This is a genomic window from Sphingomonas sp. GW821-FHT10C01 (assembly GCF_059415525.1).
This window is the reverse complement of sequence record NZ_JBWKNK010000001.1, coordinates 1-56,483: the sequence shown is the minus strand read 5'-3', so window position 1 is coordinate 56,483 and position 56,483 is coordinate 1. Positions and strand designations below refer to the sequence as shown.

Annotated in this window: 51 protein-coding genes and 1 tRNA gene (1 of these 52 running past the window's edge); 25 read left to right on the top strand and 27 right to left on the bottom strand. The window is 63.4% G+C overall.

All coding sequences use genetic code 11. The features are described from left to right. Positions 1 to 902: the 5' portion of an argininosuccinate lyase gene (gene argH, locus AC07M1_RS00260; protein ID WP_495160570.1), read on the bottom strand. It extends 496 nt beyond the left edge of the window; 902 of the gene's 1,398 nt are visible here — the first part of the coding sequence; it begins with the start codon at positions 900 to 902; the stop codon falls past the left edge of the window. A gap of 16 nt (positions 903 to 918) precedes the next feature. Between argH and AC07M1_RS00255 the strand changes: the two genes are divergently transcribed. After that, positions 919 to 1,515, top strand: coding sequence for a TlpA family protein disulfide reductase (locus tag AC07M1_RS00255; RefSeq protein WP_495160569.1), 597 nt, complete (start codon positions 919 to 921; stop codon positions 1,513 to 1,515). A gap of 207 nt (positions 1,516 to 1,722) precedes the next feature. Continuing rightward, a complete protein-coding gene (locus AC07M1_RS00250; protein WP_495160568.1) occupies positions 1,723 to 2,052 on the top strand; it encodes a hypothetical protein in 330 nt (109 codons plus the stop codon). A 174-nt stretch (positions 2,053 to 2,226) separates the two neighbouring features. Here AC07M1_RS00250 and AC07M1_RS00245 read toward each other — a convergent pair whose 3' ends face one another. Continuing rightward, positions 2,227 to 2,892 (bottom strand): TetR/AcrR family transcriptional regulator, encoded by a 666-nt coding sequence (locus AC07M1_RS00245; RefSeq protein ID WP_495160567.1) that lies wholly within the window; start codon positions 2,890 to 2,892, stop codon positions 2,227 to 2,229. 113 nt (positions 2,893 to 3,005) lie between these two features. Between AC07M1_RS00245 and AC07M1_RS00240 the strand changes: the two genes are divergently transcribed. Together AC07M1_RS00240 and AC07M1_RS00235 are read left to right on the top strand one after the other, a co-directional pair. Beyond that, positions 3,006 to 5,237, top strand: a complete 2,232-nt coding sequence (locus AC07M1_RS00240) for a TonB-dependent receptor (protein WP_495160566.1) — start codon at positions 3,006 to 3,008, stop codon at positions 5,235 to 5,237. Between the two features lie 89 nt (positions 5,238 to 5,326). Next, positions 5,327 to 6,604: a spinster family MFS transporter gene (locus AC07M1_RS00235; RefSeq protein WP_495160565.1), complete on the top strand. Its 1,278-nt coding sequence runs from the start codon at positions 5,327 to 5,329 to the stop codon at positions 6,602 to 6,604. A 44-nt stretch (positions 6,605 to 6,648) separates the two neighbouring features. On the opposite strand, the gene AC07M1_RS00230 is transcribed toward AC07M1_RS00235, so the two are convergent. Further along, positions 6,649 to 8,223 (bottom strand): peptide chain release factor 3, encoded by a 1,575-nt coding sequence (locus AC07M1_RS00230; protein WP_495160564.1) that lies wholly within the window; start codon positions 8,221 to 8,223, stop codon positions 6,649 to 6,651. A 154-nt stretch (positions 8,224 to 8,377) separates the two neighbouring features. Between AC07M1_RS00230 and AC07M1_RS00225 the strand changes: the two genes are divergently transcribed. Continuing rightward, positions 8,378 to 9,208, top strand: a complete 831-nt coding sequence (locus AC07M1_RS00225; RefSeq protein ID WP_495160563.1) for an alpha/beta fold hydrolase — start codon at positions 8,378 to 8,380, stop codon at positions 9,206 to 9,208. Positions 9,209 to 9,214: 6 nt separating this feature from the next. On the opposite strand, the gene AC07M1_RS00220 is transcribed toward AC07M1_RS00225, so the two are convergent. From AC07M1_RS00220 to AC07M1_RS00180, 9 genes are all read right to left on the bottom strand, one after another. After that, complete coding sequence (locus AC07M1_RS00220) at positions 9,215 to 10,075, bottom strand: aldose 1-epimerase family protein (protein ID WP_495160562.1); 861 nt, start codon at positions 10,073 to 10,075, stop codon at positions 9,215 to 9,217. Continuing rightward, complete coding sequence (locus AC07M1_RS00215) at positions 10,072 to 10,818, bottom strand: SDR family NAD(P)-dependent oxidoreductase (RefSeq protein WP_495160561.1); 747 nt, start codon at positions 10,816 to 10,818, stop codon at positions 10,072 to 10,074. Before AC07M1_RS00215 ends, AC07M1_RS00220 begins: the two co-directional genes overlap by 4 nt. 141 nt (positions 10,819 to 10,959) lie before the next feature. Continuing rightward, the gene (pheT, locus tag AC07M1_RS00210) at positions 10,960 to 13,371 is read right to left on the bottom strand and encodes a phenylalanine--tRNA ligase subunit beta (RefSeq protein ID WP_495160560.1); all 2,412 of its coding nucleotides are present in this window, start codon (positions 13,369 to 13,371) and stop codon (positions 10,960 to 10,962) included. Then, entirely contained in the window at positions 13,368 to 14,450 is a 1,083-nt protein-coding gene (gene pheS, locus AC07M1_RS00205; RefSeq protein WP_495160559.1) for a phenylalanine--tRNA ligase subunit alpha, read from the bottom strand. Before pheS ends, pheT begins: the two co-directional genes overlap by 4 nt. A gap of 71 nt (positions 14,451 to 14,521) precedes the next feature. Beyond that, positions 14,522 to 15,145 (bottom strand): LysE family translocator, encoded by a 624-nt coding sequence (locus AC07M1_RS00200; protein ID WP_495160558.1) that lies wholly within the window; start codon positions 15,143 to 15,145, stop codon positions 14,522 to 14,524. Positions 15,146 to 15,348: 203 nt separating this feature from the next. Beyond that, entirely contained in the window at positions 15,349 to 15,714 is a 366-nt protein-coding gene (rplT, locus tag AC07M1_RS00195) for a 50S ribosomal protein L20 (protein WP_010543146.1), read from the bottom strand. 14 nt (positions 15,715 to 15,728) lie between these two features. Then, complete coding sequence (gene rpmI / locus AC07M1_RS00190) at positions 15,729 to 15,932, bottom strand: 50S ribosomal protein L35 (RefSeq protein WP_066581118.1); 204 nt, start codon at positions 15,930 to 15,932, stop codon at positions 15,729 to 15,731. Positions 15,933 to 16,405: 473 nt separating this feature from the next. Further along, positions 16,406 to 17,188 (bottom strand): histidinol-phosphatase, encoded by a 783-nt coding sequence (gene hisN, locus AC07M1_RS00185; RefSeq protein ID WP_495160557.1) that lies wholly within the window; start codon positions 17,186 to 17,188, stop codon positions 16,406 to 16,408. Between the two features lie 85 nt (positions 17,189 to 17,273). Further along, positions 17,274 to 18,053: a DUF1134 domain-containing protein gene (locus tag AC07M1_RS00180; protein ID WP_495160556.1), complete on the bottom strand. Its 780-nt coding sequence runs from the start codon at positions 18,051 to 18,053 to the stop codon at positions 17,274 to 17,276. Between the two features lie 179 nt (positions 18,054 to 18,232). Between AC07M1_RS00180 and AC07M1_RS00175 the strand changes: the two genes are divergently transcribed. Together AC07M1_RS00175 and AC07M1_RS00170 are read left to right on the top strand one after the other, a co-directional pair. Continuing rightward, positions 18,233 to 18,322, top strand: a tRNA-Ser gene (locus tag AC07M1_RS00175). A gap of 143 nt (positions 18,323 to 18,465) precedes the next feature. After that, entirely contained in the window at positions 18,466 to 19,614 is a 1,149-nt protein-coding gene (locus tag AC07M1_RS00170; protein ID WP_495160555.1) for a tyrosine-type recombinase/integrase, read from the top strand. Positions 19,615 to 19,923: 309 nt separating this feature from the next. Here the strand turns inward: AC07M1_RS00170 and AC07M1_RS00165 are convergent, their stop codons facing one another. The 4 genes from AC07M1_RS00165 to AC07M1_RS00150 form a co-directional block, all read right to left on the bottom strand. Further along, positions 19,924 to 20,289 (bottom strand): hypothetical protein, encoded by a 366-nt coding sequence (locus tag AC07M1_RS00165; RefSeq protein ID WP_495160554.1) that lies wholly within the window; start codon positions 20,287 to 20,289, stop codon positions 19,924 to 19,926. A 2-nt stretch (positions 20,290 to 20,291) separates the two neighbouring features. Continuing rightward, positions 20,292 to 24,374: an RHS repeat domain-containing protein gene (locus tag AC07M1_RS00160; protein ID WP_495160553.1), complete on the bottom strand. Its 4,083-nt coding sequence runs from the start codon at positions 24,372 to 24,374 to the stop codon at positions 20,292 to 20,294. 44 nt (positions 24,375 to 24,418) lie between these two features. Beyond that, entirely contained in the window at positions 24,419 to 24,640 is a 222-nt protein-coding gene (locus tag AC07M1_RS00155) for a hypothetical protein (protein WP_495160552.1), read from the bottom strand. A 130-nt stretch (positions 24,641 to 24,770) separates the two neighbouring features. Then, entirely contained in the window at positions 24,771 to 25,412 is a 642-nt protein-coding gene (locus tag AC07M1_RS00150; RefSeq protein WP_495160551.1) for a S24 family peptidase, read from the bottom strand. An 85-nt stretch (positions 25,413 to 25,497) separates the two neighbouring features. Between AC07M1_RS00150 and AC07M1_RS00145 the strand changes: the two genes are divergently transcribed. The 4 genes from AC07M1_RS00145 (at position 25,498) to AC07M1_RS00130 (ending at position 29,918) form a co-directional block, all read left to right on the top strand. Further along, a complete protein-coding gene (locus AC07M1_RS00145) occupies positions 25,498 to 25,683 on the top strand; it encodes a hypothetical protein (RefSeq protein WP_495160550.1) in 186 nt (61 codons plus the stop codon). Continuing rightward, entirely contained in the window at positions 25,680 to 26,606 is a 927-nt protein-coding gene (locus tag AC07M1_RS00140) for a hypothetical protein (RefSeq protein ID WP_495160549.1), read from the top strand. Before AC07M1_RS00145 ends, AC07M1_RS00140 begins: the two co-directional genes overlap by 4 nt. A 571-nt stretch (positions 26,607 to 27,177) precedes the next feature. Next, positions 27,178 to 28,926, top strand: coding sequence for a ParB/RepB/Spo0J family partition protein (locus AC07M1_RS00135; RefSeq protein ID WP_495160548.1), 1,749 nt, complete (start codon positions 27,178 to 27,180; stop codon positions 28,924 to 28,926). A gap of 80 nt (positions 28,927 to 29,006) precedes the next feature. Continuing rightward, on the top strand, positions 29,007 to 29,918 hold the full coding sequence (locus AC07M1_RS00130) for a HEPN domain-containing protein (RefSeq protein WP_495160547.1): 912 nt from the start codon (positions 29,007 to 29,009) through the stop codon (positions 29,916 to 29,918). On the opposite strand, the gene AC07M1_RS00125 is transcribed toward AC07M1_RS00130, so the two are convergent. Further along, positions 29,915 to 30,277, bottom strand: a complete 363-nt coding sequence (locus tag AC07M1_RS00125; RefSeq protein WP_495160546.1) for a hypothetical protein — start codon at positions 30,275 to 30,277, stop codon at positions 29,915 to 29,917. The two genes, AC07M1_RS00130 and AC07M1_RS00125, sit on opposite strands and share 4 nt — an antisense overlap. Positions 30,278 to 30,591: 314 nt before the next feature. Between AC07M1_RS00125 and rlxS the strand changes: the two genes are divergently transcribed. The 3 genes from rlxS (at position 30,592) to AC07M1_RS00110 (ending at position 33,254) form a co-directional block, all read left to right on the top strand. After that, a complete protein-coding gene (rlxS, locus tag AC07M1_RS00120; protein ID WP_495160545.1) occupies positions 30,592 to 32,553 on the top strand; it encodes a relaxase/mobilization nuclease RlxS in 1,962 nt (653 codons plus the stop codon). Positions 32,554 to 32,656: 103 nt separating this feature from the next. Then, positions 32,657 to 33,073 carry a CopG family transcriptional regulator gene (locus AC07M1_RS00115; protein ID WP_495160544.1) on the top strand — a complete coding sequence of 139 codons (417 nt, stop codon included), beginning with the start codon at positions 32,657 to 32,659 and terminating at the stop codon, positions 33,071 to 33,073. Further along, positions 33,066 to 33,254, top strand: coding sequence for a helix-turn-helix domain-containing protein (locus AC07M1_RS00110; protein WP_495160543.1), 189 nt, complete (start codon positions 33,066 to 33,068; stop codon positions 33,252 to 33,254). The genes AC07M1_RS00115 and AC07M1_RS00110 overlap by 8 nt, the downstream gene beginning before the upstream one ends. Before the next feature lie 9 nt (positions 33,255 to 33,263). Here AC07M1_RS00110 and AC07M1_RS00105 read toward each other — a convergent pair whose 3' ends face one another. From AC07M1_RS00105 to AC07M1_RS00080, 6 genes are all read right to left on the bottom strand, one after another. Next, positions 33,264 to 33,494, bottom strand: a complete 231-nt coding sequence (locus AC07M1_RS00105; RefSeq protein WP_495160542.1) for a hypothetical protein — start codon at positions 33,492 to 33,494, stop codon at positions 33,264 to 33,266. A 169-nt stretch (positions 33,495 to 33,663) separates the two neighbouring features. Then, positions 33,664 to 34,017, bottom strand: a complete 354-nt coding sequence (locus AC07M1_RS00100; RefSeq protein ID WP_495160541.1) for a hypothetical protein — start codon at positions 34,015 to 34,017, stop codon at positions 33,664 to 33,666. Between the two features lie 197 nt (positions 34,018 to 34,214). After that, on the bottom strand, positions 34,215 to 36,314 hold the full coding sequence (locus tag AC07M1_RS00095) for a hypothetical protein (protein WP_495160540.1): 2,100 nt from the start codon (positions 36,312 to 36,314) through the stop codon (positions 34,215 to 34,217). A gap of 359 nt (positions 36,315 to 36,673) precedes the next feature. Then, the gene (locus AC07M1_RS00090) at positions 36,674 to 37,129 is read right to left on the bottom strand and encodes a hypothetical protein (protein WP_495160539.1); all 456 of its coding nucleotides are present in this window, start codon (positions 37,127 to 37,129) and stop codon (positions 36,674 to 36,676) included. Between the two features lie 219 nt (positions 37,130 to 37,348). Next, on the bottom strand, positions 37,349 to 38,161 hold the full coding sequence (locus AC07M1_RS00085; RefSeq protein ID WP_495160538.1) for a hypothetical protein: 813 nt from the start codon (positions 38,159 to 38,161) through the stop codon (positions 37,349 to 37,351). Positions 38,162 to 38,431: 270 nt separating this feature from the next. After that, on the bottom strand, positions 38,432 to 38,947 hold the full coding sequence (locus AC07M1_RS00080) for a PadR family transcriptional regulator (RefSeq protein WP_495160537.1): 516 nt from the start codon (positions 38,945 to 38,947) through the stop codon (positions 38,432 to 38,434). 85 nt (positions 38,948 to 39,032) lie between these two features. On the opposite strand from AC07M1_RS00080, the gene AC07M1_RS00075 reads away from it, so the two are divergent. The 4 genes from AC07M1_RS00075 to AC07M1_RS00060 all read left to right on the top strand — a co-directional run bounded on the left by AC07M1_RS00075 (position 39,033) and on the right by AC07M1_RS00060 (position 43,801). Beyond that, a complete protein-coding gene (locus tag AC07M1_RS00075) occupies positions 39,033 to 40,193 on the top strand; it encodes a retropepsin-like aspartic protease (protein ID WP_495160536.1) in 1,161 nt (386 codons plus the stop codon). Between the two features lie 332 nt (positions 40,194 to 40,525). Next, entirely contained in the window at positions 40,526 to 41,029 is a 504-nt protein-coding gene (locus tag AC07M1_RS00070; protein ID WP_495160535.1) for a hypothetical protein, read from the top strand. Positions 41,030 to 41,298: 269 nt separating this feature from the next. After that, positions 41,299 to 42,354: a hypothetical protein gene (locus AC07M1_RS00065; RefSeq protein WP_495160534.1), complete on the top strand. Its 1,056-nt coding sequence runs from the start codon at positions 41,299 to 41,301 to the stop codon at positions 42,352 to 42,354. Continuing rightward, a complete protein-coding gene (locus tag AC07M1_RS00060; protein WP_495160533.1) occupies positions 42,323 to 43,801 on the top strand; it encodes a hypothetical protein in 1,479 nt (492 codons plus the stop codon). The genes AC07M1_RS00065 and AC07M1_RS00060 overlap by 32 nt, the downstream gene beginning before the upstream one ends. Positions 43,802 to 43,851: 50 nt before the next feature. Here the strand turns inward: AC07M1_RS00060 and AC07M1_RS00055 are convergent, their stop codons facing one another. Next, positions 43,852 to 47,658, bottom strand: coding sequence for an SIR2 family protein (locus AC07M1_RS00055; protein WP_495160532.1), 3,807 nt, complete (start codon positions 47,656 to 47,658; stop codon positions 43,852 to 43,854). A gap of 469 nt (positions 47,659 to 48,127) precedes the next feature. On the opposite strand from AC07M1_RS00055, the gene AC07M1_RS00050 reads away from it, so the two are divergent. Next, complete coding sequence (locus tag AC07M1_RS00050; RefSeq protein ID WP_495160531.1) at positions 48,128 to 48,442, top strand: EthD family reductase; 315 nt, start codon at positions 48,128 to 48,130, stop codon at positions 48,440 to 48,442. Between the two features lie 204 nt (positions 48,443 to 48,646). Here the strand turns inward: AC07M1_RS00050 and AC07M1_RS00045 are convergent, their stop codons facing one another. Further along, entirely contained in the window at positions 48,647 to 49,576 is a 930-nt protein-coding gene (locus AC07M1_RS00045) for a LysR family transcriptional regulator (protein ID WP_495160530.1), read from the bottom strand. Positions 49,577 to 49,642: 66 nt separating this feature from the next. On the opposite strand from AC07M1_RS00045, the gene AC07M1_RS00040 reads away from it, so the two are divergent. From AC07M1_RS00040 to AC07M1_RS00020, 5 genes are all read left to right on the top strand, one after another. Next, complete coding sequence (locus tag AC07M1_RS00040; protein WP_495160529.1) at positions 49,643 to 51,040, top strand: MFS transporter; 1,398 nt, start codon at positions 49,643 to 49,645, stop codon at positions 51,038 to 51,040. Positions 51,041 to 51,094: 54 nt separating this feature from the next. After that, the gene (locus AC07M1_RS00035) at positions 51,095 to 52,090 is read left to right on the top strand and encodes an alpha/beta hydrolase (protein WP_495160528.1); all 996 of its coding nucleotides are present in this window, start codon (positions 51,095 to 51,097) and stop codon (positions 52,088 to 52,090) included. A 165-nt stretch (positions 52,091 to 52,255) separates the two neighbouring features. Beyond that, complete coding sequence (locus tag AC07M1_RS00030) at positions 52,256 to 53,044, top strand: DeoR/GlpR family DNA-binding transcription regulator (protein ID WP_495160527.1); 789 nt, start codon at positions 52,256 to 52,258, stop codon at positions 53,042 to 53,044. Between the two features lie 15 nt (positions 53,045 to 53,059). After that, positions 53,060 to 54,226 carry an MFS transporter gene (locus AC07M1_RS00025; protein WP_495160526.1) on the top strand — a complete coding sequence of 389 codons (1,167 nt, stop codon included), beginning with the start codon at positions 53,060 to 53,062 and terminating at the stop codon, positions 54,224 to 54,226. Positions 54,227 to 54,235: 9 nt separating this feature from the next. Continuing rightward, entirely contained in the window at positions 54,236 to 54,907 is a 672-nt protein-coding gene (locus AC07M1_RS00020; RefSeq protein ID WP_495160525.1) for an HAD-IA family hydrolase, read from the top strand. Positions 54,908 to 54,937: 30 nt separating this feature from the next. Here AC07M1_RS00020 and AC07M1_RS00015 read toward each other — a convergent pair whose 3' ends face one another. Both AC07M1_RS00015 and AC07M1_RS00010 read right to left on the bottom strand, forming a co-directional pair. After that, entirely contained in the window at positions 54,938 to 55,138 is a 201-nt protein-coding gene (locus AC07M1_RS00015; protein WP_495160524.1) for a hypothetical protein, read from the bottom strand. A gap of 127 nt (positions 55,139 to 55,265) precedes the next feature. Then, a complete protein-coding gene (locus tag AC07M1_RS00010; RefSeq protein WP_495162782.1) occupies positions 55,266 to 55,619 on the bottom strand; it encodes a nuclear transport factor 2 family protein in 354 nt (117 codons plus the stop codon). Between the two features lie 409 nt (positions 55,620 to 56,028). On the opposite strand from AC07M1_RS00010, the gene AC07M1_RS00005 reads away from it, so the two are divergent. Beyond that, positions 56,029 to 56,483, top strand: a 455-nt coding sequence (locus AC07M1_RS00005; RefSeq protein ID WP_495160523.1) for a hypothetical protein, incomplete at its 3' end; no start/stop codon positions are given.

Below are 56,483 nucleotides of genomic sequence, written 5' to 3'. Positions count from 1 at the left end.
GTCAGGCATCCGACGATCCGCCCCGAATGACCGCGCACCAGCTCGGCCGCGTCGGGGTTGCGCTTCTGCGGCATGATCGAGCTGCCGGTCGACCATTGGTCGGACAGCTTGATGAAGCCGAAGGGCTGGCTCGCCCAGATCACGAACTCTTCCGCAAGGCGCGAGAGGTGCAGCGAGCATTGCGCCGCCGCCATCAGATAATCGAGCGCGAAGTCGCGATCGCTGACGGCGTCGAGCGAGTTGCGCGTCGGCCCGTCGAAGCCAAGCGCCGCAGCCGTTGCCTCACGGTCGAGCGGAAAGCCGGTCCCGGCCAGCGCCGCCGAGCCGAGCGGGCAGCGATTGCCGCGTGCACGGCCATCGGCGAAGCGCGAGACGTCGCGGTCGACCATCTCGAAATAGGCCATCAGGTGATGGCCTAGCGTCACCGGCTGCGCGCTCTGCAGATGGGTGAAGCCCGGCATCACGCTGTCGGCATGGTCCTCGGCGCGCGTCAGCAATGCGTCCTGCAGCGCGGCGAGCGCGGCGAGCACCTGGTCGGTCGCGTCGCGCACCCACAGGCGGAAATCGGTCGCGACCTGATCGTTACGGCTGCGCGCGGTGTGCAGCCGCCCGGCGACCGGCCCGATCTTTTCGGCCAGCCGCGCTTCGGTCAGCATATGGATGTCTTCGAGCGCCAGATCCTCGGGCACGCCGTCGCGTTCGTAATCGGCCGCGACCGCGTCGAGTCCGGCCGAAATCGTCGCCGCATCCGCCGCATCGACGATGCCCTGCTTGCCCAGCATCGCGACATGGGCCTTCGATCCTGCGATGTCCTGACGCCACATGCGCTTGTCGAACGGGATGGATGCGTTAATCTCGCGCATCACCGACGACGGGCCTTCGGCAAAGCGCCCGCCCCACATGCTATTGGAGTCTGTCTTGCGCTCGACGATCGCGCTTCTCCCTGTCCTTGCCACGCTGGCGCTTGGAATCGCCGGCTGCGATACGGCCAAGCAGCCGGGCGAGCAAGCAAACGCCGCTGTTGGCGGCGAAAGCCCCGCTGCACCCGCGAACAGCGCTGGTGACGCCGAACGGGTCGGCACGATCGACCGCAGCCACAAGGGCGAAGCGGTACCGACGCTGTCCTTCACCGCGCCCGACGGCAAGAAGACGACGCTCGCCGCGTTCAAGGGCAAGCCGGTGCTGCTCAATCTGTGGGCGACCTGGTGCGCGCCGTGCATCCGCGAAATGCCCGCGCTCGACCGGCTCGCCCAGCGTGAGGGCGACACGCTTCAGGTGCTGACGGTGAGCCAGGATCTGGAGGGCGCGGCCAAGGTCACGCCCTATTTCGCGAAGGCGGGCTTCAAGGCGCTCAAGCCCTATCTCGATCCCGATGTCGGCCTGTCGGTCCATTACGGCGTCAACCTGCCGACCACCGTCTATTACGACGCGCAGGGCCGCGAGCTGTGGCGCGTCGCCGGCGACATGGACTGGGACGGCGAGACCGCGAAGGAATGGCTGGCCGAGGCGGGGTGAAGTTGACGGAGTTACGCGGAACGCGATTCATTCTGTCAACTTTGTCGGCTTTGTCCGGGCGGCGTTTGCAGCGGGTGCTGAATCGACGCGATCAAAGAGCGGCCGTCATGCGGCTGGCCGATGCAAGCAAATGAATTCCAACATTGCAAGCGGGGCAGGGTGACTGGCCGCTGTTGATCCTGTGCGCCATGATGCTAGCGTGATGTAATGCTTACGAAGCGTCTGTTTCTGTTCGGGTATGAAACTCCGGCGGAGGCCGAGCAAAACGCTCGTGATGGCTTCGACGATGAGTCCAGCTCTGGCGTGTGGATCATGAGCACGTCCAACGAAGAAGCTGTGATGTGGGGGCGGGTTGTCGCTGAGGCGTTCGTCCTGTCTCAGTTCGAAGGGGCTAACGGCAAAGCCTATTCGTGGACTGATGCCGGCTTTGCTCATTGGATTGAAACTGATCCAAACATGTTAGGAGGAAGCGCTAGCCTACCGGTCGTGGCGGTTGGCGAAATGCCAGATTTCTCCGTGCTTTCTGCTGTCGTCTAGCGTCCACGATTAGGCGGTTAGTAGACATTTCCCCTTCTCCGTCATCCCGGCCTTGTGCCGGGATCCACGGCGCCTCAGGCGATGCGATAGAGCCTCGTGCTTCCAGCTCGCCTCCCGGTGGATCCCGGCACAAGGCCGGGATGACGATTGGGGTTGGGGTTAAAGCCGCGCCGTCTAACCGGCCGACTTCGCCCCCAGCCCGCGCGCCAGCATCTCCGCCACGGTATCCGCCACCTCGGTCGCATCGCGATCGTCGCCCCACACGCCGTAGCGCAGGCCGAGGAACACGTTCATCCCCATGATCGCCCAGGCGTGGACGTCGGACACGTCGGCGCGGACCTCGCCGCGCTCGGCGGCGGCGCGCAGGCGCTTCTCGATGCGGTCGGCGGTCGTCGCATAGTGCAACCGGAAGCTCTCGGGATCGACGAACTCGGCCTCGTCGATGATCCGGTAGATTTCCTTGTGTTTGCGCACGAAGCCGATGAAGGTTTCGAGGCCCGCGCGTTCGGCGGCGATCTGTTCGGGCGCGGCGCGGATCGCGGGGGCCACCTGCTCGCGCACCTGCTCGCTCATGTCGCGCACCAGCGCCCGGAACACCGCGTCCTTCGAATCGAAATAGGTGTAGAAGCTGCCGAGCGCGACGCCCGCGCGGCGGGTGATCCCGCTGATCGATCCCTCGTGGAATCCCTTCTCGCCGAATTCGGCGGCGGCGGCGTCGAGGATGGTGCGCAGCGTGCGGCGGCCGCGCGCGGTGCGCGGTTCCTTGCCCTCGCTCGCCGCGCTCTCGTTTCGCACCGAGCCTCCGGCAACTGTGGCTTCAGCGCCACGATCCTGCGTCATTCGCCCCTCTCCGCATCCGGAAGTTGAAACCCGGTTCAGGTTTCACTATAGCCTCCCTCAACGTCTTACAAGCCGTGGGTTTCACACGGCTGCCATCTGGGGAGGAAGCTTCGATGCTACGCCTGATTCCGTCTGTCCGCACGATTCTCAACGCCGGCGCCGCGTTCGGCGCGCTCGCCGCCATGCCCGCCCTCGCGCAGGACGCGCCCGCCACCGCCGCCGAGGAAGCCACGCCCGCGGCCGAGGGCGAAATCGTCGTCACCGCGCGCCGCCGCGAGGAAAGCCTGATCGACGTGCCGATCTCGATGTCGGTGGTCACCGGCGATTCGCTGCTGAAGAGCGGCGCGGCCGACATCACCGCGCTGCAGGACAAGACCCCCAACCTCACGCTCCAGATCGCGCGCGGTTCCAACTCGACGCTAATCGCGTTCAGCCGCGGCGTCGGCCAGCAGGATCCGCTGTGGGGCTTCGAGCCGGGCGTCGCGCTCTATATCGACGACGTCTATGTCGCGCGTCCGCAGGGTGCCGTCCTCGACATCTTCGACGTCGAGCGGGTCGAAGTGCTGCGCGGCCCGCAGGGCACGCTCTATGGCCGCAACACGATCGGCGGCGCGGTCAAATACGTCACCCGTCGTCTCGGCCATGATTACAAGGCGACGGCGCGCGCGTCCTATGGATCGTACAACCAGATCGATCTGGTCGGTCAGGTCGTGGTGCCGGTGGGCGACATGCTCTCGCTCGGCGCCGCGGTCGCGCAATATTGGCGCGACGGCTACGGCACCAACCTCACCACCGGCGCCGAGCACTACGACAAGAATGTGCTCGCCGCGCGCCTGTCGGCCGAGTTCACCCCGTCGGACAACATCTTCATCCGCGTTGCGGGCGATCGCGTGCTCGACCGTTCGAACCCGCGCCACGGCACCCGCCTGCTGCCCAACGGCACCGACCCGATCTATGCGCCGACCGCCAGCGTCTATGACACGCGCGCCGGGATCGGCGACCGCAACCGCGTCGAGACGCGCGGCCTGTCGGTGACGGGTGAGATCAACCTGTCCGACGCGCTGACCTTCAAGACCATCACCGCCTGGCGCGACGGCAACACCGACACGGTGATCGATTTCGACAACACCGTGCTGCCGACGCTCGATGTTCCGGCGGAATATTCGGACCGCCAATTCACCCAGGAACTCCAGCTCCTCTATGAAGGTGAGCGGATCCAGGGCGTGTTCGGCGTCTACTACCTCAACGGCCGCGCCAGCGGCGCGTTCGACACGGTGCTGGGCGCGCTCAACACCACCACGCTGACCTCGGGTGAGGTGTTCACCAAGAGCTATGCCGCGTTCGGCGATTTCAGCTTCGACCTGACCGATCAGTTCAAGATCTCGGCGGGGCTGCGCTACACCCGTGACGAGAAGACCGGCACCGTCTTCCGCCGCAACTATACCGGCATCCGCAGCCCGCATTTCGGCAACGCCGCGGCGGTGCCGGGCCTGATCCGGTCGAACTATACCAACGACCGCGATTTCGAGAAGCTGACCCCGCGGGTGAGCGTGAGCTACGAGCCGCGCCAGGACCTCAATTTCTACGCCAGCTACGGCAAGGGGTTCAAATCGGGCGGCTTCGACATGCGCGGCGACGCGATCCTGACGCCCACGACCGTCAACGGCTACAACCCCGAGACGATCGACAGCTACGAGCTGGGCATGAAGGGCGCGTTCCTCGACCGCACCCTGTTCCTCAACCTCGCCGGCTTCTTCTCGAACTACAAGGACCAGCAGGTCACGATCCAGGTGCCGTCGCTGGCCGGCGGCATCGCCAGCTTCGTCGACAATGCGGGCAAGGGCGAGATTTACGGCTTCGAGCTGGAAGCGCGCGTCGTCCCGTCGCGCAACCTCTCGGCGACCTTCGCGGTCGGCTATACCCATGCCGACTACAAGGAGTTCTTCACCTATATCGGCGGCGGCACCACCCCGGTCGACGTGTCGAACCAGCGCGCGTTCCAGAACACGCCGAAATGGACCGCCAACGTCTCGGCGACCTGGTCCGAGGATCTGGCGGGCGGCACCATCGCCTTTACCCCGTCGGTCTCGCTGCGCAGCGATACCCAGATGTTCGAGATCGCGACCCCGGCGCTCGACCAGGACGGCTATGCGCTGGTCGACGCCTCGCTCAACTGGACCTCGGCCGGCGGCCGCTACCGCATCGGCGTCGCGGCGCGCAACCTGACCGATGCGCGCTACCGTGTCGGCGGCTACAACTTCCCCGGCGCGCTCTTCGGCAATTCGATCATCGGCTATTACGGCCCGCCGCGTACCGTGACCGGCACGTTCGAGGTGAAGTTCTGATCGCCTTGCGGACCAGAGTTTGACACACTGACATGGCCGGGCGTCTCCCAAGGGGCGCCCGGCCAATTTTTTCGAAGGGGAGGGACGGCATGAACGCCAGCGACGGAACGACCGCGCGTCAGTCGACACCAGGGTATCGGGGCGTCGTCCTCGCGATGCTGTTGCTGGTCTACACCTTCAACTTCCTCGATCGGCAGATCCTCGGCATCCTCGCGGTGCCGATCAAGGCGGACCTCGGACTCACCGACGCCGAATTCGGCGCGATCGGCGGGCTTGCCTTCGCACTGCTCTACTCGATCCTGGGCGTCCCCCTCGCCTATCTCGCCGATCGCACCAGCCGCAGCGCGGTGATCGCGGGCAGCCTGGCGGTGTGGAGCGCGTTCACCGCGCTGTGCGGCACAGCGACCGGTTACTGGCATTTGTTCCTCTACCGCCTCGGTGTCGGCGTGGGCGAAGCGGGCGGCGTCGCGCCGTCCTACGCGCTGATCGCCGACTATTTCCCGCCGGAAAAGCGCGCGCGGGCGCTCGCCATCTACTCGCTCGGCATCCCGGTCGGGCTTGCGGGCGGGACGTTGCTCGGCGCCTATATCGCCGCGCTGGTCGACTGGCGCACCGCGTTCATCGTGATGGGGGTCGCGGGCATCGTGCTGGCGCCGATCTTCAAATATGTGGTGCGCGATCTGCCGCGCCCGGCCACCGCGGCGAAGGCCACGCCGGTGTCGGCCGTCTTCCCGATCCTCGCGAAAAAGCCCGCCTTCTGGCTGATGGCCTTCGCCGCGTCGTTCAGCTCTCTCTGCGGCTACGGCCTCGCGCTGTGGACGCCGTCGATCCTGATGCGCAGCTTCGGCTTCGATCTCATCACCACGGGTCAGTTCATGGGCTCGATCCTGCTGGTCGGCGGGGTCGCCGGCGTGTTCGCAGGCGGGTGGTTCGCCGACCGGCTCGGCGGCAAGGATCGCGGCTGGTACGCGAAGCTGCCCGCGATCGCCTGGGCGATCACCGTCCCGACCTTTGCTTTCGGATTGCTCAGCCCGTCCTCGACAATAGCCTGGGCGCTGCTGCTGATCCCCAATGCACTCAACATCCTGTGGCTCGGTCCGGTGACCACCGCCGTCCAGCACCTCGTCCCGCGCGAGATGCGCGCGACTGCCTCGGCCAGCTTCCTGCTGATCAACAATCTGATCGGCCTGGGCGCGGGGCCGCTGCTGATGGGCGCGCTGTCGGATGCGCTGAAGTCGACCTACGGCATCGAATCGCTACGCTATGCAGCGGTCGGATGCCTGATCTTCTACGGTCTAGCGGCAGCGCTGATGCTGTTCGCGGTCCGGCCGCTGCGGCGTGACTGGGTCGACGACGTTCAGGCCTGATCCGGCTCGGCGGAGCTGAACCGGACGCGGTGCCGGCCCGGCTCCTAGCGCTCGCGCGTCGCCATGAACTTCACCTTGGAGTAGCGGTCGGCGACATAGCCGACTTCCCAGGCCGATTTGGCGAGGAACACCGGGTCGCCGTCGCGGTCCTTGGCCATCGCGCCGCGGTTGAGGTCGATGAACTCCTTCACATCCGCGGCCTCGCCGCCGATCCAGCGCGCGGTGTCGAACGGCGCGGGCTCAAGGTTCGCGCCGACCTTATACTCGGCGTCGAGGCGGCTGAGCAGCACGTCGAGCTGGAGCTGGCCGACCACGCCGATGATCCAGTTCGACCCGATTTCCGGATAGAAGACCTGGATCACGCCTTCTTCGGACAGGTCGTCCAGCGCCTTGCGCAGCTGCTTGGTCTTGGTCGGATCCTTGAGGATCACGCGGCGCAGGATTTCGGGCGCGAAATTGGGCAGGCCGGTGAAGCGCACCGCCGCCTTCTCGCTCAGCGTGTCACCGACGCGCAGCGTGCCGTGGTTGGGGATGCCGATGATATCGCCGGGGAACGCCTCGTCGGCCAGCTCGCGCTGCTGGGCGAAGAACATGATCGGCGAATGGATCGCGATCGGCTTGCCATGGCCCGTCGGGGTCAGCTTCATGCCGCGCTTGAACGTGCCCGACACCAGCCGCATGAACGCGATGCGGTCGCGATGGTTGGGGTCCATGTTGGCCTGCACCTTGAACACGAAGCCGGTGACCTCGTTGTAGTCCGGTGAGACCGGCGCCGGCTCGGCGGGCAGCGCGTGCGGCGGGGGCGCGTGGCGCGCGATGGCGTCGATCAGCGAATCGACGCCGAACTCCTTGAGCGCCGACCCGAAATAGACCGGGGTCAGGTCGCCGTTACGATACGCCTCGCCGTCGAAGCTCGCATAGCCCGCCAGTGCCAGCTCTGCGTCCTCGCGCAGCTTGGCGAGATTCTGGGGCGAGACGATCGCGTCGAGCTGCGGATCGTGGAGGCCGGTGGTCTGGATGACCTTGCCCTGGAACTCGCGGCTGTCGCCCTCGGGCAGCAGCAGGCGGTTGGAGACGAGGTCGTACACCCCCTCGAACGTGCCGCCCATGCCGACCGGCCAGGTCATCGGCGCGACGTCGAGCGCGAGCAGGTCCGCGATCTCGTCGAGCGTCTCGAATACCTCGCGGCCTTCGCGGTCGACCTTGTTGACGAAGGTGATGATCGGCACGTTGCGCAGGCGGCACACCTCGAACAGCTTGCGCGTCTGGCTCTCGATGCCCTTGGCGACGTCGATCACCATGACGGCGGAATCGACCGCGGTCAGCGTGCGATAGGTGTCTTCGGAAAAGTCCTCATGGCCCGGCGTGTCGAGCAGGTTGAAGGTCACGCCGTCACGCTCGAAGGTCATCACCGACGAGGTGACCGAGATGCCGCGCTGCTGCTCGATCTTCATCCAGTCCGAACGCGCGCGCCGAGCCGCGCCACGCGCCTTGACCTCGCCGGCGAGATGGATCGCGCCGCCGAACAGCAACAGCTTTTCGGTCAGCGTGGTCTTGCCGGCGTCAGGGTGGGAGATGATCGCGAAGGTGCGGCGACCTGGAATCACATTCTCGGGCATCGCGGCCCTCTAGCGGGAAGTGGCTCGCGAATCGAGTGTTTCGGTTTCTGAAACGATCGCTTTCGAACGTTGCCCTTTTGCGACTCGGGAAGCGGTGTCATGTTTCGGTTGCGCCACGTTCTTCGCGAGGCGGTCCAGCCAGGGATGCGAACCGATGAGCACCATCACGACCAGCGACGGCACCGAAATCTTCTACAAGGACTGGGGGCCGAAGGAGGCCACCCCGATCGTCTTCCATCACGGCTGGCCGCTCAGCGCGGACGATTGGGACAATCAGATGCTGTTCTTCCTGCACAAGGGCTATCGGGTGATCGCGCACGATCGGCGCGGCCATGGCCGCTCTTCCCAGACCTGGGAAGGGAATGAAATGGACACCTATGCCGCCGACGTCGCCGCGCTGGTGAAGGCGCTCGACCTGAAAGGCGCGATCCATGTCGGGCATTCGACCGGCGGCGGAGAAGTCGCGCATTATGCCGCGCGCGCAGAGCCGGGGCGGATCGCCAAGGCGGTGCTGATCGGCGCGGTGCCGCCGGTGATGGTCCAGAAGGAGAGCAATCCCGAGGGGCTGCCGATCGAGGTGTTCGACGGCTTTCGCGAGGCGCTCGTCGCCAACCGCGCGCAATTCTACATCGATGTCCCCGCCGGCCCGTTCTACGGCTTCAACCGCGACGGCGCGACGGTCAGCCAGGGGCTGATCGACAATTGGTGGCGCCAGGGGATGATGGGCGGCGCCAAGGCGCATTATGATTGCATCAAGGCGTTCAGCGAGACCGACTTCACCGAAGACCTCAAAGCGATCGACGTGCCAGTGCTGGTGATGCACGGCACCGACGACCAGATCGTGCCGATCCACGACAGCGCGCTGAAGGCGATCGGGTTGCTCAGGAACGGGACGCTCAAGACCTATGAGGGGCTTCCCCATGGCCTGTGCGCGACGCATCCCGAGGTGGTGAACCCCGACCTGCTCGCCTTTATCGAAAGCTGATCTGGATCAGGCGAGCGTCACGGTCATCGCGAAGACGCGGCGCTCGCCCGGTTCGAGCCGGAGCATCCCCGGCTTGTCCCAGATCTCGTCGGTGAACCCGGCGGGATCGGCATGGCCCTGCCACGGCTCGATACAGATGAAACGCGCGCGCGGCTTGGTCCACACCGCCAGCGTCGGCATGTCGGGGAAGCCGATCTCGAGCTGGGGTCCGTCGGGCGTGCCATAGCGTAGCGACCGGCTCTGCGGTTCGGTCCAGACCAACGCTTCGTCGGTGAACAGCTTATCGTGCAGCCACAAGGTGTCGCCCTCGACCGGGGTCTCGCGGTCGACCGGTCCGATCAGCTTGCCCTCGAGCCGGGCAAGCAGCTGCGGCTCTTCGCGTTCGAAGACGATGCGGTGATCCTTCTTCGCGCCGCCATAGGGCAGGGGCCAGGCGAAGGCGGGATGGAATCCGAAGCTCGCCGGCATCGCCCGGTCGTCGCGATTGACCAGCGTGACGGTCGTGGTGAGCGTCGCTCCTGCGATCACGAACTCGGCGTCGAGCGCGAAGGCGAAGGGGTAGGCGTCGCGCGTCGCGTCATCGTCGCTCAGCCGGAACCAGGCGCGGTCGGTGGCGTGGTCGACCAGCGTGAATTCGCGCCGTCGCGCGAAGCCGTGCGGAGGCAGCGCATAGTCGCGGCCGTCGAGCCGGTAGCGGTCGTCCTTGAGCGCGCCGACGATCGGGAAGAGCAGGGGCGCACGGCCGGTCCAGAAGGCCGGGTCGCCGTCGCTCATCAACTCGTTGCCCCGCGCGTCGCGCAGATGCGTGAGCTCGGCGCCCAGCGGATTGATCGTCGCGCTGAGCGCATCGGAGCCGATCTCGATCATCCCGCGCGGTGCACCGCGAAACCGGCGAAGCTCTGGTTCACCGGCATCATCTCCATCGTATTGATGTTGAGATGCGCGGGGAGCTGGGCGACCCACAGGATCATGCCGGCGATATCCTCGGCCGTCATCGGATCGGCGCCGCCATAGAGTTTGTCCGATGCTTCCTGGCTGCCGGTGCGCACCAGGGTGAATTCGGTCTCGGCCATGCCCGGCTCGATCGAGGTGACGCGCACCCCGGTGCCGGCGAGGTCGCTGCGCAACGACAGGCTGAACTGGTGCACGAACGCCTTGGTGCCGCCATACACATTGGCGCCGAGATAGGGGTAGGTCGCCGCGACCGAGGACAGGTTGATGATCGCGCCGCGCCGCTCGATCAGGGTCGGCAGCAGCTTGTGCGTGATCGCGACCAAAGCGGTGACGTTGGTGTCGATCATTACCCGCCAATTGTCGAGCGAGGCATCCTGCGCCTTCTCGGTGCCGAGCGCGAGGCCGGCATTGTTGACCAGCAGGTCGATACCCCGGAACGCTTCGGGCAGGTTGTCCAGAGCGGCGTCGCGCGCGGCCTCGTCGCGGACGTCGAACACCGCCGGGTGAAACCGGTCGTCGCCCAGCTCGGCCTTCAGCGCATCGAGCCGATCGGCGCGCCGCCCGGTCCCGATCACCCGCCAGCCCGAAGCGACGAGGGCGCGGGCGGCGGCGGCGCCAAAGCCGGAGGTCGCGCCGGTGATAAGGGCAGTGCGCATTCCGTCTACTCCTTCGTCATCCCGGGCCTGTACCGGGATCCACCGCGCGTCGGGCGATGCGCGTCAGGTTCCAGTCCATCGCTTGCCGCCCCGTGGACCCCGGCACAAGGCCGGGGTGACGGATCGGGTTAGCGGGACGATTTAGCCGCGCAACATCGCGCCGAGTTTCCCCGCCGCGGCGACGACCTTGTCGGCCACCGCCTTGATCTCGGCGTCGGTGAAGCTCTTCTCGCCCGGCTGGAGCGTGACTTCGACCGCGAGGCTCTTCTTGCCCTGCTCGACCCCGGTGCCGGTGAACAGGTCGAACAGGCGCGCGTCGGTGATTGCCGCCTTGTCCGCGCCCTTGACCGCGCGGACGAGATCGCCCGCCGCCAGCTCCGCCGGAACGATGAAGGCGAAGTCGCGCGTCACCGCCTGCAGCGCCGGGGGCGTGTAGGCCGGGCGCATGAAGCCGGTCGAACGCTTGCCGGGGATCGCGTCGAGGAAGATCTCCACCGCCGCGACCGGGCCGTCGAGGTCGAACTGCTTGAGCAATGCCGGGTGCAGCATGCCGAACGCCGCCAGCACCGTCTTCGGCCCGAGGCGCAGCGTCGCCGACTGGCCCGGGTGCCACGCCTCGCCCGCCTCACCCATTACCTGGAGATTGCCGACCGGCGCGCCCGCCGCTTCGAGCAGCGCCAGCGCTTCGGCCTTGGCGTCATAGGCGGTGAAGGGCTGTGCCTTGCCGTTCGCCCAGCCACGTGGCGTCTTGTCGCCCGCGAAGAGTGCGGTCAGCGTCAGCTTCTCGGCGTCGGCGAGATAGCGACGGCCGATCTCGAACAGGCGGATACTGGTCGCGCCGCGCTTGGTGTTGCGGCCCGCGGCCATCAGCAGGCCCGGCAACAGCGAGGGCCGCATGACCTTGAGGTCTTCGCTGATCGGGTTGGCGAGCGTCCAGGCGCCGCCGCCCACGGCCGCGGCTTCCTTCTCGGCGATGAAGCTCCACGTCACCGCTTCGTTGAGGCCGCGCGACGCGGCGGTGCGACGCATGCGACGCTCGAGCTTCTGCTCGGGCGTAGCGGTCGGCGTCGCGACGCCAGGCGTGCGTGGCAGCGGGGTCGAGGGGACGTTGTCGATCCCCTCGATCCGGATCACTTCCTCGACCAGATCGGCCGGACCATCGACGTCGCGGCGCCAGCTGGGCGCGGTGACGCGGAAGGCGTCGAAGCCCGCATCGATCCCGACCGGATCGCCATTGGCGTCGAGCGGTTCGACGGTGAAGCCGAGCGATTCGAGGATCTCCTTCTGGCGTCCGACGGGCACGGCAAGGCCGCCCAGCGTCTCGGCCAGCACCGGATCGTAACCGGTGGTGATGCCGACGCGCGGCAGCCTGCCGGCGCGCGTGACTTCGCTGGCGGTACCGCCGCAGAGCTGGGTGACGAGCCGCGCGGCAATGGCGATGCCGTCCTTAAGGAAGGCGGGGTCCACCCCGCGCTCGAACCGGGTGCGTGCGTCGCTGGTGAGCAGCAGCTTCTGCCCGGCGCGCGCGATATGCTCGGGATCGAAGAAGGCGCATTCGATGACGACGTCGGTGGTCGTCTCCGACACGCCGGTATCCTCGCCGCCCATGATGCCGCCGATATCGTGGACGCCGGTGTCGTCGGCGATCACGGTGATCGTCTCGTCGAGCGTGTAGGTCTTCTCGTTGAGTGCCAGCACTTGCTCGCCGGCCTTGGCCTTGCGCACGACCAGCGCGCCCGACAGCTTCGCCTTGTCATAGACGTGAAGCGGGCGGCCAAGGTCGACCATCACGTAATTGGTGATGTCGACCAGAGCCGAGATCGGGCGCTGGCCCACGGCCTTCAACCGCGCCTGCATCCATTCGGGCGAAGCGCCGTTGGTCACGCCGCGCACGGTCTGGCCGTAATAGGCCGGGCAGCCCTCGGGTGCGTCGATGCGCACCTCCGGCCCCGCGCCTTCGCCTTTCACCGGCGTGGCGTCGAGCGGCTTGAGCGTACCCAGGCCCGCGGCGGCGAGGTCGCGTGCGATACCGCGCACGCCCATGCAATCCTGGCGATTGGGCGTGATCGAAACGTCGAACACCGGATCGTTGAGGCCGGCATAATCGGGGTAGCGGGTGCCGATCGGCGCATCGTCGGGCAGCTCGATGATGCCGTCATGATCGTCGCCCAGCTCAAGCTCGCGGGTCGAGCACATCATGCCGTTCGATTCGACGCCGCGCACGGCGGCGACCTTCAGCACCATACCGTTGGCCGGAACCACCGCGCCGGGAAGGCCGAGCACGCCGACCAGGCCGGCGCGCGCGTTCGGGGCACCGCACACGACCTGAAGCGGCACGCCGTCTCCGGTGTCGATCGTCAGCACCTGAAGCTTGTCGGCCTGCGGGTGGCGCTCGGCGGTAAGGACGCGCGCGACGCGGAACGCCGCGAGCTTCTCGCCCGGATTCTCGATGCCCTCGACCTCAAGCCCGACACGGGTCAGCGCCTCGTCGATCTGCTCGAGCGTCGCGTCGGTGTCGAGATGCTCCTTGAGCCAGCTCAGGGTGAACTTCATGCGCCCACTCCCCCGCTCAGCGTGGGCACGTCGAGCGCCGAGAAGCCATAATGTTTAAGCCAGCGCAGATCGCCGTCGAAGAAGGCGCGCAAATCATCCATCCCGTATTTGAGCATCGCCAGGCGATCGATCCCGCAGCCAAAGGCGAAGCCCTGCCACTCATCGGGGTCATAGCCGCCGGCCTCGATCACCTTGCGGTGGACCATGCCGCTGCCCAGCACTTCCATCCAGCCTTCGGACCCGCCGATCACGCGCTTGCCGTTGACGATCGAGAAGCCGACATCGACCTCCGCCGACGGCTCGGTGAAGGGGAAATAGCTCGGGCGCAGGCGCAGCACGATGTCGTCGCGCTCGAAGAACGCCTTGAGAAAGGTCTCCAGCGTCCATTTGAGGTGGCCAAGCGTGATGCCCTTGTCGATCACCAGCCCCTCGACCTGATGGAACATCGGGGTGTGGGTGGCGTCGCTGTCGCTGCGATAGGTGCGGCCAGGCGCGATGATCCGCACCGGCTTCTGCCCGCCCGCCGCCTTCATCGCGCGGATCTGAACCGGCGAGGTGTGGGTACGCAGCACCATCGGCGAGGCGTGTTCGCCGGCGAGGTAGAAGGTGTCGTGCATCGCGCGCGCGGGGTGCGTCTCGGGAATGTTGAGCGCGGTGAAATTGTGCCAGTCGTCCTCGATCTCCGGGCCGGTCGCGACCGCGAAGCCGAGGTCCGCGAAAATCTCGGCCAGCTCGTCCATGACCTGGCTGACCGGATGGACGCTGCCCGCGGGCACGCCGTCGGCGGGCAGGGTCATGTCGAGTGTCTCGGCGGCGAGCTTGGCCGAAAGCGCCGCGCCCTCCAGCGCCGCCTTGCGCGCGGCGATCGCGTCGGTCACCGCCTCGCGCAGCGCGTGGATGCGCGGGCCGGTTTCCTGCCGCTCCTCGGGCGACATGCCGCCGAGCGTCTTGAGCAGGCCGGTGACGGCGCCCTGCTTGCCGAGCGCATGCACGCGCACCGCGTCGAGCGCGTCGACACCGGACGAGGCATCGATCGAGGCAAGGAGTTCGGCCCTGAGTTGGTCGAGATCGGTGGTCATCGAAATTCCGTTCATTGGTCGATGTGGCCCGAACCGCAGTCGGGCGTGAAGGTCAAGGCCCCGGGGCCAAACTAGACGCGATGCCCGAACAGCGCCGCGCCGAACGCGACGAAGATTCCGCCGGTGATGCGGTTGAACAGGCGCTGGCGGTTGGCCGGGGCGAGCCAGGCGGCGAGGGAGCGGCCGCCAAACGCATAGACGCTGTACCAGAAGGTCTCGATCACGATGAAGCTCGCCACCAGGATCGTGAGCTGCGGGGCGAAGGGTTTGGACGTGTCGAGGAACTGCGGGAACAGCGCGCCGGCGAAGACGATCAGCTTGGGATTGGCGAACCCGGTGCCGAGTCCGGTCGCGTAGAGCGCTCGAAGCGAGGGCGGGGCGGGCTTCGCGGCATTCGGGTCGCTGTCGGCGACCGGCGCGCGCCACGCCTTGATCCCGAGCCAGATCAGGTAGGCGACACCGGCATAACGCAGCACGTCGAACAGCATCGGCGATGCCTTGAGCAGCGCGCCGAGGCCCGCGGCGGAGGCGAACAGGCAGGTGAGGACCGCGGTCATCAGGCCGGCCATCGACGCGATCGATCGGCGCGTGCCGTGATGGATGCTCTGGGCCATGACGTGGAGCATGTTCGGCCCCGGCGTCGCGGCGATCAGGAACACGGCGGTGACATAGAGCCACCAGGTCTGGAGCGTCATCTGGTCAGTTCCTCCCATCGTCACCCCGGCCTTGTGCCGGGGTCCACCGTGCCGCGCACGACACGCTGGAGCGCCTTGTCCATCGCTTGCCGCCCAGTGGACCCCGGCACAAGTCCGGGATGGCGGGCGGGGCGAGCCGTGAAACCAAAAAGGGCGCCGGTGTCTCCACCGGCGCCCCATTTGTTCGGTCGCTACAGATCGCCTCAGGCGGCCTGGGGCAGAGCCGCCTTCGCCTGCGCGATGATGGCGGTAAACGCCTCACCTTCGTGCATGGCGATGTCGGCCAGGACCTTCCGGTCCAGCTCGATTCCCGCCAGCTTCAGGCCATGCATGAACTGCGAATAGGTCAGGCCTTCCGCACGGACGCCGGCGTTGATGCGCTGGATCCAGAGGGCGCGGAAGCTGCGCTTCTTAACCTTGCGGTCGCGATAGGCATACTGACCGGCCTTTTCGACGGCCTGGCGCGCGATGCGGATGGTGTTCTTGCGACGGCCATAATAGCCCTTCGCCTGATCCAAAATCCGCTTATGCTTCGCCTTCGTGGTCGTACCACGTTTAACACGTGCCATGTCTCAGGTGCTCCTTACTTCAGGCCGTACGGCGCCCAGAGGCGCACGTGGCCGGCATCAGCTTCGGAAAGGACCGACGTGCCGCGGTTGGTGCGAATATACTTCGCGTTGTGGCTGCTCAGGCGGTGACGCTTGCCGGCGACGCCGTGCTTCACCTTGCCCGTTGCGGTGAATTTGAAGCGCTTCTTCACACCGCTCTTGGTCTTCATCTTGGGCATTTTCGTCTCCTTTTACGCGCGACGATTACAAGACAGCCACGGCAGCCCTAGTTAGCCGGACGGTCCACCTGAATCGCGGAAAGGCGGGCGCTTAGCTTGTCGGGGGCGGTTTGGCAACCGCCCCGTGCGGCACCGGCCCGCTCCCCCATCCCGCCACCCATCGAAGATAGCTTGCAGTGGGTGGCGGGATGGGGGAGCGGGCCGGTGCCGCATCGAATAGGGATTCGCGCGGGAGCGCGCCGGGGTATCCCCGGTCCGCTCCCCCGGCGCGCAACGATCCGACACCTTGCAATGTTGGAATTCGGCTGCTTGGCTGGCGCGGGCCGGCGATCCGGCCGCGCTCTTTGACATGTCAGGCAGGCGTTCGGTGTGCGGTTGCACGCCAAGCCCGCGATCGCGCCGGTCCTATGGGTCGTAACCGACTCGCGCGCGCGTAGGAGTGCGACTTTTGGGACGTTCCGCGCGCTCCGCGCTCAATGCCCCTGGCAGGCGAGCGCTTCGACCAGTTCCTCGATTCGGGCCGGGTCGCCCGCGGCGATCACCTCGCCGTTGCTGCCGGCATGGAGCGGGTCGCCCTGCCAGTCGCACATGCGTCCGCCCGCGCCCTCGACCACCGGCACCAGGGCGGCGAAGTCGTGGAGCTTGAGCCCGGCTTCGATGACGATGTCGAGGTGGCCGGAGGCGACCAGGCCGTAATTATAGCAGTCGCCGCCCAGCACCGTGCTCATCACCGCCGAATCGACATGCTCAAAGGCGTGGAGCTGGCCGTCGGTGAACAAAGCGGGCGAAGTGGTGGCGAGCAGCGCCTTCGAAAGCTCGCGACAGGTGCGGGCATGCGCGGGCTTGCCGTTGAACAGCGTCTCGCGGCCGGTGACGCCCAGCCACCGCTCCGTGATGATCGGCTGGTCGATGATGCCGAGCACGGGCCAGCCATCCTCGAGCAATGCGATCAGCGTGCCGAAGATCGGCCGGCCGGCGATGAAGCTGCGCGTGCCGTCGATCGGGTCGAGCACCCAGGTGCGGCCGCTGGTGCCCGGGCGGTCGTCCTCTTCTTCGCCGACGATCGCGTCCATCGGGCGCTCGGCGATGATCAGGCGCCGCATCGCCGCCTCGGCCGCCTTGTCGGCGAGCGTCACCGGCGAGGCGTCGTCCTTGGCTTCCAGACCGTGTTCGGCGCGGAAATAGGGGCGGATCGCCGCGCCCGCCGCATCGGCAAGGCGTCCGGCAAGGTCGATATCGGCTTGGCTGACTGGCATGGCGCGGCCCTAGCCGCCGGGGCTCCTGTTGTGAAGCGGGCCGGTACCGACAGAACGCGCTTCAGCGCGGTCGCAACTGAGGCCCTCAGAAGGGGAACCAGCGGCTCTTCTCGCTGAACTTCATATAGCCGACATTGGCGCCCAGCCGCCAGCCGACGCCGAGGCGGACCGGGATCAGCACCACGTCGCCGCGGCGCAGATAGGTGGCGGAGAAGCCGCCGACGAAATAGACGCGGCCCTCGCCTGCCGGGAAGCGCTTGTAGAGTTCCTGGCTGTCATAGAGGTTGTAGACCAGCACGAACACCTTGGTGGCGTCGCCACCGATGTCGAAGCCCACCGACGGTCCGGTCCAGAATACCTTGCGCTCACCCTCGACCGCATGGACCATCTTGCCCGAGCCATAGCGCAGCCCGACGACGATCGCGCCCGATCCCTCGCTGCCGGCGATATAGGCATTGGGTTCGCCCTGATCCTTGAGGATGTCCTCGATCAGCCCCGCAAGACCGCTCGCGCCCTTGCCGAACACGCCTTCCGCCGCGGCGACGATGCGCACCCGGTCGAACGTGGTCGGGGCTTCGGGCTTGGCGAGGTGTGTGCCGGAGGTCGCTGGCGCGGCGCTCGCCGACGGCTGCTGTTGAGCGGGCGCCGAATCGGCCGGGGGCGGGCTATAGTCGGTACCGGGATCGACCGGCTCGTCGGCCGGCTGCCTGGCCGGAGGAGTCTGGGTCTGCGCGGGGCGCGGCTGGTTGAGATCGGCGTCGATCGCGCTGTCGGGATCGACCGAACGAATCTGAGCGCCCGCCGGCGCCGCCGCGAGCGACGGCACCGCCAGTGCCAGAGTGAGCCAGATCATCGCGCGCCGCATGGTAAGTTCTCCCGCCATCATGCCTTTTGAATCGGCAGGTGGTGCCACGGCAATGAACGGGCGATGACCCGAGTCGATTTCGCGTCCACCCGAGTCGATCCGGCGATGAATCGTGTGCAAAAGCCCCGTTGATCGTCCGCACATCGCTCGCTATAGCCCCCGCTTCGCCGCTGGGCACCGGAGACGTGGGTGAGTGGCTGAAACCAACGCTTTGCTAAAGCGTCGTACGGGGAACCGTACCGAGGGTTCGAATCCCTCCGTCTCCGCCAGGGCTTGATCCCCCCGCATCCGCCGCGAATCGAAAAAGCCCAGTTTTCTGCGGCTTTGCGCGCGATTCGCGTCCTCTCGTATCCGCTCATTTCCATCGGCAACCGATTGGAAGTGTGGGAAAAAATGTGGGAGAATTTGAGCCATGGGAAAGCTCTCCGCTGCTGCGGTGAAAGCCGCGACGCGCCCCGGTAGACTGGGCGACGGCGACGGCCTTTACCTCGTTGTCCAGCCCAGCGGATCTAAGAGTTGGGTCTGCCGTGTGCAGAAGAACGGCAACCGTCGCGATTTCGGCTTGGGCAGTGCTTCGAAGATCCCGCTTAAGATAGCCCGCGAGCGCGCCGCTGAGATTCGCTCTTGGGTCGAAATGGGGTTCGATCCGGCATTCGAGCGGCGCAAGGCTGAGGGAATTCCGACGTTCAAGGAGGCGGCGGCGAAGGTTCTGGCTGCGCATCGCAAGACTTGGCGCAACGAGAAGCATGAGGGGCAATGGCTGAGAACGCTTGAATCTTATGTGTTCCCTGCACTCGGAAGCATCGGTGTCCACGAGATCACGGGTCCAATGATTCGCAACGTTCTCTCGGAGATCTGGCTTTCGAAGCCGGAGACGGCGCGAAGGGTGCGGCAGCGTATCGGGACGGTGCTCGATTGGGCGTATGCGTCGGGATATCGCGACACGGAGGCGCCTATGCGCGCAATCACGAAGGGATTGCCGCGTCAGCCAAAGAAAGACGGGCATTTTGCAGCGATGCCCTATGCGCAGGTTCCTGCGTTCATCATCAAGTTGCGCGAACGGGAGTCATTTAGTCGACTTGCGCTCGAATTCGCGATCCTGACGGCTGCCCGTTCGGGTGAAGTGCGCGGCGCGACATGGGATGAGGTCGATGCTGTGACGGGCCTTTGGACGATTCCCAAAGGCCGAATGAAGGCGCGCCGTGAGCATGTTGTGCCGCTGACCAAGCCGGCGATGCGGATCGTCAGGCGATGTCAGGAGCTGCGGATCAGCACGTGTCCCCTTATATTTCCCGGAATCCGAGGCTCTCTGCCGCTCTCTGACATGACGCTCACCAAGCTGCTCAGGGAAATGAAGCAACCCTACACTGTGCATGGCTTTCGTTCGGCATTTCGTGACTGGGTTAGTGAGGAAACTCAGTACTCAGGGGAAGTCGCCGAGTCTGCACTTGCTCATGCGGTTAAAAGCAAGACTGAGGCTGCTTATAGGAGGGGCAATCTGCTCGCTAAGCGAAGTAATATGATGAATGATTGGGGGAACTATTGCACATTAATGATGTAGGATGTGTCGATTTTTGTGACTATTGTTAGTGTTTACAGTGCAATAGTGCTTGTGGCCACGGAATTGCCGCAGGTCAGGCTGATCGGGCAGCCCAGATCGTCATAACCAAAACCTTCCGGAACGCCCGCGCAATATTCGCGGGGCACCGTCATCTTAGCCCTGCGCGACGGATAGGGGCATATAAAAGGCCGGGAACAGCGGCCCCCGGCCTCCAATTTAGCGCACTGTCACATCAATACTGTCTACAATAATAGAGAGTGTTCATATATTACTCATGGCGCTCATAATCTAGCGCATAACTCGATGAAGCTACTTTGCGGCAAGCTTTCGCTGTACTAGCCAACGAGAAATAGCTCGCTGAAGTGGAAATACGTCAAAGAATCCGGCGCAAGATGTGGTGTCAGTCAAAAAAAACCGTTCCTCTTTATCGTACACGAAAACCAATCCGCTGCCAAATGGATTCACGGTGGATGGTACATGTATCTTGCACTCCTTAATAGAAGAAAATGGAATTTCTTCCAAAACTCCGACTTCTTCTATTAGTAATTTCTCCTGAAAAACGCTAAGGCGCCCGCATTTTGAATTTCTATACGTAAAAAGATAGGTTTTGTCGTCTTTATTGCCTTCATCTACATCAATGGATTCAAGATTCAAAAGATCTTTCGGAATCAGCATATTTACCTCACTGGTATCTGAATAAGAATACTTGTCCCTGTCATGAAGAATCTAGTTCCAGGATTGCTTCTAAACAAAGACGAATCAGGAAATAAAAGTCTACCAAGCTTCTCATTGGCGATAGTGGCTGTAATATTTATATTGGTTAGCTTGTTTGCTTTTGCAGTCGCAATGGCCTGAGAAATGCCCTGCTTAATAATATTGGCGCTTCCCTCAATGTACGACACGTGAATATTTAGATTGCGGCCAGTTATTCCTATGGAGCCGACCAGCGATTCTACGCCAAAGGAAAGTCCAAGATCAGAGGGAAGCAGCGGCCGATTCCCATTTCTGGGTATTGGATCCCGACCTGGCTGCCCCACTACGACTATACAACTTCCAGGGTTAGCTACGCAAAAATCCTCGCCATTCTGCAGGGATGCTTGATCAAGCAAATCGTAGTTTGGCTCAAACCCGCCGCGTCCAAACAAATTGGTGCGAATGCCCCCCGATGCCAGCGGTGCTGCGACATTGGGTGCTTTGCCCGTGACCGTTACCTCACACCCGTCCCCGGTAGGGCATTCTGTCATTCCGGTCGGATCAAACTTATTGACCGGGTCATTGCCCACATAGGCATAGAGGTTCATCCCATCGCCGTACCCGATGGGATCGGTCTGCATGAACCGGCCGAGCGTGGGCGAGTACATGCGTGCTTTGTAGTAGGACATGCCCAGTTCCGGCAACCATGCCTGCCCGGTATAGCCGAACCGGCCCACATCGCCGCCCGTCGGGATGCCATATTCGTCATAGGCCCGGATCGCGCTCGCCGCGCCGCTAGCGTCGGTCTTGGCGACGATCGAACCACGCTCGTCCGCGATCGGCCAGCTGCGGTTACCGCCAGCATCGTACGATACCAGCACCTCGTCCGCGCCCGGCCCGAACACATGCCGCGCCTGCAGCACGTTGCTGGTGTTGTACTCCGCGACGATATTGCCGCCGTCATAGGCGAACCGGCGGCCCGCGCTGCTCTCGTACAGGCGCAGCATCGGATCATAGCTGAGCGTTACCCCGCCCGGTCCCGTCAGCAGCATATTCTCGCTGCTGTAGCTGTAGCTGTCCGAGCCCGAGCTGGTCAGGTTGCCCTTGCCGTCATAGCCGAACGAGGTCGCGCCTGCGCTGCCATATTGGTTCAGCCCGTTCACCGAGTAGTTGCGGTCGGCGTTCACAGCACCCGTCCAGGCATAGCTGTCATTGTTGCGTGTGCTGCTCGCGATCTGGCTCGCCGGGTTGTAGCCGAACGTCGTGGTGACGTCGTGGCCGCTGCCCGCCAGATCATGCGCCAGCGAGCTGAGCCGCGACACCGCGTCATAGCCATAGCTCGTCACCACGCCGTTGCCGCGGGTCAGGCCGGTCCGGCGACCCAGATCGTCATAGGCGAAGCTCGCCAGAACGCCCGCGCCCGATCCCGCCCCATTCTCCCGGATCGCCGTCACCTCGCCGGTCACTAAACGGTCGTAATCGACATAGAGGCTGTCCGGCCAGGTCATCCGCGTCCGCCGCCCGGCCAGGTCATGGGCGAACGCGATCGTCCCCTGCGGCCCCGTCTGGCTGGTGTTGCGCCCCAGCGCGTCATAGCCGAACGTCAGCGCGTTGCCGCTCTGGCTCGCTCCCGTCATCATGCCGAGCAGATTGTAGCTGTAGCTGACGTCCGGTTCCGCACCGGGCAGGTTCTTGGTGCTCAGCCGGTTCAGATCGTCATAGCCATAGGCGATGCTGTTGCCATCGCGCAGCCGCCGGCTGGTGACGTTGTCGTTCGCGTCATAGCCCAATTCTTCATAGTCGGTCGCCGAGCTGGTGCCCGCGCTCGACGGCGAGGGGTAACGGGTCTTCTTCAGGCGATCGTGGCCGTCATACTCATAGCTGGTCTTGTTGCCGTTGCCGTCGGTGAGCGACTCGGCCTGGCCGTTGGCGGTAAAGCTCACATAATCATGCGAGGCAGCGGCCGTACCGAACGAGTTGTGATAGTCGACCACGCGGCCCATCGCGTCGAACCCGCGCTGCTGGACCCGGTCGGGGCCATTGGGGCCGGTGGTCTGCGGCGTGCAGGAATCGCTCTGCCCGGCCCATTGTGTCGGATCCATCCGCTGCGCGACACACACCAGCAGGCCGCGATTGGTGTAGCCATATTGCGTCACGGCATGATCGCTGCCGCCGGCGGACACCACGTCCTTGATCCTGCGCGCATTGCCGTCATAGCTGCTCTGGACGGTCTCGCTCGCCACGAAGCCCGACCAATTGGTCGCGCCGCTGGGCACGGTGCCGCGCTGGGCCAGCGTCACCTGTCCGTCGCTGTTGTAAGTGAACCTGCTCGCCGGGATCTTGCGCGCGCCGGCCCCGTCGGGGTCCGCCGTCATCGATCCGGTGAGCCGGCGATCCCCGTCATATTCGAACCGCGCCGTATCGCCGCTGCCGCTCAATGGGCCGTCGATCGAGGTGACGTTGCCGAACCCGTCATAGCCAGTGGTGGTGGTTGCGCTCAGCGAATTGTCGCCTGCGGCGCGGGTCACCGTGGTCGGCTGCAGCCGCGCGTCATAGCCGATCGTGACCTTGGTCTCGTCCGCGCCGCCCGCGCAGCTACCTGCCGTGCGGCAGGTCGAGATGCCGGTCAGCAGCTTGACCCCGCTGGTGGTTGTGTAGCTGTAGCGCGTCTGCGGACGCGTCCCGCCTGAGGTCGGCGCCGGCGCGGTTTCCGTCAGGACCAGCCCCGTCGCGGTGTCGTAGGTGTAGTCGGTCTGGTTGCCCTTGGCGTCCTTCGTCCAGGTCGGCAGGTTGCACGTCGCATCGACGCAGGTCGTCTGATAGTTCGCGCTCGTCGCGATGTCCGCCAGCCCCGATCCCGGCTTGGCCTTGCGCGTGGTCGCGGTCACATTGCCGCGCGTATCATAGGCGAACTGCACCTTGTTGCCTTCGGGATAGCTGATCTCGGTCGGCCGCCCGATGCTGTCATAGGTAAGGCTGGTCGTCCGGCCCAGCTCGTCGGTGACCGATGTGGGACGGTATTTGGCCAGGTCCGACACGATCGTGCGCGTATTCGACGCCGCGTCGGTCACCACCATCGTCGCGGTGTTGCCCGATATGCTGTAATTGTAGCCGGTGGTGACGCCATTCTTGGTGACCGATGTGGGCGTAAGGCCCGAATAGGTGACGCTGGTCGTGTCCGACGACGCCGACGGACGGCGAACGCCGGTGATCACCAGGCCCGATCCTGTGATCCGCCAAGTGTTGCCGCCTGGCGTCGTGATGGTGAAGACGTTGGTGGAGGGATTGGCATAGGTAACGGTCTGGCTGCCGCCACCACCGCTCAGCACCGCGCTGGTGCGCCGATACCATGCGTGCCCTGGATTCTGCCCCGGCGGCGCCGAGTTGGCGGCGAAGCCATAGGCGATCGAATAGCCCGCGTCGTTCGAGACGCCGCCGAGCCGCCAGCTATAGGTGCAGACCGGCTCATCTTCGGGCGTCGAGGGAATCGAGCAATTCTCGTACGGCTCCCAGTTGAAGTTGACGCTCATCCCGCTGCGCCCGGACATCGACAGCGGCAATCGCGTGCAGTTGGTCGAGCTGCTCGCCGTGCAGAACCCGCCGCCGGCACCGGCACCAATCGGATCGTCGAACACGATCGTGGTGCCGTCGAGCGCCTGATAGGTCATCTGGTTGCCGCTGAACGACAGCGTCGCGCCGGTTCCGTTGATCGAGCGGGTATAGCCGTCGGCCGAGGAGAACTGGTCCCATTGCGGCCCCATCTCGACCGTGATCCGGTTGTTGCCCGAGAATGAGGTCTGGCGCGAGGTGACGCCAGTCCAGTTGTCGGTTTCACCGCTATACGCGACCAGCGGAAGCTCGGACTGGCCGGCGCCGATCGACGCGATGGGCAGCCGGAGGTTGAACTGTCCGGTGGTCAGGTCGACGCCGTTCTCATCCAGATTGGGATGCGGCGAAGCTGATTGCGCGAGCGCAGGTGCCGCAAGGCAGGTGCAAAGCGCGGTGGTGACGGTAAGGAGCGAACGGCGCAGACGCGACCGGTCGCGCGCAAAAGCTGTGCGCGTCATGGCAATCTCCAATGATGTTGTTGCTTCGGGACCAAGGGCGCGCGCTACGGCGCGCCGGTCACCGTCTTGTTGGTGCGGTTGTCCGCCTTGTCGTAGCTGTAGTTGGACTGGACGTTGTTGTTCACTGTCCCGCTGTGCTTCACCGCGACCAGCCGGCCGCGCGCGTCATAGCTGTAATTGAGCGTCTCTGACGCCAAGGCAGACGCTGTCGCTGCAACTGTTGCGGCCGCGAGTCCCGCTGCGAGCAGTTCCTTGTATCTTTCCATTTCCATTTCCCGTGTCGGCAAGCCGCAGGCGGGGGAGGAGCGCCTTCCACGACTCGCCGACCAGGAGGGAGTAAGAAATGAAATCCTACAAATATCCTACATTCGTAGGATGGCATAAGATTGTAGGATTTCAGGTGAGCCTTCGACCGGCCCACACGACGCGACCGATCAGATCAACCCCGTCCGGCGGACAGTCCGTCCAGGTCGGATAGGCGGGATTGTCGCTGGCAATGGTGAGAAGGCTGCTGAATGGGTTGAGGGACAGGCGCTTGACCATAAGCGTATCGTCGCGGCGCAGCGCGTAGATGCCATCGCGCAGCCTCGGGGCGGCATCCGCGCGGTCGATCAGGATGTCATCGCCATCAGCCAGTGTCGGCGACATCGAATCGCCCGACACCTGGATAATAGAGAGCTGATCGAGCCGTCCGCTGGTGATGCGCGAGAGCCAGCGCCGGTCGAAGCCGAACTGCGCAATCGGTGCCTCGCCTTCGACGAAGGCGCCGGGTCCTGCAGATGCCTGCACCGCGAGCTTGGGCACCATCAGGAAGTCTGAGACAGGCGAGGCCGGGCCACCGAGCTCGCTGTCCTCCACACCGAAATAGCGCGCCAGCTTACGGCGATCGGCTTCCTCGAGCCGTCGCGGCGAACCCCGACGAATATGCTGCTGGATATAGGCTGCGTTGCGCCCAAGCAGGCGTGAGATGCTCGCATAGCTCTCGCCCCTGCGTTCGATCAGCCGCTCCAGTGCGGCCCGTGCCTCGATCTCATCCATGTCAACAAACTACCATAGGAAAAATCCTAGACAAGTAGGAAATGGCTTGAGAACATATATCGAACATCGATTCGGAGGTCTGTCCATGCTGCGCATGATTGTCGAGAAACACCTCAAGACCTGGCGTATCCCCCCGACACGGTTCGGGCGGGATGTGGTCGGCGATCCACGCTTTGTGTTTGATCTACGTGATGGGCGTGAGCCGCGGCTGCGCACCGAGCGGCGCGTGCGGGCCTATATCGCGACATATGAGCAGGAGCGGGCGCAATGAATCGCCGACTTGCTGTGCTTTGCTGCGCGTTCGCGCTTGCCGGCTGCGCGGTCGGTCCCGTCTTCGTGCCCAGATTCTCGCAGGCCTTTGGACGCTTCGCTGCGCTGCATGAGCTACGGCCGAGTGTGCCGGTCGGCGCCCTGTGGATCCGAGGCCATGGTCCCTATGGTGGTGGCGCGGCGCCAGAGAACCTCGTGGTCGAGCCAGGACTCAAGGAGATTACGATCGACAATAATCTTCAGGCGAGCTTCACTGCGGGGTTCCTGAAGTTCCTCGACCTGGATCCGAGCTACCGCTCAAAGGTCACCGCACGCTTCGGCGATCTCAGCGTCGTACGGATCAAGGATATGTCGAAGCTTGCGGGACCATCTGGCGCATCGCGTATCTATGCCGGGCTCAAGGCCGCGACCATCACCATCAGCGTGGTGCAGGACGCCAGTCTCGATATCGAAGCAAAACTGGCCGGGAGCGATCTCAACGTTGTCGCGAAAGGGACAGCCGGGCGTGCGCGTACTTTCACCATCGACGGCAAGGACATGTTCCTCGCCATTCAGGTGGCGACATTTGCCGAGGCGCAATCGGCCGCGCGAACGGTTCGGGTGCGCGGCGGACAAGCCGCGACGCTCGATCTGGACGGCCTGAAGATCGCGTTGGCCTGGCTCGCGAACGGTGCGGCTTGTGAGGTGAGAGCCACGGCCGCTGACGGCGTCGCGGTGACGCTCAAACCTGGTGCGGCCGAAGCATTGATGCTTGAGGTGCCGGTGGCGCGTGATGGCCAACTCTATACCGGTGTCGAGTTATCCTATCCCACAGTCGGCAGCGCGCCTGAAAATGGATGCGAAGGCAAGATCGTCGGGGCGCTCACCGGGCCTCAGCTGCGCTATGAAAAGATCGAGACTGGGGATTGGCGATTAGCGGGCTAGCCTTGGCGTTTCGCGCCTTGGTGCGCGACCGCGCTCTATTCCGCTCCGCTCCGCCGAGCCCTTGGTCGATCTCGGCCCATACGGGTGACGATCGCTAACGTGAAGGCCGGCGAGAGGCCGGGGAAGTGGAACGCGGATTTGATCGAGCGCGCGCTGGCGGACGGCTGCGCAGCCGCCAGAGGTCGCAGCGCTTTTGCTTGCCGCGTGGCACACTCGATCCGGGCGGAGGACGCGGCAGCGGCTGGCGCACTTGTCGCGCGTGCACGCCGCCGCGCCGGACGCCCGGCTTCGAAAGTGCTTGTGTGTGGGCGCCTGGCGGCGCCGGCAGCGCTTTGCGCTGAAGTGCTGCGGTCAGCGCTGGCGCGCTGGTGTTGGCTTGTCCGGCCGCGGCCAAGGGGGCTGGGCGGCGCTTCCCTCTAGTCCCGCCGCGGTGCGCCGCAACCGGCTGCGCCGGTCCTCCACTTCGTTGCGGCCCTGCGGGTGCAGCGCGCCGCTCAAGCGGGACTTCCGGTCCGCTCCTTGCCGCCCACCCCCCTTTTCCGGGGCCGGTGCGGTTTGAAGGAGAAGGATCATGGAACTCAAGCATATCGACATCGTCAAACTGAGCGTCTCGCCGGTCAACATGCGGGGTGTGAAGAAGGCACCCGATCTCGCCAACATCCTGCCCTCGGTCAGGGCGCGCGGGGTGCTGGTGCCGCTGATCGTGCGGCAGAATGGCAGCCCCGACAGCTACGAGATCGTTGCGGGCAAGCGGCGCTACCATGCCGCGCTTGCGGTCGCGGCCGAAGGCGGCGGCATCGACGAGCTGCCCTGCGCGGTGATGGCAGCGGGGGACGATGCCGCGGCGCTCGAAGCCTCGCTGATCGAAAATATCGCGCGGCTCGACCCCGATGAGGTGACGCGATGGGAGACGTTCACGCGGTTGATCCGCGAGGGCCGCAGGCCGGAGGATATCTCGCTGACCTTCGGCCTCACCGAGCTTCAGGTGAGGCGCACGCTTGCGCTCGGCAATCTGCTCCCCCGCATCCGCAATCTCTATCGCAGCGAGGAGATCGACGCGGTAACCGTGCGGCACCTGACCCTCGCGTCTAAAGCACAGCAGCGCGATTGGCTGACGCTGGTTGATGATCCTGACAGCCGCGCACCGGTCGGGCATCAGCTCAAGGCGTGGCTGTTTGGCGGGACGTCGATCTCGACCAAGGTCGCGCTGTTCGAGCTGGCTTCGTTCAAGGGTGAGATCGTCGCGGACCTGTTCGGTGAGGACAGCTATTTCGCGAGCGTGGAGGGGTTCTGGACCACGCAGGAAGCGGCGATCGAGGAACGTGCCGAAGCCTATCGAGAAGCGGGCTGGGCCGAGGTCGTCGTCATGGAGCGTGGCGCGTACTTTAATTCATGGGAGCATGAGCGGCGCACCAAGAAGCAGGGCGGCAAGGTCTATGTCGCCATCGATTATCGCGGCGGTGTCACCTTCCACGAGGGCTATATCACGACCAAGGAAGCGAAGAAGCTCGCCAAGGGTGAGGTCATCGAGAAGCCGGTTCGGCCCGAGGTCACCAGCACCGTGCAGGACTATATCGACCTGCATCGTCACGCCGCCGTGCGCGCAAAGCTGGTGGAAGCGCCCGGCGTCGCGGTGCGCGTTGCGGTCGCGCATATGATCGCCGGGTCACCGCTGTGGAACGTGCGGGTCGAACCGCAACGCGCGGCAAGCGATGCGGTCACCGAGAGCATCGAGGTATCGGCAAGCGAGGCGCTGTTCGACGAGAAGCGGCGGGAGGTGATCGCGCTGCTCGGCTTCGATCCCGAGGCCCCGACCGTCACCGGTGGCGATCCGGACGGGGCAACCGCGCTGCTGCCCAAGCTGCTCAAGCTCGACGACGCGCAGGTGATGTCGATCCTCGCCATCGTCATGGGCGAGACACTCGATGCGCGGAGCAACATGGTCGATGCGCTTGGGCAGCATCTCGCCGTGGACATAGCACCCGTCTGGCAAGCCGATGACGCGCTGCTCGATTCGATCCGTGACCGGGAGGTGCTCACTCAAATGGTCGAGGAAGTGGCTGGCAAAGCCGTCGCTGAGGCCAACGCCAAGGAGAGCGGCAAGGTGCTGCGCTCCATCCTCAAGGACTGCCTCACCGGCAGCAATGGCCGCGCCAAGGTAGAGGGCTGGGTGCCGCGCTGGATGCGGTTCCCGGCGACCGGCTACACAATGCGTGGCGGGGTTGGGGCGGTGCGCCGGTCCACCGCCGTGGCGATGCTGTTCGATCCCGAACCGGTCGAGATGCGCACCGATGCCGAGCCGATGCGTGCAGCTGCATGACCTTCGATCCGGCGGCGTGATCCACGCCGCCGGACCTATTTGCGCTTGGCAATCCGCGCTCTAGAGGTGAGGTTGATCCCATGAAGCGACGGCTCGATCATCTTCCCGAAGGCAAACGCCGCGAGCTCGAGTTCGTGGCCGATCTGCTGCGTGAGGGGTTTGCCGAGGCGGTCGCCGAACGGCGCGCTCCGCGCTTCCGGGACGGCAAGCTGCTCAAGATCATCCTGTTCGGAAGCTATGCGCGTGGCGACTGGGTCGAGGACCCGGTGGGCCGGTATTTCTCCGACTATGATCTGCTCGTCGTGGTCGATCATGAGGACCTGACCGACGTTCCCGAATTCTGGCTCAAGACCGAGGAGCGGCTGCTCGCCGAGCTGTCATCGGGCGAGCACCTGCGCACCCCGGTCAGCGTCGTCTATCACAGCCTGGACGATGTGAACGAGAAGCTGCGGCTGGGCCGCTACTTCTTCATGGACATCTTGCGCGACGGGATCGCGCTGCTCGAAGAGCCGGGACATCCGTTCGAGAAGCCCCAGCCGCTGTCGCCCGAACAGGCGCTCGCCGAGACGCGCGAGTATTACGAAGAGTGGTTTGAGAGCGCGGATGGCTTCTTCGACACAGCGCGTTATGCGCGTGAAAAGGGCCGCTTGAAGGAGGCCGCGTTCCAAATCCATCAGGCGACGGAACGCTACTATCACTGTCTGTTTCTGGTGCGGACCTTGTACAGCCCGAAGACCCACAATCTGAACCGGCTGCGCTCGATGAGCGAGGAAATCGAGCCGCGCTTGAAAGCCATCTGGACCTCCGAAACCAAGTTCGAGCGGCGCTGCTATGAGCTGCTGCGCGCGGCCTATGTGAAGGCGCGCTACTCGCGCCATTACCGCATTACCGCCGAGGAATTGGACTGGCTTGGCGGCCAGATCGCTGCGCTGCGCGACCTCGTCCGTACCATCTGCGAAGAGCGGATCGAGACCCTCGCCAACGCCGCTTAAGCGGCTTGCCTCGACGGCATTGCAAACCCCAATTCCGGCTGCCGGTCGTCGATTTGCGACGCGGTAACGCATAGCGCATCGCTGTCCGGCGCGATGCTGATCCAGTCGATCCGCCACGCCAGATCGACCACATCCCCGCATAGCTCGCGCTTGATCGAGCCCAATGCCGCGCCCTCTGTGGCTACTGAAAACCGGCATGTATCGGCCGCTTCATCATAGCAGCCCCGCACCAAAGTCCCGTCCGAAACGGCGATGGCAAACCCGTCGCGCAGCGCGCGCGGGGAGAGCTGAACTACGGTCTCGACATCGCCCGACATCATCAATCGACCGCCTTCGCGTGCTTCAATCCGAACGCCCATCTTGATTCTCATTGTTTCCGACTCACTGGCAGTGATGAATAGAACGTAATGTGAACATCTGGAAGGGGCAGCGGGTTTGGGGCGGGGGAGCAGGTAAGGCAAGATGAAAGGCCTGCCTCCAAGGATGTCGGCAGGCGAGGTCTGCACAGCGTTTTTGGTGGAGGCAGGCGCAACCCTTTGCCTCCATCGTGTCGCGCGCTTGCGCGAAACCGGCAGATTTCTGCGGGGTTTCCGCAAGACCGGTTGGAGGCCCTTGAAGCGCCTCGCATCACGTCCCTCATCGACAATCCTTTTGGCATTCCAAGGACGCGATCATGGCCGGCGAGGATGATTTCGGGCTGTGGCTCGGGCGGATCGGCAGCGACAAGCCGCTCGGCGCAAGGCTTCGCGTCGCCGCCAATCGCGCCGGTCGCCAGCTGCGGACTGCGAGTGGTCGCGCCAGCAAATTCACCGGCGCCCGGATCGGTCGCGGCGCAGGCGTGGGACGCGTACTGTCGAGCCGCGACCGTGGCGCCGGTCTGCGCGGGCGCCGCGTCATCGTGAAGACGCGCATTGTCAGGCTTGCAGGCAAGGGTGTCGATGCGGCTCATGCGCATCTGCGCTATCTGCAGCGCGACGGTACGACGCGCGATGGCGAGCGCGGTGAGCTTTACGGACGGGAAAGCGAAGGTATCGACGGCAAGGCGTTCCTCGATCGCGGCAGCGGCGATCGTCACCAGTTCCGCTTCATCGTCGCGCCTGAGGATGGTGCGGAGTATGACGACCTCAAGCCCTTGATCCGTCGGCTGATGGCGGATGCCGAGCGTGACCTTGGTACGAAGCTCGACTGGGTCGCGGTCGACCATTTCAACACCGGTCACCCGCATAGCCATGTCATCGTCCGCGGCGTCGACGAGCGCGGCAAGGATCTGGTGATCGCGCGCGATTATCTGACCCATGGGCTGCGCGAGCGCGCGGCAGCCCTGGTCCAGCTCGATCTGGGGCCGCGCACCGATCTTGAAATCCAGCGCAGCCAGCAGGCCGAGATCACCCAAGAGCGGTTCACCGGGATCGACGGGCGCCTGATCCGCTCAGCTGATGCACTGGGCCATGTCCGCGCGATCCATCGCGATGGCGTCGAGCAGTCGCTTCGCGCGGGACGTTTGCAGACGCTGGCGCGGTTGCAGCTTGCGCGCGAGGTCAGCCACGGCACCTGGGCGCTCGATCCCGGGCTGGAATCGGCGCTGCGGCGCATGGGTGAGCGCGGGGACATCATCCGCACAATGAACCGCGCAATGCGCGAACGACTGCCGCAGCGCGCGCTGTCCGACTATGCAATCTATGAGCCGGGGGAGGGCAAGGCAGCGCCGATCATCGGCCGGGTCGTTGCCCGAGGTCTTTCGGACGAGCTCAATGATCGTCGATATCTGATCATCGACGGGACCGATGGCATCAGCCGCTATGTCGATATCGGAACCAGCAACGAGCCGATCCCTGACGGTGGCATTGTGCGGATCGAACCACGCGGCGCAGCAGCGCGTGAGGTCGATCGCACCGTGGCCGAGGTCGCCGCTGCCAATGGCGGGTGCTACTCGGTCGACGATCATCTGCGCCATGACGCGCAGGCAAGTGAAGCCTTTACGCAAAGGCATGTCCGTCGGCTTGAGGCGATCCGCAGGACCACGGGCGGCGTGGAACGCGCGCCCGACGGAACATGGATCGTCGCGCCCAATCATCTGGCCCGCGCCGAGGCCTATGAGCGCGCGGTGGCGGGCAACAATCCGGTGGCGATCGAAACCCTGTCCACGCAGCCGCTCGAAAAGCTGCCCGGCCATGACGGCGCGACCTGGCTCGATCGTGAGCTGTCCGTAGCAAAACCGGCGCCACTTGGACGCGGGTTCGGGGCCGAGGTGCGCACGGCGCTGGTTCTGCGCCAGCAATGGCTGGTCGAGCACGAGCTGGCGCAGATCGAGGGCGATCGCGTCCGACTGAAGCTCAATGCCGTTGCCCGGCTTCAGCAGCGCGAAATGACGCGCGTCGCCGGGCAGCTCAGCCGGGAATTGGGGCTGCACTATGTCCCGGCTGCGCCGGGCGAGCGGGTCGAAGGCAAGCTCGGCCGCGCCGTGCAGATCGGGGACCGTAAGTTCGCGCTGATCGAGCAGTCCCGCGACTTCACGCTGGTGCCGTGGCGGCCGGTGCTCGAGCGCGCGATTGGAAAGCAGGTCGCCGGCATCATGCGCGAGGGCGGGATCGACTGGACGATCGGACGTACCCGCGGCCCGACCATCGGTCTGTGATCGGCGAGAGGCGCCTATTGCCGCGTAATGCCGCTTCAAGGGCGTAGTTCTGCAGCCGTCGATCCCGTGCGATCCTCGTAGTCCGAGCCCTTTGGAAACTGCGATGCGGACCAGCAAGACCCGGCACCAATTCTATCTGCCCGACGAGATGTCGCAGAAGCTCGATGCGCTGGCGCTCAAACCCGGCGCATCGAAAACCGCGATCCTGACCGATGCGCTTACCGCCTGGATCGAGCGGGCGGGCCACAAGGAACTGGACGAGCGGTTCGGACTGCGGCTCGACCGGCAGAGCCGCATTGCCGAACGGGTCGAGCGCAAGGTCGAGGCACTCACCGAGCTGGTCGGCGTGTTCGTCCAGCACCAGCTGACACTGGTGGCGCATCAGCCGCCGTTCGATGACGAGACCGGGCAACTTGGCCGTGATCGTTACATTCGGCTCATCGACTTGGTCGAGCGGCGCATGGTTAGCGGCGGCATCGTCGCGCGGCTTACCGGTGCAACGGAGAAGCGACATGACTGAGCAGATCGCCCCCTTGTCTGTCCGCATCAAGGAAGCATGCAAGATGACCGGGATCGGCCGCTCCAAGCTCTACGAGCTGATCGCCGCCGGTGACATCGAGGTGATCAAGGTCGGATCGATGACGCTAGTGCCAGTCGATGCGCTGCAGGGGTTCCTGGACGCGCGGCGGGAGCGTCGCTGACCATAGCCTTCAACCGGGTGAGGCGGTCGGATGCTCGAGCCGGATGGTGTCGAGCAGACGCTCGATCGCTGCATTCTCTCGCGGCGTGCCGCTGGGCGCCACTTCCCAATTGCAATGCACATAGCTGAGCGGGTCGCGTAGCCTGATCGGGCCCAGTGCGATCCGCCAGCGTCGCTGCGTGCCGCCCACCTGCTTGACCAAGGTGGAGACAATCAGATCCTGCAATTGGCTAGTGAGCATAGCATCGCTCTGGCGCGACATTGGTGGGTGTGCAAGCGTACGGCGACGCAGCTTGATTGACAGCTATGCGCCCCTAATCCGGCCGTTCGGACTACCGCGCGGCGATCCCGAAAGCCGCCATTCGTTCAGCTGCGTCTCACGGCAACTGTTGAGTGGGAAGCGGTCGCGCCTATGGGCAGCGATGCCCATAAACACCGAAGATTTCGCGTATCGTTCCTGCGTCAGCTTTCCAGCGAACTGACCAGATAGTTTGGCAAACCATATTCCCGCGCTTGAGGTCGGCAGATGCGTAGCCATCCGACCCTGCCGGCGAGATTTGGAAGCCGGTTTCCTTCAGGCTGGATACGGTCTGTTGTTCCGACGCGCCGACCGGAAAGGCCGCTTGCACCCGACGATCAAACTCAGGTTCCGCGTCACGCACATCAGGCGGAAGCTTGTCTGCGATCGGCGGCAGTTGTGGAAAGGTTGCGTTGCTACACGCCGCCAGCAAGGCAAGCGCGGCAGAAGCAAAGGCGCGGCTCATAGAGTGAAGCTAGTCTCTACCAGCGGCGGCAGCAATGGGGTCGCTAGCAGACGTTTGAGGCTGAGGTCGCTGCGCTGGCCGCACGCGCCCTCAATCCGGCCGTCCAGCGTGCTCGCCGACGAACCCGAAAGCCGCCGCGCGGTGACATGCCCTATTCGGGCATGTCACCCTTTCTACTCGAGAGGCAGCAGTTTGACTTATGTGAGTTGCTTCCAGTCGGTGCTGGTCAGCCCGGTGGCTTTGTACCAGTTCGACGTGTCGGTTCGGAATAGCTCCTCGCCCCGGAAGTTGGGCACCACGGCACCGACCGGATTAATGCCCACCTCGCGCGCGCCTTGTTGAGCGAGCGGGATCAGTTTGTGCGGCTCCGTCGCAACCATGGCCGCGGCGGAAACCGTTGAGGTTGCGTTGCTATCCAGCGTAATCGAAGTCAGGTCCGGCGTCCGGTCAATCACACGTCGCTGTGCTACCGCATCGCCAAATCCATCACTCACGATAACGTAATCATCGACCTCGCACTTAAAGAACGCGCCGACGGTCGGGTGCGTGATGATCGGGCTACCAGCCGTGGTTGAGCACCCCGGATAATTGTTGCCAACGTCCTTCGAGAAGCGCGTAGACATCCACAACCCCGGTTCCCCGAGCGTGACGGCGGTATTCTGCACCAACTCGCCGGGTGTCAGCCTGCCGCCTTGAACGGTCCAGTTGCTCGTTCCAGTTACCCGCAGCGCGCCAATAGGCGCGCTGAAATTACCGTAGCCGTCGCGATAAACCAGTTTGTTTCCCAAAGCACGGTCAAGGAAAAGCCTTGAAGTTTCGACCCCGGCTCGTTCGCGCGACCATAGTTTCAGCGTCGGCGACACCAAGGCCCCGTCAAAGAACTCGCCGCTAGCCGGTATCAGCTCCATGTCCCGGGGTTTGAAACCCGCCATGGTGATAGCGTTATAGTCGGCGATTCCACCATCAAGGGAGAGGGCGACGATATTGGAGGTGTCCAGCCCCAGGAGGATTACTTTTTTGGTGTTCACCGTCGTCTTCAGAAGCGACTTATACATATAGATGTAGCCCGACACCTTGAGCAGGCGCACATGGTCCACATCAAATGCGTTGCAATTGTCCAGCGTGCCGCCCACGTGCCCAACCCCGGGTTGCAGATTGACGGTCAGAGCCGTTTCCCAAAGGTCAGAGGTACCGGTCTTGCCATACACCCACGCTGATCCCGCATCCGTACGAGGCACATTTTCCGTGTAGACGTTGAACGTTGTTACATTGCCGCGAGCGATGTCACACGCCTTGTCCACGCTCTCGATGGTGCCGGTGATCTTGCAGTCGGTGACGGAGCGCGTAGCCGAGAAGTAAGCAATCGGCCCGTGCGAAACATACGCATCGATGCTCGTGGTGGTAGTTACATCGGACGGATCCGATCCTTCGCCTGCGAACTCCACGCCGCGCGTGCGAAATCCCTGCACACCGCCAAGGACCTTTGTTGACATCCAGCGGCGAAGCCTGATCCAAACGTCAATCCCGGTGTAGCAGTAGAAGTTAAGGCGTCCGTTGAAAAGAAAGGGCAGATCAAGAACCACATCAGCGCCCGGACCAAACCCGCGAAGGCAAAAGCCCTCCAGACGCACGCCTTCGAACACGTAGCCGGTTGGCGCTGTGCGCCAGCGGAAAACACCCCGCTTGGTCATCGGCTCGAAGCGGATCTTGACGGGAGCAGCGTCGTAATTCTCCGCTCCACCGGCCCCGACAAAATTCGCGCCCGGCTTAAGGAGGATCGTGTCGGTAATGAGCAGCGTCCCTTTGCCCGAGCTCAATGGGAGATCGCTGTCGAATGCCGCCTGAAGCGCTGCCGTGCTGTCGACATTGACAGCCATCACGCACCCGAAAGCAGTAATATCGACCCGCCCACCGGCAGGGAGGTCAACATAGAGCTTGACCCCGCCCGCCGTGGTCAGGTGATGATCGGTCGCGCCGCTTGCCGCCTCGGTGTAGCTGAACTGGCTGGCATACCATGTTGCGCCTGCACCACGCGCGGCTTCGGTACTGGCCAGAAGCTGAGCCACCGTACGGCGCGCAATGGAATCAATGCTCTGCCGCACCCAGGCTCCCACGCTCAGCGCCGTGCTGTCAGCCTTGATGATGTTGATGTCGTCGGCTTGACCTGTGTAGTTACCGAGGGCCCAGAAGAAGGCCCCGTCATCAACGGCAGCATCCTGAACGAGAAATGCGGTACCTTCCGTCACGGGTGACGCCTTGAGCGCCCCCAACGTGAAGTAGGTGTTGTTTGTAGACATGTCTGATCTCCGCAAGGGCTGAGTCTATCTCAGCAAGCGGGGGCTCACATTTCAGATCCAACATGTATCCAACAATCGTCAGGTGATTGTTCGGAGTCCAATTGCGCGTTGATCGCCTTCGGTAGACGCTGGTGTGCAACTATGTTCGTGTTCACGGCCCAACGCAAAAACCGCCAGTCCGCTACCGGCTGAGAGCCGCAAAACTGATTTTGGCGCGAGCTACGGGTCAGGAACGCGCCCTCATTCCGGAGGGTCGGCCGCTTCACCCGTGCTCTTAAAAGCCGCCATGCATTCTAGCGTCGTTTCTACGACTATTATTGGGTGGGAAGCCTCAAGGTGGTCTGCCACCCCCATCCTATTTATTCATCCCGCATGGTCGGTTGGCAGCTGCTAAGCTTGGCAAGGACCTTGTCCGCCCAATCTGCGAGCGGTGTTCCCATATTTGAACTCAACTCCACGACTCCAGCATCATCATTTCCGTACCGAGCATCGAAACGCACAACGTATATTCTGCCATCTCTGACGTCTCTCGTTCCTTCGTCAGGGAGTTGCGGCTGAGGCATTGGCACTGTCCTCAGGGAAGAAATGATGTCGCTCATGGCCGCACATGTAGCGCTGGTTATCCGTCGAACCTCGACGCCCCCCTCCTGGTTCTTAATAATCCGCACCGTGTGTTCGCCACGTTGGCGCGCTATTTTGTCGGGGATGATGAAATCCACCGTGGTAGTAGAGCGAACCAAGGTTTCGCTCGATAACAGCTGCGCCCAGGCATCGGACGGCAGGGTCGTGAGTTGGAGGATGGCCGCCATGAACATTCACGTACGATGCGCTCGTCAACTAATGTCCGCAATGGCGTCGTCAGCAGACGTTTGATCTCTAGCTCGCCGCGCTGGCGGCAATGCGCCCCAATTGCAGACATCGGACGGATCTATGAGCAATCCCGATAGCTGTCGTTGGTTAGACGATGGCATAGACGTCCGCGACGGGTGGTTTCTGGTCTGGCAGCTTCCGGCAACCGGAACTCAGAGAAGTCACTAGCGCGCCATCGAGTACCGGTGGGGATCGCATCCGAAGGAAAGCTCGATGCCGCCATATTGAAGTGGATTATTCAGGGAATGCGGGAAAGGCTCATAAGCCCAAGTCACCTGATTGTAGACCGGCCGAAGGAAGAGCGGGATTCCTTTGTGCAGGAACAGAAAGGCAGGATTATCGCTATGCGGCCCTACGTCGACCGGAGAGGGCCGGTGTTCGCTGATTATATAGTAGAAAGCCTGCCCATAGAGAGCGCGCTTCTCCGGAAGAGTCGGAAACAAGCGCTGGATGGGCTGGAAGCGAATTCGGGTGACCTCCCGATAGCGCGGATACTTGCTCCGCCAATCCATGAAGGGCATCGGAAGGCGTGTGCGCCAAATCGTAATTCTTCTGGCTCGTAGATGTGCATCGACGAGATTGCGCAGAGCACGCCGGTAGAGCTTGTGCGGTGGCGCATAGCTGGTGAGTTGCTGATCCATCCAAGCGACAAGGACGGAGCGGTAGGCGTTAGGCGGGGTGCGGATCCAATGCGGCTGGAGTCTCGCGGTGGCCAATTCAAACTGAGGGGCAGATTGCGGCCAAGGTGTCTTCATCAGCCGATGCATGACCGGCATCCACTGCCGGCACATTGGATCAAGGAACTGTTGATTCTGACTATCTTCGGGATAGCCCCCGGTCACCTGTCGCGCTTGGGCGACGGTAACAGAAACGAGCGCCAGTGATGCGCCGGTCAGCGCACTTGCGGCGACGCGGACAAGGGTGCTGCAAGTGCTAGGCCCCGGGGTGAGCGATTGGCCTAAGCAGCCCCAGTTCATTAGAAACGCCGCCCGTCTTGCATTGCACTGGCTTGTCACAATAGCCGTTAAGGGCTGCTTACAAACCAGCGCTGCCGGAAATGTCACACTCTGGGAAACCCCATCGTTGAGGTAACTGTCGTTGGGTCGCGAGCTGCATCCGAGTTTGCGCTCATTGTGTCGCCAATGCGCCCTCAGGCCAGCCGTTCAGTCCGCTCGCCAGCAATTCCGAAAGCCGCCGTTCCCTCGATCGGGCGAGTCTTTGTCCGCCGGTCGGCGCACACCATCTTGTCAGGTGCCGGATCCCAATTCCCTTTGCCAATCCCTGATCCAGCGAATGCGCGATTGCTGCAATGCAATCGCCAGTTCGACCTGAACAGCTTCAAGCGCGTCTTGCCGTTGTTTGTAGGCGGTCAAGGCTTGGATAGCTTCTTGGGCCATAGCGAACATGCGTTCTGCGTGCGCGACCTGCTCGACGCGATCCATCGTTTTCCATAATCCAGCACGGAGCCGGAACGGGTCCATGCCGATCGATAGTGCCGTTTCGGAATCCTGTGCCCAATCCATCAGCGCTGCCTGCCCAGCGCAGGTGAGCGCCAAAAGTCGTGTACCGCGACCATCCTGAGGAGCGGCCATTTCGATCAGGCCGCGTTCGGTCAGGCGGCGGATCGCCGGATAAACCGAGCCTGCGCTTCCCTGCCAGTCCGAAGATGGCGACTCCCGGAATGCCTGCCGAACCTTGAACGCGGTATGCCTGGCCCGAAAGCCGATTTCGGTCAGGATCGCACCTTCAAGTTCGGTCAGCATCCAGCTTCCTTATCCGCCGCGCTTGCCAGCAGGCAATCTAAGCCTGTAATAGTCCGAATAGGACTATTACAAAGAAGAGACATCGATGCACGCCCTTTCACGTAGAAGCTTCATCTCCACTGTGGCCGCGCTCGGCGTCGCGGGAAAGAGCCGCGCCGCGCTGACGAAGATCGACACGCCGCCTCTCCAGATTGCGCAGGAAGGCACCTTCCCGGTGTATCTATCGAACGAGCGCGTCGTGGTCATGATCCGCTCGGCTGGCCGGACCCCGCTGCCGGTCATTTTCGACACCGGCACCAGCGGCAATGCAATCGATGCGGCGGTCGCCCGCGCGCTTGAGTTGAAGGTTGTCCCAGGTCGCATCCACAGGGTCGTGGACGGCGCGACCGGCAAAAGCTTCGATACGTATGGCTGCATCATGCCGGACCTCAGCATCGGCGCGCTGAAGATCGGTGACCGGACAGTGTCGGCCTATCCCTACAACAAGCCCGATCAGGTCGGGATCTTCGGGCCGAAACTGTTTGCGGGACAGTTGGTGTTGGTCGACCTCGGCGCCTCGCGAGTGCGCGTCATCAACAAGGGCGGGGCGTTCAAGCCGTCTGGTCCGGCGATTCCCTATAATGGCCCTGCGGGCCAGGGAACGCCGGCTGTCGACATCGTCCTGCCGACTAAAAACGGCACGCCCTCGTCTATGCCAGTCAGGGCAGATCTCGATTCCGGCAACAACCACCGGCTCAATCTTCCCGCCTCCTTCATGGACTCGCTTTCCTTCATGCGCCCGCCGGTGGTCATCGGCCAGACGACGTCGGTTTCGGGAAGCCGCGACGTCATGGGTGCGCAGATCAGAGGGGATGTGAAGATCGGTCCGGTAACTCTGAACAATCCCGACGTGGTTTTTGACGGGCTGCGGCCCAATGTCGGTTTGCCGGTCCTCAAGCAGTTGCGGTTTTTGCTGGATCCACAAACCGAGCAGGGCTGGCTAGTCAGTCCGGTCGATCTGTCGGCCGCGCAGTTACGCGATTATATCGGGCACTATGGCGTTAGAAGCGTCGCCCTGACAGGCGACCGCCTGACCTACTTACGGGCGGGCGGGGTAGCGCAGGAACTGATCGCGCTGGGAGGCGACTTGTTCGACGTCGGCACTAGCGGCGTACAGGCCCAATTCTATCGAAAGAACGGCGTAGTCACAGGATTTATAATGATCACCGCGGATAGCGAGATGCTTTCCTATCCTAAGACCGGGTGAAAGCGGCGCCTGCCGTGCTCCGCACGCGTCATTCATGTAGTGTGTAAACGTCCACTATGGGATCGCTAGCTCTCGCTTCATCGGATCTGACCTTGCTGGCGGCTACGCGCCCTCATTGCGGTCGTTCGGGGGACTAAGAGACGTTCCCGAAACCTGCCACTCCCGAGAACCTAAGCGTGGTTTGCTACAAAGCCGAACGCGCGTTTGGCCACGCCAGTGTGCAGGGCACGCAGGCCGGGCCGGTTGCGGCTACCACTTGAAATATTCACCTTATGTTCCAATGTTCGCCTGCGCCAGTATAGTGACCGCCGAAAGCACGGGGAGGGATTTTGATGCGATATTGGAACACTGGAGATGGCCCGACTGACGCCAACCTGTCCTATCTGGAGAGCCTGGCCAAACCTTGGCGCGACATCACGGTGGACTATTTCATGGACAAAGTCCGTGGCGTGATCGGTGTCGAGAAGATGCTCCCCAAAGCGGTACGGCAGCACTTCAATCTCCCGTACCTGTTTATCCGCGATGATGCCTATCACTGGAGCAAAGAGCGTTTTGCCGAGAAGGTTGCCGAATTGTGTGGTGCGCTCGAAGCCGGCTTGGTCGCCGCACATGCCGACCCCACGCTGCGCCGCGGCGGAGGCGCTGATCTCAGTGACCGACCCGCGACCAGAGGAGAAGAGATTGCGGCTGCGCTCGAGGCATATCGTGACTATCCGGGAAGCACGGAACTGAGCGATTTGCGACTGGCGTGTTCGGGCACCAGGCTGAACTTTGAAATTGACCAGCTGATGAAATGGCGCGCGCAAACGACCTTCGGCCAACGGGCGTTCGATTGAGTATGAAATCGCCTGTGTACTGGGCGATATTGGAAGTGGCGCAGGTGATCATCATCATGAACCAGCGTCGTGGCGATTTGCGGAAACTCGTCGGCCCAGCGCTGCGCAGCGCTGATCGCGCGAAACTGCGGCCCCGAAAGAGACACTGTGGCCGTCGCCACCAATTCGACTGAACAAGCTTCTTATTTGTTCCATGTGAGATCGAGAGGGCAATTGCCTGTTTTCAACCTCCGCACTAATCGTGGGCACAGATAGGGTGGGAGGATGAGTTGGCTTTCATCAACGACGACGAGATCGCGGCACTTCGCATTGAAAATATGATATTGCATGTTGTCGGGGACGAAGAGTTTAATCCCGAGCCGATGCGGGTGGTTGAACATGCTGACTTCTTCGTCGAGCGCATTCGTAACACGGATGTAGCCTCAGTGTTCGAGTTCCATTCGGATTCGCAGACAAAGGCTCAGCTGGAGCGTATGGCACGCGATGATGACGGCTTCGAAGCTGGCGGTCAGGCACTTGCGCGCGAATTTTCTCGTTTTCACCCGGGAAGCAGCCGCGATGGCGCGTTCTTCATTTTCGAGTTGAGGACCGATAATCCCAACGTTCGCATCTATAGCCTGATCAAATATGATTATCAGCAGGTGATCGAGCAGCAACAGCGGGCCGATGGCGCCAATCTGTTGCGACTCATTGTTCAAGCCTTCGTGGCCGATAAGCGTGCGATCCAGAAGTCAGCTCTGGTGCGGGTCGTTGATGGCGTGGCGGAAACAGCGATCGCAGCGAAGGATCGCATGAAGCAAGCGCCGGAAATCGGGGATTATTTCGCAAATTATTTGCACGTGGTCCGCACGCGTGACGATGAGCAGCTGAACCGGAAAGCGATCGAAGCGGTGAGCAATGCATTGAAAGAGCTCAGGGATATCCTGCCCGATTGCGATGTCCCGCTGGCCTTCCGTGAGGCAAAGGCGGCCTTGAACAATCGCCAACGTATCACCCCGGCTGCGCTGGAGGAGGCGGTGCTCGCGGCGGCGGGCAATCCCGAGGATGAGCGGATCATCGCAAGGATCCAGAATTGCGTTCGGCGCAAGGTCAAGTCGGCTAAGCTCGAAGGTCTTGAGTTTGCTCCGAACCGCAGCCTCCTTCGTAGTCCAGCGATCCGACGGGTGCGAACCACGGAAGGGGTTCTTCTCTTCTATCCGGATCGCGTAGGCGGCGCGAATGTCGATCGCGTTCGAACGGCGGAAGGTGGCGAGGTGATCACGATCACAACGCGGCATGTTGAGGAGGATGGCATTGTCCGTCGAGAGCCTCGCAGCGCGGCTTGACGCACTTGATGCCGGTGGCGCCTTTGTTTCCGAAGGTGAAGCCATTGTCAGCATTTCCAATCTCGAGGTCGCAGTTGCGCGCGAGGTCGCGGCGCTTGCCGTAGCTTTGGGTTGGGGTGCGGTCGCCTTTGATGGGGCGGGAACCGAATGGGCGCTTGAAGATCTTGATGAGCCATTTGCGCCGTTCAGGGTCGATCTCGAAAAACCACGTGGGCCAGCAGGGGTGCTGCGGTTGCTGACCAATGTCGGTTTCGCCTCCTGGTTGGAGCGCGATGCGCTCAGTGCGCACTGGCAGGTAGCTCAGCTTACGACTGAGATTGTCGGGGTTGGCACCTGTTTTACGCCTTGGGGCGATGAGATTACGGAACTTGCGCCTGATGTCGCCTTGCGCGGCCCACGAACGCTCGTTCGGGAATTTTCTGGCCAGCGGGCTGTGCCGGCCAGCCTGGCGCGCTGGCTCCTGCGTGACGTCGATACCCTGTCGCTCGATGATCCGGCAGCCTGGGTCTGGGCAGAGCGAGCATCGCGCATGCTACTTCTGTCACTGCCGGACGAGTACGATGCGGATCGCGGATCACTTCGGTTCAAAGGGCCGCCGCGGCTTGAATTGCGTTATCCTGCAGTATGTGCGCCCGTCGCGACGGTACTTGGGCTCCCGGGGACTAAGGATCTGCAGGCCGCATTGGCCTGGGTATTTGAGGTCGAGCGTGAGACCGAGATGCGCCATATCCTGCTAGCGACCGAACTTGCCCGATGTGGCGGGACGGGTGAGGAAGCGGCGGAGTTTTTGCGCGATCATCTCGGTGCGGCGCTGGAAGGCGCGAAGACCGCCTACCAAGTGCAACTCGCCGGTATGAGTAGTGATGCCCTCAAGACGCTGGCAGAGCTGCGCAAGAGCGTCACGGATGAAACCGCGAAAGTATCCGATGCGACACGCCAGATCATCACGGCGGTAGCGAGCGCGCTGGCAGTGGGCGCCGGGCTGATCGCCGCCCGAATGACCACGAATGCAAGCCCGTTACTGATCATACTCGTGATGGTGATGGCTGGTGCCTATGTTGCGATTACCATTCTTTCGGGGGTGATGTTTACCCTGCTCCAGCGGAAAGTGCGTAAGGAGTGGCAGCCCAGACTCTATAGGTTTCTCTCGCAGCCGGACTATGAGGCAATGGTTGCCCGCCCTACGCGTACAGCGGAGAAGGCGCTTTGGTGGTCCTCTATTCTGGGTGCACTTGCCGTCATTGTGATGGCCTTCGCGATCTTCCTGATCCCTCCCGTATTGAGCGAACACAAAGATGAGGTGTCGCTCCAGGAGAATGGGTCGGCACCGCCATTGGTCGAAGCTCACCCGCCGCTGGAGAATAGGACGATACCGGCCAGCGGCACTCTGGCGAATGATACGGTGCCGGGGCTATCCGTGGGAAACTCCACGCGCGATCCCAAATAGGCAGCGCGGCCCCGTGGTCGTGGCGGCTAAGTGCGATCGACATTGTCGTGCTAGATGGCTGCAACACGTCGCTGTAATTCGACGAGGCGGGGATCGCCTTTCAGCGCGTCGATGCTCGCGAGCCGTTCGACGAGTTGTTGAACGCCGTACGGCCAATCCGCTGCACGCACTGGTAGGATTGCCGACATGACGGCCAGATACTCTTCTGGATGCGCGGTGACGGTCTGGTCTTGCGAGTGCATCCACCACAATCCCAGCGGAGCTGCGTTGGAAACAACTGTCAGGAGCGGAAGGATAGCCTCGGTGAGGACCGGGACGTGCTCTCCCCCGGTTAGAGCGATCTCCGCTAGAGCCGACATGGCGCCGCCAGACCTGACGAAGCTCTGCCGCGGCCACACCTCTTCAAGAAACGCCAGCTTGTCAGCCAGCGGGGCCCGCACAGGAGGGCCTGCCGTAGCATCCTCGTGCCAACGCTGTAGCTGATTGAGCGCCATTACCCGATCGGTATCGCTTGCCGTCATCAACGCGGCTCGCAAATCTTCGCTCGCAAGGAGTCGCTGGCCGGCGTCATCGTACTGGCGCCAAGCTGACAGTAGAATGCCGACGATCCGTCGGTAGCCGTGTGGCGGCGCGCTGTCTTGGGCCAAGAGGCTCAGGAGCAGCGGTCTCAGTCGAGCAAACAGCTGGTAATTGATGGTGCCATAACCGAGGAAGCCGGCGCGAGCCGCTCGCGTTACGCTGTCCTCGGGCTCTCCCTCAAGCTTCGACAACACGTGCTCTTCAGTCCAGTCTGGAGCCCTGTAATAGAGGTAGGCCAGCCGCATAGTAAGTACGGGCATAACGAATGTCGGTTGATCGTCGGGGAGATTGAGCAGTCGTTCGGCGCGCTCTAGCCATCCGAGCTGTGTTGTCGGCGAACTGCTCGTCCATTCGAGCTCTTCGAACAGAAGTTCGGTAAGTCTACCGGCAACCGAATTGATGGCGCTGGTCACCCAGTCGGGCTCACCATCCGAAATGATGCCCGATCCGGCCGCGCCGGGGTGTGCCGCGACGGCAGCCACGAGCCGATCCCAGAGTTTTCGATAAGCAGCTGGGTAGTTCTGCCACAGTACGCCGCCGCGCTGCTTCAGCCAGAACCCGGCGGATTGGAGGTTCGGAACGAGAAGCGACTCCGGCATGCCCGCCAGACGAAGAGCGATAAGAAGTCGGACATGCGGTGTGTCGTTCGCACGCGCATCGTCCCACAAGATGTCTGACCAAGCGTTCGCCGCCGCTTCGCCTCGCCGTTCGGCGAACTTGAGGGCCGACAATGTCCGTACCGGCCGAGCCTCCATGAGCCCCTTGATCGGTTTCCTCTCGATCAACGGGCCTGCTCGCGTCGTGCCGGCTGCAATGGCGGGCAGAACTTCAGACGGCGGCAGCGTCAAGAGGCTTGTGGCGTCGGTATCGATTTGCACCCAACCAGACCGGTACCGCTCGCGCGCGAGTTCCGCCTCTGCGTCCTCAGGCGTCCAATCTGTGAGTGTTCCACGCAGCCGGGCAATCTCGGCCGAGATGTCGATGCCGGTCGCCATCGCCAAGCCCTCGCGTTGCAGCCAGTATAGCCGGTTGAGAGTGCCAGCTGTTCGATAGCGCCGGAAATCGCTACGATTTACGCCCGTCCAAGCGGGGCGCCCCTTCAGGAACCGTTTTGTGATCGCAGCGCGGTCGCGATCTGTGATTTCGTTCCAACGCGCCTTGAGTGCCGCAAGTAGATCTCGTTCGAGGTCAGAATCCCAAAAGTGCTCCGCATCGAGCTGGCGAAAAAATGCGCCCGCCTCCTTTGCGGTCGTCAGGGTTGGTTGCCCCGTTACCCAAGTACGTACTTGTGAGAAGATCGGACTCGACGGCGGAGGGAGCATTTTTGCTTCGGAGGAAGCTGCCTGCGGATCGTGGTCGATCAAATCGCGCAGCGCGTCGACGAGGAGATGCGCGAAATCGGAAGCGTGGTTGATACCGAAGGCATCCTCATCCTCACCATTGGCGCGTTCGAACGGGCGGAGCATGAAATACGGAACGTCGCGAAGTCGCGTTTCCAGCGCGACAGCTAGCGCCAAATTGTTCCGCAAACCCTCGACATACGGCCGGAGCCATTTACCCGTTACCTCGATCTCTGGGAAAGTCGGGTAGTGGACTTCCCACTGGATGACGTCGTGTGCGGGCACAGTCGGATCGACGGGCACGTCAATCCATGAACGACGTACGATCATTCGTGGAGCGGTCGCTTCGAATAGGCGCTGCAAATACCATTCGGACCAGCCTCCGGACGACTTTGCCGAAGACACGACGCCATAGGCGGCGAGGTCATCCCTCCCGTAGCGCAAGTTATTTCTTTGCTTCGAGTCAAAAAGGTCGCGCCAAGATTGGCGCAACGCCGCTTCGGCGTTTGGGGTTTCAAATTCCCTCAGGATCGCCTCGCTTAGGGCTGGGTGGACATGATATTGCCCTGCCGCCCACCACAAGGAGAAAGGCTGGTCAGCAACCTTGCCGAGCCAAGCCGACAAAATGAACTGCCTTGAAGAGAGCTGGTGCGGTTCGTGAGCACTGCTCCCGCGCAAGCTCGATCGCGGAATAGAATTATTGGGATACGTATCGGTGGGCAGCGGTTCGAGCGCTGACCACGCGCCCTCGGGTAACGCGCGGTCGCTTCTTGGGTTTTGCGGGTTGCTTGGGGCTGGACGGAGATCGCTGTCGAGGCCGAATTGAGTGAATGGGTCGATCGCTGTTCCATTTTGATCGACCAGTCGTTCCCGCGGCGTGGCGTACCGTATCGCCGGGTCGAAGACACCTAGCCACTGCGCTGGCGGCGTCGGCGTCGCAGCGACAAACGCCCGAGCACCTGCCTGCGATGATACCAGATGTGCAACTTGCCCGCGTTCGAAAGGCTTCAGCGAACCCGGCGTCTGAGACGCAAGCGCAGCGACCGCACTGTGCCAGGTTTCAGGGTCACGAGCGCGCTCCGCCCAGCGTGTGATCGTCGACCAAAGTTGGTCAAAGCGGTCAAACGGAATGGCGGTGACACCCTTCTGCATCCACAATGCAGAGGCGGTTTTCGCAGCGCCGCTTTGGAAGGCGTATAATCGATCGCCGGCGTAATTTGGACGCAAAGCCTCAAGCAGGTATTTGAGCGGTGGATCGTCTGCCGAATAACCGATGAATACGATACGAAACCGTTCGATCAGCGATTGCATGAAGCGCGTAGCCCAGCCGTCTGAAAGATAGGCACGGCCGAAGTCCGCGGATGAGAGAACAAATTCCTCGCTGTCGATATCGTCGTACGCCTCGTTGACCTTGCCGTGCAGGTGCACGATCCCGCGAAAACCTGTGCCTTTCGACGGATTGGGAAACAGAGGAGGGACGAGACATTCGAGCGGCGTTGATGCGGCGGCCTCGAACAGCAAGTCGAAATTGGTTGTCACTAACCGGGTGATACCGTCTGGACCGCGAGAAAGGTCGAGAAGCGACCGATGCGCATCGAGAATGGCGGTTTCAGGTGGTTTGACTGCCTTGGCGACTGCGCGTCGTACATCGTGCACGGGGAAGTCGCGTTCGAGCAGGCCGAAAATCTGGTCGGTTGCAATGACGCTTCCGACGCCGTCGATCGCCGGTAGGTTCTGGGCCATCCCCAGAACTTGGCACGCCGTGCTTTCGCTCGGCGCGCCCAGTTCGGCGATCACGCGCTCGGCGAGTTGTGGAAAGGTCGGTCCCTCTGCTTGGTGCAGCGAGACGCCGGATCCGCAAAAAAATATAACCTGGCCGTCGTCCCGCGCATCTAGCAGATCGCCGGGGATATCTGGGCCATCAATAGCGAACCGCATTCCTCCTTTTTCAACCGTCCACAGCCTTTCGTAAAGGCGGTCGTTGGCTTCTGTCGGCTAGTCAGTTCGCCGCGTCGAACGGCAGGCAAGTACCCACTTCCATCGATCAGCCGGCTGAGGCGGCTAGTCTGGAGATAGCCCGTCTCGAGCCGTCCCCCGTCAGGATTCGTGACGTCCGCTTTTCGCAGTCATCCATCTGAGAGCAGACTGGCGGTTACCGGCCCAAAAGCGGACAACCTGCTCAAGAATAGATGAATGGCGGCGATTGGGCCGATTACCGACGGACCGTTTCCAAGTCCGGACCTGAGAAAGCGGACATGACGACTTCGATCGTACGGACGGCCTGGACTGGGCCGTAAACGGTCGTCCCACTTCGCCAGTCACAAGCGGTAACCGTCCGCTTGCGGCAGCTACTTGCCATTCGTACAGCCTTGGCCGGGCGGAGAGACGCCCACACAGGAACCCGACCATGATCAAGATGAGCGTCTATTATCCCGCCGATGGCGGCTCGAAGTTCGACCATGACTATTACCGCGCCACACACATGCCATTGCTCCAGGAACGGCTCGGCGAGGCCTGCTTGCGCTACGAGATCGATAAGGGCCTTGCGGGTCGCGAGCCGGGAAGCACGCCGACATTCGTCGCGGCGTGCCATGTCTACTCGCCGGACCTGCAGACTTTCAGGGAGGCACTTGCTCCCCATTTTGCGGAGATCGTTGCAGACGTCCCAAACTATACGGACATCACGCCGATCGTGCAGATCAACGAAATTGTTGAGGTGTAGATCCTCGGCGTGGTCGGCCATTCAGGCTGGTCGACATTAGCTAGTCCAGCCAATCGAGCCACCATATCCAGCCCAATGCGACCTGTATGAAGGGTATCGGGGAAGACAGCTCATCATTCGGTAACTACCGCCCGGCGACGTCCTGATCGACGGCAGCTATGAAAGCTGTCTGCGAACAACCCGGGCGACAGGAACCGAATAGTGCTACAATAGCCTGTCCGCCTCTCTGCTGAGCGTATCGATCAGCAGGCGGACTCCAGGAAGCATGCCGCGGTTGGCGGCATGGACCAGCGAAATGTCCAGGCCCGGCCCAGCCCAGCCGGGCAGCACCTGGACCGCAGTCCCTTCAGCGACCATCCGGCGCCCGACGAAGGTCGGCAAGCGCCCGATGCCCAACCCGGCCCCGATCGCATCCGCGATGGCCCGCGCGCTGTTGGCCGACATGCGCGGCTTGAACTCGATCTTCACCGGCTTCGGTGACTCGCCATGGAGCATCCAGATCTGAGTTTCGCCCGGCGCGATCTGTTCGCCGATCAGCGGGTAGCCGGCGAGTTCGGACGGACTGGACGGCATGCCATGGGACGCGATCAGGGATGGCGCGGCAAAGATCGACGCCTCGGTGCTGCCGATCCTGCGACGGATCAGCGAGGAATCCTTGAGCGCTCCGATGCGAACGGCGAGATCATAGCCCTCGGCGACAAGGTCGATATAGCGATCGGACACATCGATCTCGCAGCGCAGCCTTGGATTGACGGTGGCGAAGCGCGCTACGACCGCGCCCAGCCCCGCCTCGACCAGCACCGACGGCAGGGTCAGCCTCAGCCGCCCCGAAGGCTCGGCCACCGCATGCGCAGCCTCGTCGGCCGCGCGCTGCAGCGCATCGACGATCATCCGCCCGTGAATGAGGAAGCGCTCGCCGGGTTCGGTCAGCGCTGATCGTCGCGTCGTTCGCGCGATCAGCCTGATGCCGAGAGACTCCTCCAACTCAGCCACGCGCTTGCTGACGGTTGCCAACGGAATGCCCATTGCCCGCGCGGCCGCCGTGAAACTGCCGGTCTCGGCGACACGGGTAAAGATGACGACGGCTTCAACCGGCGGCAGGCGTTCGGAGACCGGGGCGGTTCGATTATCCACGTATAGAGATACTCATTCCAGATCGAGAATATTATCGGCCATTTTCAGATAATCTATCTCTTCCGCATGAACCAGATGCTTTCCAATCCGCCTGCGGCCGAGCTGCCTCCGCAATCCCCAAAACTGATGCTCGCAATCATTTGCGCGGCACAGTTCCTGGTCGTCATCGACGCCGTCGTACTGATGGTCGCCGGCCCGGCACTGGCGCAGGCATTCGGAGCCGGCGAGCGCGACCTGCAATGGGTCTTCAATGCCTATGCGCTTACCTTCGGTGGATTGTTGCTTCTGGCGGGCAGAGCCGGCGATCGCATCGGCCATCGCCGCGCATTCGCAGCCGGCGCGATCGTTTTCGCGCTCTCTTCGCTTGCCGGCGGGCTCAGTCAGTCGATGGCGATGCTGATTGCGGCGAGAGCGCTGCAGGGCATCGGATCGGCGATGCTTGCCGCCAACGCGCTGGCCTTACTCACCCTGCATTTTCCAGCCGGCCCTGCGCGGATCCGCGCGCTCGGCCTGTTCGCGTCGTCGGCGACGATCGGTATCGCCTCCGGCACGTTGCTAGGCGGTCTGCTGACCAGCTATTTCGGGTGGTCGTCAGCCCTGCTCATCAACGTCCCTCTTGGTCTTGCCATGGCGTGGGCAACGATCAGGGCAAGAGGGCGTGCGGAAACCGCGACAGTGGCCGGCCAGCAGATGGATTGGGCCGGCGCGACGGCCGCGACTCTCGGTTTTGGCGCGCTGACCCTGGGGATCGCCGAGCTGGCCGCTCCGACGCGCGACACAGTCGTGCTGCTGGCCGTAGCAGCCGGTCTATTGGGCGCTTTCATCGCAATCGAACGCCGCAGCAAGGCGCCTCTGCTCGACCTCAACCTGTTCAGGCTCCGGCCGATCGCTATCGGGAATGCACTGATCTTCGTCCATTCCGCCGGACCGTTGGTAATGCTGTTCTTCGGCTCGCTCTATTTCCAGCAGGTGCGCAATCTGGAGCCGCTCGAAACCGGGCTGCTGTTCCTGCCGATGGCGCTTGCATCGATCGCCGCCGCGCGTCTTGCCCCCCTCGTCATGGTCCGCCTGACGCCACGTCTGGTGGCCTTGCTCGGCTTTGGCCTGATGGGCGCCGCGTCGCTCATCCTGTCTCGCCTCCCTGCTGCACCCGAACCGTTTTTCGCCGCATCTGCCCTCGCGCTCGCACTTGGCGGGTTCGGCGCAGCCCTCTCCTTCGTGTCCCTGACCGAAACCGCCACCGCATCGGCCAAGGCCAGCGAAGCAGGCATGATCTCGGGTCTGGTCAACACGTCGCTACAGGTCGGCGGCGCATCCATCCTCGCCCTGATCCTGGCAGCGGCCACTACCGGTACGCCTGCGCCGCTCGACGTCCATGCCGGCGCCTTCAGCACCGCTGCTGCGCTGCTGTTCGCAGGCGCGCTCGCCGGCTTCCTCCTGCTCCCCCGCAAGTCCGGACAATAGCCCTCTCACCTCAAGGAAATCAGCATGCACCTCAATCGCAGGGAATTCGCCGCCATGTCCGTATCCGCCCTCATGCTTCCCGGCAGCGCCGCGGCTGAACCCGTCACGGCCGATCCGATCAGTCTGGTCGATCCCGAACTCCGCCCTATCCTCGAACAGATTCCGCCGCTCGATCTCGGCATGGACAATCTTCACGCCGTGCGCCGTGCGCAGTTTCCGCCCGCGCTGCCCGCTCCCGCAGTCCAGCCCGTGGATCGGTACATTCACGGAGGGGAAGGCAATCCGGCACTGCGACTGGTCGTTCTCGACCCGGCGCCAACCCGTTCGAACAAGCCGGCGATCCTGCACATACATGGCGGCGGCCTGGTGGTCGGCAAACCCGAGGTCGCAATCGTCGAACTGCAGCAGCTATCGGCAGAGCTGGGCACGCTCGTGGTGTCGGTCGACTATCGCCTCGCGCCCGAGCACCCCTTCCCGGCCGGGCTGGACGATGCCTATGCCGCGCTCGAATGGCTGCATGGCGCGGCCGGAGAACTCGGCATCGATCCTCGCCGCATCGCCGTGATGGGCGAAAGCGCCGGTGCCGGACTGGCCGCCGCCGTCTCGCTCAGGGCACGCGATCGCGGCGAGCTGCCGATCCGCTTTCAGCTGCTGCGCTACCCGATGCTCGACGATCGTACCGTGCTGAGCACGCCACCGTCACATGTCGGCCGCTTCATCTGGAACGCAAGGTCGAACGCATTCGGCTGGCACTCGGTGCTGGGGCGCATGCCGGTCATGAACAGCGCTCCGGCGGAGGCGGTGCCCGCCCGGGTATCCCATCTGGGCGGGCTTCCGCCCACTTGGATCGGAGTTGGCACACTCGACCTGTTCGCACAGGAATCCGTGCAGTTTGCAACGCGATTGAGGGCTGAGGGCGTACCGGTCGAGATGTCGGTGGTGCCGGGCGCCTATCACGGCTTCGACGCCATGGTCCCCCAGGCGCGGGTATCGGCCGGCTTCATCACGAGCTGGAAATCGGCGCTGCGTCGGGCGCTAACCGTCGACTAGGGCATGGCGCAATCTTCCTGTTTATGCACGATCCTCCTCGCCGGCTCGTTCGGACCGAGTGCAGGCTCTCTCCCGTACGAAGTGTACAGAACGCGGAGTCCTGTCGCGTGTTTATACACGATTCATTCTTGATTTCGCACGAATTCATGTGCTAGGCGCCCATGCGTGACCAACGATATTCCCCATGCGCGCCGAGACGTGATCGCGGCCCGTCTCGCCAAGGGCCAGGCCGTCAACGCGGGCGCACTCGCCAGCGAGTTCGACATCTCCGAAGACGCGATCCGGCGCGATCTGCGCGCGCTCGCGGCTGCGGGCCTGTGCCGGCGCGTCTATGGCGGAGCCCTGCCACTCAGCCCCGGCACCACGCCTGTATCGCACCGTTTCGGAGCCGATGTAGACCGCAAGCGTACGCTGGCCCGGGCCGCGATGCCGATGGTCGAACCGGGCAGCTTCGTCTTCCTGGACAATGGCAGCACCGGCCTGATCGTCGCAGAAGAGCTTCCCAGGGACGCCGACCTGATCGTCGCGACTAGCTCTATCGAAATCGCGGCGGCGCTGGTCGCTCGCGGAGACATTCATATTCACATGTTGGGCGGTGCGATCGACCCCGTGATCGGCGGCTCGATCGATGGCACCGCGCTTGAAGCGATCGCCCGATTGAACATCGACTTGTGTTTTCTCGGGGCATGTACCGTGTCGGCCGAGGGTGGTGTCAGCGCGCTTGACGGTGCGGACGCCACGTTCAAGCGCGCGCTGGCCGCCCGAAGCCGAAGCACCCTAGTCCTCGCGGCGAACGAGAAAATCGGTGAGCACGCACCGCACCGGATCGTCGACCTGAACGCGATCGATCCCATCATCATCGAACATGATGCGCCGGATGCCGCTGCCGACACGCTGCGCTCGGCCGGCGCCAACATCCTGCGGGCCGCGCCGAGCGCCGACCGGCAACTCTGACGGATTGGACGTTCGGTGACGCAACAAGAAGCCAGCTCGCGGCTGGCAACTCGCATCGCATTTTTCGTAGCCGGTTTCGGCCTTGCCTGCTGGGCGCCGCTCGTGCCGCTCGCAAAGGCGCGGCTGGGGATCGACGAGGGATCGCTGGGGCTCCTCCTCCTGTGTCTCGGCGCCGGTTCGGTTCTGACGATGCAACTCACCGGCGCGTTCATCTCGAAGCTTGGCGCGCGTCCGATCATCGTCATCGGCGGTATCGGACAGGCGGTTCTGTTGCCCTTCCTGGCCCTGGCACCAACCGTTCCGGCGATGGCGATCGCACTGTTTCTCTTCGGCGGGTTTCTCGGCCTGATCGATGTCAGCATGAACGTCCATGCGGTCGAGGTGGAGAAGCGCGGCGCGAAACCGCTCATGTCCGGTTTCCACGGACTGTTCAGTGTCGGCGGCTTTGTCGGCGCGTTGCTGCTGACCGCCGCTCTTTCCGCGCAGGTTTCGCCGGTAACGGGTACGATCGCGGCGGCGGCGCTGATGATCGGGGCGACCCTGTTCGCGGCGCCCCGGCTGATCGATACCCCACAGGCCGAAGAAGCACCGCTGCTGGTCGTGCCGCGCGGTATCGTTGTCCTGCTTGCCCTGCTCGCGGCAATCACCTTTCTTACCGAAGGAGCGATGCTCGATTGGGGCGCGCTTCTCCTAACCGGCAACGGCCTGTTGCCGACCGCTCAGGCGGGGATCGGCTACAGCGCTTTCGCCATAGCGATGACGATCGGGCGGTTGACCGGCGATGCCGTAGTCGCACGGCTCGGTGACAGGCGCACCATGTTCTGGGGCGGACTGCTTGCCATGGCCGGCTATGTCGTCCTGCTCACGGCTCCCTTCGCCTCCATGGCCTTGCTCGGCTTCCTGCTGATCGGCCTGGGCGCCTCCAACACCGTCCCGGTGCTGTTTCGACAGGCGGGGGCACAGACCGTGATGCCCGCGGGCCTCGCCATCGCCGCCGTCACGACGGTTGGCTATGCTGGCGTGTTGGCGGGCCCGGCGGGGGTTGGCTTCGCGGCACAGGCGATCGGTCTGCCCGGCGCCTTCTGGGTGCTGACCGTCATGCTGGCGCTCATTCCCATATGCGCCACAGCCGCGACGCCGCGCGACCATGCCGGCACGGCCAATTCCTCCCCTACCAGCTGAGTTTCAACGATGGTCGATCGCATCACCTTGTCCGCGAAGGCACTGTTGTTCGATATGGACGGCACGCTAGTGGATTCCACTGCCGTATCCGAGCGCATCTGGCGCGCATGGTCGGCCGAACAGGGACTCGATCCCGAGGCCGTCCTGGCATTTTCGCAAGGCCGGCGGACGCTGGATACCACGCGACGCTTCGCGGCGACCGAGGAAATTGCCCGCGCCGCGGCTGTGCGGATCGAGGCGCTGGAGATCGCGGCGGACGACGGCACCATCGCCATCGAGGGGGCTAAGATCCTGCTCGACCGTCTGCCGGCCGATCGCTGGGCGGTGGTCACCTCGGCCGGCCCCAATCTCGCTTCCCGTCGTCTGGCCGCAGCCGGCCTCCCGATCCCGGAGACCCTGATCACGGCGGGCGAGGTGGCGAACGGGAAGCCGGATCCCGAAGGATATCTGTTGGCTGCGAAGCGGCTTGGCGTCGAGCCGGAAGGTTGCATTGTCTTCGAGGATACGTTCGCAGGCCATGAAGCGGCACGACGCGCAGGGATGCGATCGATCAATCGAAATGCCGTCCCCCATGGACACGACAGCCCCTTGCTGGCGCTCCTCAGCTATACCGCTGTCGATTTGGTCGTTGGCGACGTCTCGCTAGATCTGACGCTATCGGAGGAACGGCAATCCCACTGAGCCGTGCTTGTTGAATGACCGTTGTTGAAACTATCCCTTCGGCGTGACCCAGACCGATACCGGCACTACCACCTTACCCGGCGCGGGCTTGCCCATATCCACGCGGTCCGCTTTGACCAACTCACCGGTCTCCAGGTTGAAGGATGCCCAAGGTTTGGGCATCCGCCCGAACGACATCTTTTGGATCGGCTGACCGGTGGTCGAGTTCATGATGGTGGCAATGATCGGCATGCCGACGCGCTATCCAGCCTCTCGGGTATCTGTCCAGTGTACCAGCCCTGATTGCTGTGGACGATCAGCTCGAAGCGTCAGTCCTGTCTCCATGGCGGATACTAGCGCATCGCTGCGCGCCAATATCTCACGCCAGCGTGAGATACAGTTCAGCCTCGATCAGCCAGTCTGCGCCGATCAGCCGCCATTTGGCGGTATAAATCCCGCTCGCCAGCAAATCGCCCTTCGCCGCAGTGCCTTGCCATGCCCCCTGCTCGAAGGCGACCGGTCCGACCGGCGACAAGGTGACCGCCTCCGGGCTGCGCAAATAGATCGTCCGGTCGGACGCCGCGAATTCGCGTTTCCAGGCGAGCAACTGCGCGTTGCGGCCGGAAAGCACTGCGCTGTCGGTGCCGGTCACAAGCACGACGTCGCTCGTGAGCAACAGGCCGATCGCCGCCAAGTCGGCATCCCCGAAATGCGGTCGCGTAGCCGTCTTTATGGCGAATGCCGGAACCTGGGCCGTAAGCCGACTTGCACCTTTCGGCGAAGCAATCACATCAGCAGTCGTTCCGTCAGCCGATGCGCAGCTGGCTCTTAATCGGCTGCTGATGGGCCGTGTCCTGCCTGTCTGGTTCTGGTTCGAGCGGTCGGGTTAGCGGACCCTCCCTATAGGCGCAGCGGAGCTATATGGCTTTGAGCACAATCAGCCGGGACACTTGCTAGGCCCGACATTTGGCCTCGCCATCAAGGCGACTGGATCATCGTCCCCGTCGCGCTGAGTGTCTGGCTCAGCCAGCGCGCGGCGCTGGCGATGCATCGTAAAATATTTCCCTAAACTCCTGCCGGATTCCTCCGATCTCCCTTTGACCGGCCCATTTTGCGTCCGGCGAGGTTGGGGGGAGTTTCCGATGGTTGCCATTTTCACCGGGGCCGGGACGGGTTTCGAGCGGGGATCGGGGAACGTCATCGGCGGTGGCGGGCTGCTGGGCTCGGCGGCGCAGGGGCGCGGCGGCGACAACGTCTTCCTCAATGCAGCGAACGGCAATTTGCTGATCAGCCGGCAGGACGAGTTCCTGTCGGGGCGCGGACCGGATGTCGGGATTACCCGCACCTACAACAGCCTGGGCAATTTCAGCGACGACAATGGCGACAACTGGCGCCAGAGCATGGACCGGCGCGTGTTCGGTTTCACCGGAACGGTCAATGCGGCCGGCAGCACGGTCAAGCGGCGCGGCGGCGATGGTTCCGAAACTCTCTATAGCTGGAATGGCTCGGCCTATGTCGCAACCGACGGCGCGGGCAGCTACGATACGCTGAGCTATAATGGCGCCAGCAACCTCTGGACCTGGACCGACGGCGACAG

Coding starts and splice junctions, on each gene's coding strand:
- AC07M1_RS00250 (WP_495160568.1), top strand. CDS start 1,723: ATGCTTACGAAGCGTCTGTTTCTGTTCGGGTATGAAACTCCGGCGGAG.
- AC07M1_RS00245 (WP_495160567.1), bottom strand. CDS start 2,892: ATGACGCAGGATCGTGGCGCTGAAGCCACAGTTGCCGGAGGCTCGGTG.
- AC07M1_RS00240 (WP_495160566.1), top strand. CDS start 3,006: ATGCTACGCCTGATTCCGTCTGTCCGCACGATTCTCAACGCCGGCGCC.
- AC07M1_RS00235 (WP_495160565.1), top strand. CDS start 5,327: ATGAACGCCAGCGACGGAACGACCGCGCGTCAGTCGACACCAGGGTAT.
- AC07M1_RS00230 (WP_495160564.1), bottom strand. CDS start 8,223: ATGCCCGAGAATGTGATTCCAGGTCGCCGCACCTTCGCGATCATCTCC.
- AC07M1_RS00225 (WP_495160563.1), top strand. CDS start 8,378: ATGAGCACCATCACGACCAGCGACGGCACCGAAATCTTCTACAAGGAC.
- AC07M1_RS00220 (WP_495160562.1), bottom strand. CDS start 10,075: ATGATCGAGATCGGCTCCGATGCGCTCAGCGCGACGATCAATCCGCTG.
- AC07M1_RS00215 (WP_495160561.1), bottom strand. CDS start 10,818: ATGCGCACTGCCCTTATCACCGGCGCGACCTCCGGCTTTGGCGCCGCC.
- pheT (WP_495160560.1), bottom strand. CDS start 13,371: ATGAAGTTCACCCTGAGCTGGCTCAAGGAGCATCTCGACACCGACGCG.
- pheS (WP_495160559.1), bottom strand. CDS start 14,450: ATGACCACCGATCTCGACCAACTCAGGGCCGAACTCCTTGCCTCGATC.
- AC07M1_RS00200 (WP_495160558.1), bottom strand. CDS start 15,145: ATGACGCTCCAGACCTGGTGGCTCTATGTCACCGCCGTGTTCCTGATC.
- rplT (WP_010543146.1), bottom strand. CDS start 15,714: ATGGCACGTGTTAAACGTGGTACGACCACGAAGGCGAAGCATAAGCGG.
- rpmI (WP_066581118.1), bottom strand. CDS start 15,932: ATGCCCAAGATGAAGACCAAGAGCGGTGTGAAGAAGCGCTTCAAATTC.
- hisN (WP_495160557.1), bottom strand. CDS start 17,188: ATGCCAGTCAGCCAAGCCGATATCGACCTTGCCGGACGCCTTGCCGAT.
- AC07M1_RS00180 (WP_495160556.1), bottom strand. CDS start 18,053: ATGCGGCGCGCGATGATCTGGCTCACTCTGGCACTGGCGGTGCCGTCG.
- AC07M1_RS00170 (WP_495160555.1), top strand. CDS start 18,466: ATGGGAAAGCTCTCCGCTGCTGCGGTGAAAGCCGCGACGCGCCCCGGT.
- AC07M1_RS00165 (WP_495160554.1), bottom strand. CDS start 20,289: ATGCTGATTCCGAAAGATCTTTTGAATCTTGAATCCATTGATGTAGAT.
- AC07M1_RS00160 (WP_495160553.1), bottom strand. CDS start 24,374: ATGACGCGCACAGCTTTTGCGCGCGACCGGTCGCGTCTGCGCCGTTCG.
- AC07M1_RS00155 (WP_495160552.1), bottom strand. CDS start 24,640: ATGGAAAGATACAAGGAACTGCTCGCAGCGGGACTCGCGGCCGCAACA.
- AC07M1_RS00150 (WP_495160551.1), bottom strand. CDS start 25,412: ATGGATGAGATCGAGGCACGGGCCGCACTGGAGCGGCTGATCGAACGC.
- AC07M1_RS00145 (WP_495160550.1), top strand. CDS start 25,498: ATGCTGCGCATGATTGTCGAGAAACACCTCAAGACCTGGCGTATCCCC.
- AC07M1_RS00140 (WP_495160549.1), top strand. CDS start 25,680: ATGAATCGCCGACTTGCTGTGCTTTGCTGCGCGTTCGCGCTTGCCGGC.
- AC07M1_RS00135 (WP_495160548.1), top strand. CDS start 27,178: ATGGAACTCAAGCATATCGACATCGTCAAACTGAGCGTCTCGCCGGTC.
- AC07M1_RS00130 (WP_495160547.1), top strand. CDS start 29,007: ATGAAGCGACGGCTCGATCATCTTCCCGAAGGCAAACGCCGCGAGCTC.
- AC07M1_RS00125 (WP_495160546.1), bottom strand. CDS start 30,277: ATGGGCGTTCGGATTGAAGCACGCGAAGGCGGTCGATTGATGATGTCG.
- rlxS (WP_495160545.1), top strand. CDS start 30,592: ATGGCCGGCGAGGATGATTTCGGGCTGTGGCTCGGGCGGATCGGCAGC.
- AC07M1_RS00115 (WP_495160544.1), top strand. CDS start 32,657: ATGCGGACCAGCAAGACCCGGCACCAATTCTATCTGCCCGACGAGATG.
- AC07M1_RS00110 (WP_495160543.1), top strand. CDS start 33,066: ATGACTGAGCAGATCGCCCCCTTGTCTGTCCGCATCAAGGAAGCATGC.
- AC07M1_RS00105 (WP_495160542.1), bottom strand. CDS start 33,494: ATGCTCACTAGCCAATTGCAGGATCTGATTGTCTCCACCTTGGTCAAG.
- AC07M1_RS00100 (WP_495160541.1), bottom strand. CDS start 34,017: ATGAGCCGCGCCTTTGCTTCTGCCGCGCTTGCCTTGCTGGCGGCGTGT.
- AC07M1_RS00095 (WP_495160540.1), bottom strand. CDS start 36,314: ATGTCTACAAACAACACCTACTTCACGTTGGGGGCGCTCAAGGCGTCA.
- AC07M1_RS00090 (WP_495160539.1), bottom strand. CDS start 37,129: ATGTTCATGGCGGCCATCCTCCAACTCACGACCCTGCCGTCCGATGCC.
- AC07M1_RS00085 (WP_495160538.1), bottom strand. CDS start 38,161: ATGAACTGGGGCTGCTTAGGCCAATCGCTCACCCCGGGGCCTAGCACT.
- AC07M1_RS00080 (WP_495160537.1), bottom strand. CDS start 38,947: ATGCTGACCGAACTTGAAGGTGCGATCCTGACCGAAATCGGCTTTCGG.
- AC07M1_RS00075 (WP_495160536.1), top strand. CDS start 39,033: ATGCACGCCCTTTCACGTAGAAGCTTCATCTCCACTGTGGCCGCGCTC.
- AC07M1_RS00070 (WP_495160535.1), top strand. CDS start 40,526: ATGCGATATTGGAACACTGGAGATGGCCCGACTGACGCCAACCTGTCC.
- AC07M1_RS00055 (WP_495160532.1), bottom strand. CDS start 47,658: ATGCGGTTCGCTATTGATGGCCCAGATATCCCCGGCGATCTGCTAGAT.
- AC07M1_RS00050 (WP_495160531.1), top strand. CDS start 48,128: ATGATCAAGATGAGCGTCTATTATCCCGCCGATGGCGGCTCGAAGTTC.
- AC07M1_RS00040 (WP_495160529.1), top strand. CDS start 49,643: ATGAACCAGATGCTTTCCAATCCGCCTGCGGCCGAGCTGCCTCCGCAA.
- AC07M1_RS00035 (WP_495160528.1), top strand. CDS start 51,095: ATGTCCGTATCCGCCCTCATGCTTCCCGGCAGCGCCGCGGCTGAACCC.
- AC07M1_RS00020 (WP_495160525.1), top strand. CDS start 54,236: ATGGTCGATCGCATCACCTTGTCCGCGAAGGCACTGTTGTTCGATATG.
- AC07M1_RS00015 (WP_495160524.1), bottom strand. CDS start 55,138: ATGCCGATCATTGCCACCATCATGAACTCGACCACCGGTCAGCCGATC.